The 57,671-nt window shown below is 41.9% G+C and carries 33 protein-coding genes (2 of these 33 running past the window's edge); 10 read left to right on the top strand and 23 right to left on the bottom strand.

Going from position 1 to position 57,671, the window contains the following annotated elements; genetic code table 11:
* The 3 genes in view from glgX to treY are tightly spaced (each overlapping or abutting the next) and all read left to right on the top strand, a layout consistent with a single transcriptional unit that may run on beyond the window.
* Positions 1 to 1,820 carry the 3' portion of a glycogen debranching protein GlgX gene (glgX, locus tag GS399_RS10960; RefSeq protein ID WP_160844660.1) on the top strand. It extends 319 nt beyond the left edge of the window, so the window shows 1,820 of its 2,139 coding nt (coding positions 320–2,139); its start codon lies beyond the left edge, outside the window; its stop codon occupies positions 1,818 to 1,820.
* Positions 1,807 to 3,651 (top strand): malto-oligosyltrehalose trehalohydrolase, encoded by a 1,845-nt coding sequence (gene treZ / locus GS399_RS10955; protein WP_160844659.1) that lies wholly within the window; start codon positions 1,807 to 1,809, stop codon positions 3,649 to 3,651. The genes glgX and treZ overlap by 14 nt, the downstream gene beginning before the upstream one ends.
* Positions 3,644 to 7,867: a malto-oligosyltrehalose synthase gene (gene treY, locus GS399_RS10950; RefSeq protein ID WP_160844658.1), complete on the top strand. Its 4,224-nt coding sequence runs from the start codon at positions 3,644 to 3,646 to the stop codon at positions 7,865 to 7,867. The genes treZ and treY overlap by 8 nt, the downstream gene beginning before the upstream one ends.
* A 27-nt stretch (positions 7,868 to 7,894) precedes the next feature.
* Here the strand turns inward: treY and GS399_RS10945 are convergent, their stop codons facing one another.
* Positions 7,895 to 8,515 carry a CGNR zinc finger domain-containing protein gene (locus GS399_RS10945; RefSeq protein ID WP_160844657.1) on the bottom strand — a complete coding sequence of 207 codons (621 nt, stop codon included), beginning with the start codon at positions 8,513 to 8,515 and terminating at the stop codon, positions 7,895 to 7,897.
* 77 nt (positions 8,516 to 8,592) lie between these two features.
* Here GS399_RS10945 and GS399_RS10940 point away from each other — a divergent pair, with 77 nt between their 5' ends.
* From GS399_RS10940 to GS399_RS10920, 5 genes are all read left to right on the top strand, one after another.
* Positions 8,593 to 9,519: an EamA family transporter gene (locus GS399_RS10940; RefSeq protein WP_160844656.1), complete on the top strand. Its 927-nt coding sequence runs from the start codon at positions 8,593 to 8,595 to the stop codon at positions 9,517 to 9,519.
* A 95-nt stretch (positions 9,520 to 9,614) separates the two neighbouring features.
* A complete protein-coding gene (locus GS399_RS10935) occupies positions 9,615 to 10,448 on the top strand; it encodes an ABC transporter ATP-binding protein (protein ID WP_160844655.1) in 834 nt (277 codons plus the stop codon).
* 2 nt (positions 10,449 to 10,450) lie between these two features.
* Positions 10,451 to 11,224, top strand: a complete 774-nt coding sequence (locus tag GS399_RS10930) for a hypothetical protein (RefSeq protein WP_160844654.1) — start codon at positions 10,451 to 10,453, stop codon at positions 11,222 to 11,224.
* A 2-nt stretch (positions 11,225 to 11,226) separates the two neighbouring features.
* Positions 11,227 to 11,601, top strand: a complete 375-nt coding sequence (locus GS399_RS10925) for a GntR family transcriptional regulator (protein WP_160844653.1) — start codon at positions 11,227 to 11,229, stop codon at positions 11,599 to 11,601.
* A 3-nt stretch (positions 11,602 to 11,604) separates the two neighbouring features.
* The gene (locus GS399_RS10920; RefSeq protein WP_160844652.1) at positions 11,605 to 12,309 is read left to right on the top strand and encodes a hypothetical protein; all 705 of its coding nucleotides are present in this window, start codon (positions 11,605 to 11,607) and stop codon (positions 12,307 to 12,309) included.
* A 64-nt stretch (positions 12,310 to 12,373) separates the two neighbouring features.
* Here the strand turns inward: GS399_RS10920 and lepB are convergent, their stop codons facing one another.
* Positions 12,374 to 13,477, bottom strand: coding sequence for a signal peptidase I (lepB, locus tag GS399_RS10915; protein ID WP_160844651.1), 1,104 nt, complete (start codon positions 13,475 to 13,477; stop codon positions 12,374 to 12,376).
* A 157-nt stretch (positions 13,478 to 13,634) separates the two neighbouring features.
* On the opposite strand from lepB, the gene GS399_RS10910 reads away from it, so the two are divergent.
* Positions 13,635 to 14,006: a hypothetical protein gene (locus GS399_RS10910; protein ID WP_160844650.1), complete on the top strand. Its 372-nt coding sequence runs from the start codon at positions 13,635 to 13,637 to the stop codon at positions 14,004 to 14,006.
* A gap of 66 nt (positions 14,007 to 14,072) precedes the next feature.
* On the opposite strand, the gene GS399_RS10905 is transcribed toward GS399_RS10910, so the two are convergent.
* The 9 genes from GS399_RS10905 to GS399_RS10865 form a co-directional block, all read right to left on the bottom strand.
* On the bottom strand, positions 14,073 to 15,512 hold the full coding sequence (locus tag GS399_RS10905) for a TolC family protein (protein ID WP_160844649.1): 1,440 nt from the start codon (positions 15,510 to 15,512) through the stop codon (positions 14,073 to 14,075).
* Positions 15,512 to 16,189, bottom strand: a complete 678-nt coding sequence (locus GS399_RS10900) for an ABC transporter ATP-binding protein (RefSeq protein WP_160844648.1) — start codon at positions 16,187 to 16,189, stop codon at positions 15,512 to 15,514. The genes GS399_RS10905 and GS399_RS10900 overlap by 1 nt, the downstream gene beginning before the upstream one ends.
* Before the next feature lie 219 nt (positions 16,190 to 16,408).
* Positions 16,409 to 18,259, bottom strand: coding sequence for an ABC transporter ATP-binding protein (locus GS399_RS10895; RefSeq protein ID WP_160844647.1), 1,851 nt, complete (start codon positions 18,257 to 18,259; stop codon positions 16,409 to 16,411).
* 95 nt (positions 18,260 to 18,354) lie between these two features.
* Positions 18,355 to 20,727, bottom strand: a complete 2,373-nt coding sequence (locus tag GS399_RS10890) for an ABC transporter permease (RefSeq protein ID WP_160844646.1) — start codon at positions 20,725 to 20,727, stop codon at positions 18,355 to 18,357.
* 85 nt (positions 20,728 to 20,812) lie between these two features.
* Positions 20,813 to 23,209, bottom strand: a complete 2,397-nt coding sequence (locus GS399_RS10885; RefSeq protein ID WP_160844645.1) for an ABC transporter permease — start codon at positions 23,207 to 23,209, stop codon at positions 20,813 to 20,815.
* Positions 23,210 to 23,250: 41 nt separating this feature from the next.
* Entirely contained in the window at positions 23,251 to 25,668 is a 2,418-nt protein-coding gene (locus tag GS399_RS10880) for an ABC transporter permease (RefSeq protein WP_160844644.1), read from the bottom strand.
* Between the two features lie 82 nt (positions 25,669 to 25,750).
* Positions 25,751 to 28,153, bottom strand: coding sequence for an ABC transporter permease (locus GS399_RS10875; protein WP_160844643.1), 2,403 nt, complete (start codon positions 28,151 to 28,153; stop codon positions 25,751 to 25,753).
* Between the two features lie 64 nt (positions 28,154 to 28,217).
* On the bottom strand, positions 28,218 to 30,677 hold the full coding sequence (locus tag GS399_RS10870) for an ABC transporter permease (protein ID WP_160844642.1): 2,460 nt from the start codon (positions 30,675 to 30,677) through the stop codon (positions 28,218 to 28,220).
* 320 nt (positions 30,678 to 30,997) lie between these two features.
* The gene (locus GS399_RS10865) at positions 30,998 to 33,391 is read right to left on the bottom strand and encodes an ABC transporter permease (protein WP_160844641.1); all 2,394 of its coding nucleotides are present in this window, start codon (positions 33,389 to 33,391) and stop codon (positions 30,998 to 31,000) included.
* Between the two features lie 339 nt (positions 33,392 to 33,730).
* Here GS399_RS10865 and GS399_RS10860 point away from each other — a divergent pair, with 339 nt between their 5' ends.
* Positions 33,731 to 35,959 carry a glycoside hydrolase family 2 protein gene (locus GS399_RS10860; RefSeq protein ID WP_160844640.1) on the top strand — a complete coding sequence of 743 codons (2,229 nt, stop codon included), beginning with the start codon at positions 33,731 to 33,733 and terminating at the stop codon, positions 35,957 to 35,959.
* 83 nt (positions 35,960 to 36,042) lie between these two features.
* Here GS399_RS10860 and GS399_RS10855 read toward each other — a convergent pair whose 3' ends face one another.
* The 12 genes from GS399_RS10855 to GS399_RS10805 form a co-directional block, all read right to left on the bottom strand.
* Complete coding sequence (locus GS399_RS10855; RefSeq protein ID WP_160844639.1) at positions 36,043 to 38,463, bottom strand: ABC transporter permease; 2,421 nt, start codon at positions 38,461 to 38,463, stop codon at positions 36,043 to 36,045.
* Positions 38,464 to 38,608: 145 nt separating this feature from the next.
* Positions 38,609 to 39,646: a DUF4097 family beta strand repeat-containing protein gene (locus tag GS399_RS10850; protein ID WP_160844638.1), complete on the bottom strand. Its 1,038-nt coding sequence runs from the start codon at positions 39,644 to 39,646 to the stop codon at positions 38,609 to 38,611.
* A 234-nt stretch (positions 39,647 to 39,880) separates the two neighbouring features.
* Complete coding sequence (locus GS399_RS10845; RefSeq protein WP_160844637.1) at positions 39,881 to 42,289, bottom strand: ABC transporter permease; 2,409 nt, start codon at positions 42,287 to 42,289, stop codon at positions 39,881 to 39,883.
* A gap of 244 nt (positions 42,290 to 42,533) precedes the next feature.
* On the bottom strand, positions 42,534 to 44,339 hold the full coding sequence (locus GS399_RS10840) for an FtsX-like permease family protein (protein WP_202409429.1): 1,806 nt from the start codon (positions 44,337 to 44,339) through the stop codon (positions 42,534 to 42,536).
* Entirely contained in the window at positions 44,308 to 44,916 is a 609-nt protein-coding gene (locus tag GS399_RS20670; protein ID WP_202409428.1) for an ABC transporter permease, read from the bottom strand. The genes GS399_RS10840 and GS399_RS20670 overlap by 32 nt, the downstream gene beginning before the upstream one ends.
* Positions 44,917 to 44,956: 40 nt before the next feature.
* Positions 44,957 to 47,356: an ABC transporter permease gene (locus tag GS399_RS10835; RefSeq protein WP_160844636.1), complete on the bottom strand. Its 2,400-nt coding sequence runs from the start codon at positions 47,354 to 47,356 to the stop codon at positions 44,957 to 44,959.
* A gap of 77 nt (positions 47,357 to 47,433) precedes the next feature.
* Positions 47,434 to 49,833, bottom strand: a complete 2,400-nt coding sequence (locus GS399_RS10830; protein WP_160844635.1) for an ABC transporter permease — start codon at positions 49,831 to 49,833, stop codon at positions 47,434 to 47,436.
* 58 nt (positions 49,834 to 49,891) lie between these two features.
* Positions 49,892 to 52,273: an ABC transporter permease gene (locus GS399_RS10825; protein ID WP_160844634.1), complete on the bottom strand. Its 2,382-nt coding sequence runs from the start codon at positions 52,271 to 52,273 to the stop codon at positions 49,892 to 49,894.
* A gap of 73 nt (positions 52,274 to 52,346) precedes the next feature.
* Positions 52,347 to 54,728 carry an ABC transporter permease gene (locus GS399_RS10820; RefSeq protein WP_160844633.1) on the bottom strand — a complete coding sequence of 794 codons (2,382 nt, stop codon included), beginning with the start codon at positions 54,726 to 54,728 and terminating at the stop codon, positions 52,347 to 52,349.
* 17 nt (positions 54,729 to 54,745) lie between these two features.
* Entirely contained in the window at positions 54,746 to 54,976 is a 231-nt protein-coding gene (locus tag GS399_RS10815; protein ID WP_160844632.1) for a hypothetical protein, read from the bottom strand.
* Between the two features lie 67 nt (positions 54,977 to 55,043).
* Complete coding sequence (locus GS399_RS10810) at positions 55,044 to 57,452, bottom strand: ABC transporter permease (protein ID WP_160844631.1); 2,409 nt, start codon at positions 57,450 to 57,452, stop codon at positions 55,044 to 55,046.
* A gap of 20 nt (positions 57,453 to 57,472) precedes the next feature.
* A protein-coding gene (locus tag GS399_RS10805; RefSeq protein ID WP_160844630.1) for an ABC transporter permease crosses the window boundary here: on the bottom strand, positions 57,473 to 57,671 show its final stretch. It continues 2,183 nt past the right edge of the window; only the last 199 of its 2,382 coding nucleotides appear in the window; its start codon lies off the right edge, out of view; the stop codon is at positions 57,473 to 57,475.

Here is a 57,671-nt window from a genome sequence, read left to right as displayed (position 1 = left end):
TTGGCGAATCACATTTTGGATATGAAATTGGAAACCCGGATGAAGATTTGAGCTTTAGTGAAATCGACAGCGCACCGTTTACGCCAAAGTCCGTAGTGATAGATTGCCATTTTAACTGGGAAGGAGACCGCCAGCTTAAAATCGACTATCATAAGTCAATTATTTATGAAGCTCATGTAAAAGGATTTACGATGACGCATCCCGACATTCCCGAAGAAATTCGTGGTACCTATGCGGCTATCGGTCACCCGGTAACCATTAATTACCTGAAAGAACTCGGAATTACAGCGCTGGAGCTCATGCCTGTTCATCATTTTATTAATGATGGCAGTTTAACCGAGAAGGGACTTAGTAATTATTGGGGATATAACACCATCGGATTTTTTGCTCCTGATACGCGTTATTCATCCAGCGGTTGTGCCGGCGAACAGGTGGCCGAGTTTAAAACGATGGTGAAGGAACTACATAAAGCGGGAATTGAGCTGATCCTGGATGTGGTATATAATCACACGGCGGAAGGCAATCATATGGGGCCGACGTTATGCTTCAAAGGAATAGACAACGAGTCATATTATCGCGTTACGGAAGATAACAAACGCTTCTATATGGACTATACCGGAACAGGAAATACGCTGAATGCCTCGCTTCCGAATGTATTACGGCTTATTATGGACAGTCTTCGGTATTGGATAACTGAGATGCATGTCGACGGTTTCCGGTTTGACCTGGCCTCCACATTGGCGCGCGAGCTGCATGAAGTGAATAGGCTCAGCGCATTTTTCGATATCATCTACCAGGATCCGGTCATCTCGCAGACAAAGTTAATTGCTGAACCCTGGGACATCGGAGAAGGCGGTTACCAGGTAGGAAACTTTCCGGCCGGTTGGGCGGAATGGAACGGTAAATATCGTGATTGTATCCGCGATTACTGGCGCGGCGCCGATAGCATGCTTGGCGAATTTGCCGAACGCTTTACAGGAAGCTCGGATTTATACAAGGATGATGACCGTAAGCCTACGGCGAGTATAAATTTCATCACCGCGCATGACGGATTTACGTTAAACGATCTGGTTTCTTATAATGAAAAGCATAACGAAGCTAACGGCGAAGATAACAATGATGGAGATGATCATAACAGGTCGTGGAACTGCGGAGCGGAAGGCCCAACCGACGACAAGGAAATAAATGCTCTTAGAAAGCGCCAGAAGCGGAATTTCCTGTCGACACTTTTCCTTTCGCAGGGTGTGCCGATGTTAGTAGCAGGCGACGAGATCGGGCGAACGCAGCGGGGAAATAACAACGCTTACTGCCAGGATAATGAACTGTCGTGGATCGACTGGAAAAATGCTGACAACGACTTGCTGGAGTTTACACAAAAGTTGATTCGTATCCGAAAGAAGCACCCTGTGTTTCGCCGCAGGAGATGGTTTTTAGGTCAACCTGTTCATGGATCCGAACTGAATGACATAGCCTGGTTTTTACCGGAAGGTATGGAAATGTCGGATGAAAACTGGAACCACGATTTCGCTAAATCACTTGCTGTATTTTTAAACGGAAGAGGTATTCACAGGCTTGGGCAAAAAGGCGGTAAAATCATTGATGACAGCTTTTATATGATCTTTAACGCGCATTCTGAAGCGTTGGATTATGTGCTCCCGCCGGAAAATTATGGCGCCGAATGGATTAAAATCATCGACAGTAATGGCAATACAATTCCTGAAGGAAAAACTTTTAAAGCGGGTGAACAAGTAAGCGTCGAAAGTCATTCAATTTTACTGCTCCAGAGCCCTGATTTTGAAGAGAAAAATGAAGACGATTGATATTGAAAAACGTTCGATTGGCGTAAATTTTCAGGAAGACGGAAAAGCTGTAGTAAGAGTGTGGGCTCCTTCTGCCGACAAGCTTGATTTGCTTATAGTTCAAACCGGGGAAGTCGTTTCGTTAAATAAGCGGGAATTTGGTTATTGGCAAGTCACTACCGACAGGTTAAATGCCGGAGATAAGTACTGCTTTTTAATTGATGGAAAAATAAAGCGACCGGATCCGGCTTCGCTCTCTCAACCTGATGGTGTACACGAATCTTCGCAAGCTGTATCGCTTAAGGAATTTAATTGGACAGATACAGGTTGGACAAATCCGCCTTTAGGCGATTATATTTTTTATGAGCTTCATACAGGAGTTTTTTCCCCGGAAGGCACCTTTTCAGGAATCGAAGAAAAGCTTGACTATCTTCTTGAATTAGGTATAACTGCCATTGAAATTATGCCGGTCGCGCAGTTTCCGGGCAACCGCAACTGGGGGTACGACGGCGTTTTTCCCTTCGCGGTTCAGAATTCTTACGGCGGCCCCAACGGGCTTCGGCATTTGATCAATGCCTGTCACAATAAGGGAGTTGCAGTGGTGCTCGATGTGGTTTATAATCATATGGGTCCGGAAGGAAACTATTTTGACAGTTTCGGCCCGTACTTCACTGATAAATATAACACGCCATGGGGCAGCGCAATTAATGTTGATGACGCCTGGTGTGACGGTGTAAGAGAATATTTCATTGAAAACGCGTTAATGTGGTTTCGTGATTTTCATGTTGACGCTTTGCGGCTTGATGCGGTCCATGCTATCAAAGACTTAAGTGCGACGCATATTCTGCGTGAAATAAAGGAAAATGTAGATGCTTTAATGAAGCAATCCAGCCGTAAGCATCACCTGATCGTTGAACTCGACCTTAACGACCACCGTTTTATTGATCCGGTTAAGAATTGCGGCTATGGAATGGATGCTCAATGGATCGATGAATTTCATCATGCGCTGCGGGTGGCCGCCGGTGGCGATACGAATGGCTACTATTCAGATTTCGATGGGATTAATCATCTTGCAAAAGCTTATCGTGATGCATATGTGTTCGATGGCATGTATTCGCCGCACAGAAAGAAAATATTCGGAAGCAAAACGGGCAACCCGGGATGGCAGTTTATCGTTTTCTCACAGAACCACGACCAGGTAGGCAACCGGATGCTCGGCGAACGCAGCAGCCAACTCTTTAGCTTTGAAACGCAGAAATTACTAGCCGGCGCGATAATCGTTTCGCCGTTTCTGCCAATGTTTTTTATGGGCGAGGAATGGAGCGAGCCGAACCCGTTTTTGTACTTCGTAAGCCATACCGATCCGGAACTGGCAGAAGCTGTTCGCAAAGGTAGGAAGGAAGAGTTTTCTGATTTTCATTCGGCTGGTGAAGTTCCCGATCCAATGGCGGAAGGAACGTTTTTAAAGTCGAAGCTGCAGTGGGGACTTTTAGATAAGCCGGATCATGAGCGCATGTTTAAGTACTACCAGGCGCTGATTTCGCTTCGTAAGAATAACCAGGTATTAAAAAAATGTAACCGCGATAATCTGGAGGTCGTAGCTGATCCGGAAAACCAGTTGCTGTTGTTGGAAAGATGGGAGGGAGAACACCGGCTTTTTTGCGCGCTGAACTTTTCAAAACAACGCCGAACGGCAGTAATCCCGCCATCAGAAAAGGATTGGAATAAGCTGATTTCTTCATCGGATAAACAATGGGGCGGTTTTGAAGACTCTCCCGAAATAACAATCGGCAACGCCAATCTCGAAGTTTCACCAGAATCCGTCGTAATCTATTTCAATAACCATGTTTGATCCTGTTTCTACTTATCGATTGCAGTTTCACAAAGATTTTACTCTTAATGGGTTAAAAAAAATACTGCCCTATCTAAAGGACTTAGGCATAAAAACAATCTATGCATCACCGATTTTTAAAGCGGTTCCGGGCAGTAATCACGGGTATGATGTTACTGATCCCGGCCAGGTCAATCCAGAAATAGGCTCATCTAAGGAACTGAAAGCAATAAATAAGTGGCTCCGTGAAAATGATATGAGCTGGCTGCAGGATATCGTTCCTAATCATATGGCGTTTGACCCGCAGAACACCTGGCTGATGGACCTGCTTGAAAAGGGCCGGATGTCTGATAAAGAGACGTTTTTTGATCAGGGTTTATCAAGTGGATTTTCGGAGGAGAAGATCATGGTGCCTTTTTTAGGCTCTTCGCTGCAAGAGGTCTTAGCTGAAAAACAGCTTAATGTCGTTTACAAGGATCAGCGCCTGATGATTAAATACTTTGATGCCGCATGGCCGTTGAGCTTTGAAAGCTACCAGGTAATTCTGTCCGCGACCGGCGTAGCTAATTCGTCCGTAACACAATTGCTGGAACAACTTAAAAAGCAGATCCTACCGGAGGATAAGAAAATGTTCACCCTGGCGGCGGAAGAAATTAAATCGCAGCTTGAAGCATTAATGATGGATGATGTAAGCAGGTTGTACATTGAAAGCTGCATGAACGCCGTTAATAATGACCAGGTCCTATTAACGAAAGTTCTTGAAAAGCAGCACTACCGTTTATGTTGGTGGAAGGAAACGGATACAAAGATCAATTTCCGGCGGTTTTTTACCGTAAACGGATTGATCTGTATGAACGTACAAAACGATGAAGTATTTAACCAAAGCCATGAATTTATTGGGCAGTTAGTTAATGACGGAATAATAGACGGGTTACGGGTCGATCATATCGATGGCTTATATGATCCCGAAAAATATCTCTCCTGGCTGCGGCGTTTAGCAGGGGATGAAACATATATTGTCGTAGAAAAAATCCTGGAACCCGGTGAAAAGCTGTCGGACAACTGGCCGGTACAGGGGACTACCGGTTATGATTTTCTTGCCACTATCAACAACCTTTTAATCAATCACCGTAAGAGTAAATCCTTTAACCGGTTCTACGAAAAGCTGATAAGGAAAAGTCAGCCGGTTGAAGACCAGGTTGATAAAAAGAAGCGATTCATACTCACCCGCTACATGTCTGGCGAGCTTGATAACCTTGCTTCCTGGTTTTCGCAATTGCGCCTCGCAGGTATCGAGGATTTGCAGTCGGTGCCCGCTGAAAATCTTCGTGATGCTATAGGCGAATTTTTGATAGGTTTTCCGGTTTATCGGTTTTATGAAAAATCGCTCCCTTTAAGTGGCGCTGACAGCGATACCGTGAAAAAACTGTTCGCAGAGATTGTTAAAAACAGAGCCTATCTTTTGTCGGCTATTAAACTGCTGGAGAATGTTTTCTTTACTTCAAATTCTGAAGCCGATCCAGACTATGCTAGTCGGGCATTGCATTTCTTCAGGCGATGTATGCAGTTTACAGGTCCGCTTATGGCGAAAGGTGTAGAGGATACGCTGATGTATTCCAACGCAAGTTTTATCAGCCATAATGAAGTAGGAGATTCTGTCAGTTCCTTCGGGATTTCTGTCGCGCGGTTTAACCTGGAGATGCAGCAACGGCAAAACGAATGGCCGCTGGCTCTTAGCGCTACGTCGACACATGATACCAAACGCGGTGAGGATGTGCGAGCAAGGCTTAACGTGTTAAGCGATTCGCCTGATGCCTGGTTTGAAGCCGTCGAAGAATGGCAGAAGTTAAATATTGATTTAAAGGAAGATAATTCGCCCGATCTTAATGACGAATATTTTATTTATCAGACGCTGATTGGAACTTATCCTATGCCGGGACAGGACGACGAAAATTATCAAGCCCGGCTGCTCGATTATCTCGAAAAGGCATTCCGGGAAGCCAAGCAACATTCGGACTGGGCCGAACCCGACACCAAATACGAGAATGCGGTAAAGTCTTTTGCCAGGGGATTGCTAAATAAAAAACGGCTTTTCTGGCCGCGTTTTAATGAATTCCATACTTCTATTTTGGATGCGGCGATTGTCAATTCGCTTAGCCAGGTGATGTTGAAATTTACCTGTCCCGGTGTACCTGACACCTACCAGGGCTGCGAGTTCTGGGATCTGAGTATGGTTGACCCGGACAATCGCAGGCCGGTTGATTTTGACGAGCGTGCCCAGGCACTTCTGGAAATTAAAAGTCTTTCCGGAAAAGACCCTTCGAACTTTTTACCAGAACTATGGAACTCGCGCTATAATGCACGGATAAAGCTTTGGCTGGTTCATACCTTACTGCAGGTTCGCAAAGAAGATCCTGATTGCTTTTCCAAAGGCAGCTACATTCCGTTGGAAGTAACCGGGAAACTTAAAAAGTTTGCAATGGGTTTTGCACGAAGGTATCAGCAGACATGGTATTTAATCGTTATACCCTTACACTCAACAGTATTAGCAAAACGACAACAAAGAACAGTTAATGAATTAGACTGGAAGGATACTTCTGTAATTATTCCTCATGAGGCGCCGGCGCATTGGGAACATCTTTTGTCCAAAGCCAGGGGTTCGCATAACGGAGAAATTAGTTTGAATGAAATTTTCAAGTCGCTGCCCGTGGCAATTCTGAAGCTCAGCCAGCCTCCAAAAGAACGTTCTGCGGGAACTCTGATGCATATCAGTTCGTTGGATTCGTCGTTTGGCATTGGTGATTTTGGTCCTTCGGCAATAGCATTTGCAGATTTTCTTGGAAGAACATGCCAAAAATACTGGCAGCTGTTGCCCTTATCGCCTACCACAGGCCCGAGTCATTCCCCGTACAGTTCGTACTCAAGCATGGCCGGAAATATATTATTCATCAGTCCGGAAGTTTTAGCTGATGAAGGATGTCTTGATGCTGGTATTCTGCCAAAGTATTATTTCGATACATCGCCGGACCGTGTTGATTACCAGAAAGTTGTTCTTTTAAAACAGAAACTTTTTGATATCGCCTGGGAAAACTTTAAAAATGAGCCGGGAAATCGGGCTGACTCCTTTAAACAGTTTTGTATTGATGAAGCGTATTGGCTGAATGATTTTGCTCTTTACGAGGTTTTAAAACAGGCTTTCGATGGCAAGCCGTGGTTTGACTGGCCCCGGGATTTTAAATTACGATCGGCTGAATCAATCGGTTTTTTTGAAAAAACACACCAGGACGCTATCTTGAAAATCAAATGGCTTCAGTTTGTTTTTGTGCGTCAATGGAAACGGCTTAAAGAGTATTGTAACGGTTTAGGCATAAAGCTTTTTGGCGATCTGCCTTTTTATGTGAGCCACGACTCCGTGGATGTATGGGCAAATCCCGAAAGTTTTTGCCTCGATGAAAACGGACAAATGAATGCGGTCGCCGGCGTTCCACCAGATTATTTTAACGCCGACGGGCAATTGTGGAACATGCCGGTGTTTCGCTGGGAAGTATTAAAAGAAAATAAATTCGAGTGGTGGGTGCGGCGTATTCGAAAAAACCTGGAACGATACGATTTGCTTCGTCTCGATCATTTTCGTGCTTTCTCTGCTTTTTGGGAGGTGCCGGCTGGCGAAACCACGGCGAAAAACGGGCAGTGGAAGTCAGGGCCGGGAGCATCTTTATTTGAAATACTTAAACAGGAATTTGGAGGGCTTCCGTTTGTAGCAGAGGATCTTGGCGATATCGATGAAGCCGTTTATGAATTGAGAGATAAGTTTGACCTTCCGGGAATGAAAGTACTGCAGTTTGCATTCGGCGACGATCTGCCGGAGTCATCATACGCCCCGCATAATTTCACTTCGAATTATTTTGTATATCCCGGCACTCATGATAACAACACCGTTGCCGGTTGGTATGCAAACGAATTAAATTCTAAAGGCCAAAAAAAAATAGATGATTATTCCGGGCAAAAAATCAACAATAGAAATGTGCATGAATATCTGGCCAGGCTCGCGCTGTCGAGTGTGGCGAAGACAGCGATAATTTCCGTGCAGGATCTGCTTGGCCTCAATGAAAGTGCACGCCTTAATTCGCCGGCCTCAGTATCCGGTAACTGGGTATGGCGCCTGAAACCGAGGCAGCTTAATTTTTACATCGAAAGGCAATTACTGACGTGGATCAGGTTATATAACAGGTGCTGAAAGTCGATATTGAAGCGGCTGTCTGCCCTATGTTTTTTTGTCTTTCTTCCTGTGGTAGTAACGTTTTGATTTCGCGATACTTCCGCAGTCCTGCATGTCACACCATTTGCGGCTGTGGTTTTTGGTCTCATCTAAAAAGAACCATTCACAGCCGCAGCATTTTTTAATCAGCCTTTGATTTTTGTTAGTTAACAGATCGGAGGCTGACCTTATGAACAAATCGAGGGGCAATCTCAAACCCGCCTGTTTATCTTTATTTTCGAGAGCCAGTTGGTTCCCTGCAAGCGTGTACTGAGGTTTTGCCGGTTCGTTGAGGATCTTATTAAACTTCTTAAGAAGCCCGTTGTCAAGTTCTTTAGCCCGATCGTTTGTAAGTAAAAAAAACACTCTATAAAAAACTGTTCTGACTTTTATGGCTTCTGCGAGAATTCTTTCAGCCTCTTGTACACTGGCTGTCGCAGTTCGTTTTAATTCAGAAAATTCAATTTCATTGATCAAACCGCATTTTCTAATTAACAGGAGCAGGTCCTGATAGGAGTGCAGGCGTTCGGTAATTAAATTCTCACTTTCATTATAGCCTGAATTAATAAAGTCGAGACAGGCAGCGCCGCCAACCAGCTTCATTTCAGGTATTGATTCAAGCTTCATTTAAATAAAAATAGGAATTAAGCATTTTTGTTTGTTGCAATATTACTACCTTTAAAATAAACATAGATGGTAATATTATGAATTCATCTAAAATACCTGTATTGTGGATAGCGCTGGCTTTTTTTGCTATTTATTTTGTGTGGGGAACTACTTACCTGGCAAATGTATATGTGTTGCAGGGAATGGACCCATTTGTTGGTTCAGCAATAAGGTATTTGGTAGCTGGTGTAATCCTTCTGACATATGTTTCCATCAGAACTGGATTTGTTTATAATACAGCAAACATCCGGGTGTCGGCTATTAGCGGGATACTGATGCTGGTGGGTGGATCGGGGCTGGTGGTATTTGCCGAGAAATATATTACTTCCGGGCACGCCGCCGTTCTGATAGCAACGGAACCTATCTGGTTTATCATTCTTGATAAGAAAAATTGGAGGACTTATTTTTCAAATGTTTCAATACTTGCGGGTATTTTAATCGGTTTTGTTGGGATTATGCTTTTTATGCATTTTACACCAGAAGGTGCTGGCCCTCTTGTGCTGCAAAAAGACAAATTAAAGGGAAGTATCATTGTACTTGTCGCCAGTGTCATCTGGGTAATCGGAACGCTTTATGGCAAAAAACGATTAAATGGTACTATATCAAATCTGCAAACAACCTCTCTGCAACTAATATTTGCCGGCATAGCCAGTGCCTTAATTGCAATTCCTAACGGTGGCTGGCATTCATTTGATGCGCCTGCAATTACCTTCAGCGGTTGGTTCGGCTTGGCTTACCTGATTGTTTTCGGTTCGCTTATAGCATACCTTTCTTTCACATGGCTGGTGACAGTGCGTCCGCCCGCAATAGTCAGCACTCATACTTATATCAACCCGGTGGTTGCAATGTTTGCCGGCTGGCTAATTGCTTCCGAGAAAATTAACACCCCGCAAATACTTTGCTTGTTGCTAATTCTGGCCGGCGTTTTCCTGGTGACCTACCGAAAGTCAGAGCAGGCTGCCTAGAAAAGTTGGTTGTTTTTTTTTCGGAAATTTTGATTAGTCAATTTTAATGATACATTTGTAGTGTACTATATAACTAGTACACTAAACTTTTGTATATGATTACAGTTTCCAACCTGACGTTCGGCTATAAAAAAGGAAGGCCATTATTTGAAAACCTTAGTTTGTATTTGGAAGAGGGCCATATTTATGGGCTTCTTGGTAAAAATGGAGCAGGTAAATCGACACTTCTGAAAAATCTTGCCGGCCTGGTTTTTCCGCAGGAGGGAGAATTAGACGTGAACGGACACAATCCCTCACAAAGGCGGCCTTCATTTTTAAGCCAATTATTTTTTATTCCTGAAGAATTATTTATGCCGGCAATCACCGTCAGAGGCTACGTGAAAAATACGGCACATTTTTACCCGCAGTTTGACCGGGAGCAGTTTGAAAATATCCTGCTGGAATTCAATGTTCCCGCTGATCAGGTAATGAGCCGGCTATCTTTCGGACAGCAAAAAAAAGTAATGATTGCTTTCGGATTAGCGAGTAATACATCGTTATTAATCATGGACGAGCCGACCAATGGTTTGGATATCCCCTCGAAAGTGCAATTTCGTAAAATCATCGCATCTGCGCTGACGGAAGATCGTTGCATAATTATTTCAACACACCAGGTACGTGATCTGGACAGCCTGATCGACCAGGTAATTGTCCTTCATGAAAGGGAAATACTGCTGAATAAAAGCCTTGATGAGATATCAGACAAGCTTTTGTTTTTAACCTCGTCTGAAGCGAATGGCCGGAACGTAGTATATGCGGAAGAAAATATGATAGGGACAAACACTATTGCTGAGAACTTATATCAGAAATTCAGCAGGGTAGATATGGAGCTGCTTTTTAACGCGATAATTAATAATCACAAACCGCTGACTGAAATTTTAAACCGATAATCATGGCAAATAATTTCTTCTCTTTCAATCGATTTACAATGCTTTTTGCAAAGCATACGCAGGAACACTACAAAGCCTATCTCATGTCGCTGGGGGTGATATCGGGTATATTAACATTACTTTTTGCGTTCATTGCCTATAACAATAACGGCGTTATCGGACAGGTTTCGCAACTGATCTTATTTTCTACATTTCTTTTAATCGCGGGAGCAATTTTTACAAGCATGATCTTTGCCGATCTGGGGGACAAAAAGAAGGCTATCCAAACGCTGATGCTTCCTGCTTCTTATGTTGAGAAATTTCTTGTTAGCTGGATTTATTCTTTGATTATTTTTCTGATCTGTTTTATCGGAGCATTTTATCTTGTTGTGTTCATAGTCTCTTCGATTTGGGGCAATCCGGAATCAAAATTAATGGATTTATTTTCGGAGGACCTCAAGCCTTATCGTATAATAGGTTTTTATATCATTCTACATTCCATTACACTGATTGGCGCCATTTATTTTGAACGATTACATTTCGTTAAAACAGGTTTTGTCTTTTTTGTTTTCCTTGTTTTACTATCGATTTTAAATCAATTTATAACGTATTTTTTATTTGATGGAAAATTTTCAAAGGCGGTCCCGTTCATCGGCCTTCAGGTTATCGAAGGTGAAAACAGCTGGCCAATTCGGCTGAATGAAAACGCAGATATGCTTACATCGCTAATGTTCTTTACAGTCGCTATAGTTTTTTGGATTTGCGCATTATTCAAACTGAAAGAGAAGGAGATCTGAAGATGGAATTTAGAGATAACGAGGCGATTTATATACAGATCGCAAATTACGTAAACGAAAAAATTCTGCTTGGCAAATGGCCTGCGGAACAGAAGATCCTGTCTGTCCGTGATCTGGCGGTTGAATTACAGGTTAACCCAAATACAGTTATGCGCACCTACGAATTTTTACAGAACCAGGATATTATTTCCAATAAGCGCGGTATCGGTTTTTTTGTAACTGCAGACGCGGTAAACAAAATTCAGACATACCAAAAGGAGCGTTTCTTTAAACAGGAACTTCCCGAATTTTTCAGGACGATTTACCTGCTCAATATCAGTATTGAAGAAATTGACGCGCATTATAAAACATTTAAAACGGAGAATTATAAACCTTAACGCATGAAAACAAGTAATAAACTATTGCTGGCCGCCTTGATAATTTTAACAGGATCAATGGTTGCCTACGACACAGCCTTGAAAGCGGAATATCAGACTGGAAATTTTAAAAGCCGTTTTCGAAATCTGGAACAACAGCAGGTCGGCCAGTTCAATACGATCCGTGTAAATTCTGCCAACCTGATTTCAGTTTCAATAGAGCACAATTCCAGTTCTAAAGTCTGGATCAGCAAATGGGTGAAGGACCGGGTTACGGTTGAAAGTAAAAATGGTGAATTGATTATTGATGTAAAGGAAAAATATAAAGCCGACGAAAGGCAGGTAAGAGGCAGCATCTTAATTCTGTGCCCGAAGGTGGTTAAAATTACAACTAAGTCTGATTCAGCCAATTCGAAATACATCGATAACAGGCAGCTGACTGTCACCGGGTTTGATCAACGTGAGTTAAATCTGGATTTAGGTTTAACGACCGATGCGTTTTTAGAAAAGACAAAATTAAATGCATTAAAAGCAAAAGTCGGCGGCCGCACAGGCGAGTCTTCTCTCATGATCGCTAATAACAATCAAATTGCAACGGCTGATATCGAGGTTCCCGGCAAAAATCATCTGGAATTGCTTGATCCGGATATCAAATCGGCGAAATTAAACCTGGCAGACAGCTCGAAAATTACACTCATGGGACGAGCATTGAGCCTGGTGAAAAAATAAATCTGACTTTAAACCGCAGGCAGCGTAAATGTTTGTTTCCAAGAACGCTGCCTGCGAATTTTTGTTACTTGATATCCCGTAATATCCGGTTCCATCGTATCCTCTTTAATGCAGTTTCGGTACTGTCACTGCTCATCCAGGTGATCATAGCTTTGCCAACTATATGGTCCTCGGGTACGAAACCCCAGGATCGCGAATCTTCAGAATTATGACGATTGTCGCCCATCATCCAGTAATAGTTCATTTTAAACGTATAAGAACCGGCTTTTTTGCCATTTACAAAAAACGCATTGCCGTTTTTAGCGACTGGCGTTAATTCGTAATTTTTGATGGCAGGGCCATAAAGCGCAAGAGTTGAATCATTAAGCGGAATAGTCCATCCCTCCTTCGGTACGGTCAGCGGACCGTAGTTGTCAATATTCCATTTAAACAGCGCGTTATGTGGATATAGACTCTCATCAACGATCTCTTTCGGTAAAATAAAAGGATTGATAGACTTAATGTTCGGCCTGCTTTTGAAATCCGCAAAACTGTCTGCTGGAATGATCATTTCGTAGTCCGTCATGCTAAACTGCCCGCGTATTTCGATGTGAAGCTCGTGAAGCAATTCTGGATTTAGGCTGTTCCCATCTGTTTTTACGAGGTAGGAAGTCTGAGCCTTTGGAGCTGTTGCTACTAGTTTTTTATTTACAAATACATTTGAATTGTTAATTAGAAGGAGGTCACCGGGTGTCGCGATACAGCGCTTGATATAATGTGTCCGCATATCGACCGGCCTGCCTTTTTCAGCGTCCGGCGGATAGTTAAATACGACAACGTCGCCTTGTTTTACGTCTGATAATCCCGGCAGCCTGTAATAGGGCAATTTAATTCCATCCCAATAAGTTTTCAGGTTATATTTTGTAACTGTCGATTCCAGAAATGGCACTGATATCGGGGTAATTGGCATACGGGCGCCATAAGCGAATTTACTGACGAAAAGATAATCGCCTGTCAGGAGAGTGCCTTCCATTGACGCCGATGGAATGGCATAAGCGGAAAAAAGCAAGCCACGAATGATCGTAGAAGCAATGACGGCAAACAAAACGGCATCAAGCCATTCGCGTAATTTGCTTTTTTTGGGCCTGTTTTCTGTGCCGTTTCGCTTTTTGAAGAATTGCAGTTTCATTGATACACCAGTTAGTAATTAGTTATATACAAATTTTTAAGACGTAGCTCGCACGTAATTGTTACACTTTTGCCGAATTGCTCGTCTTACGGCAACGGACATTGGGCCATTGGAAGGCTGATGTAAAACAATTATCCAATCCTGTTATTTATTGGAAATGGGTTATCATTTAGGTTGGCAGGAAATGAACACTTCCAATGATTTAATTTATGATTTATTAAAACAGGCTGAAACCGCCGGCTACATTAATAAGGTCACAGTTAAACCCGAACACAGCAATGCGCTGTCGGAATTAATCAGTATGAATTATCTGCATGAAGAGCGCCCTGACCTGTTTATTTTAACGGAGAAGGGCATCCGCATGGTTAAAATATACGATTCTAATCAGAAGTTAAAGGAGAAAGAAACAGAGGTTATGGGTTTGTTGCAGTTACAGGAGCAGGTTGAGCTGTTAAAAAGAAACAACTGGATGGTGTGGCTGGCTTTAGGAATTTCAGTTTTAACGTTTATCCTGGTAATGATAACCTGATATAATTAGCCAATAAAAAGGCTGCCATAAGACGAAGTATGGCAGCCTTTTTTATTGAACGTGCTGTTACCAGAATAATTTGCCCTGGTAATAGTCCAGGATCTGATTCCTGAAAATGTAATCGTATTTTGTGATGATCAAATTTAATTTGGCACGGTCGAGGTTATTCTTTGCGATATTGTAATCTACGCTGGTTCCAACACCGGCGTTAAGCCTTGCTTCTGCGGCTTTAAATGATTCTGTGTAAGCATCGACCTGCGTTTCCAGTTTTCTATACCTGTCTAACGCCGATTGCTTATTAATATACGCCTGATCAACGGCTTGCTTTAATTGGATCCTGGTTGTTTCTTCAGTGTATTTAGCTTCCCTGTAATCTATTTTGGCCAAAGCAACACGGTTGCGGTAAAACAAACGGCCAAAAATCGGAACTGCCAACCCAACACTAACAGAAGAGCTGAAGTTGTTTTTGATCTGATCTCCATACGGTATTTTGTTCTGGGCATAGTCGTTTTGCATCGAGTAAACCGGTAGTTCGCTGCCGTTAACTTTAACATATTGACCGGTATTGATTTCGGAATTACCTGTAAGGCTGTTTGTAAAGGCAGCGCTCGAGTAATTGCTGTAAAGATTTCCGTTTAATGACAACGTAGGGTAATATTGAGCTCTTGCAACCTGAACACCTTTGTTTGCACTTTGCGTACGATAGGAAGCAGCTTTGATAATCGACAATTGTGTTAGAGCCGATTGGTATATCGAATCGGCGCTGGCGTTATTAATGAGCGACAAATCATCAGCATTCAAACGTTCAACAACGAGTGCTGTGTCATTGGGAACATTCATATTTTTTGCCAGATCAATTTTTGCTGTGTTCAAGGAATTCTTTGCATTGATCATTAAAATTTCATCATTTGCCAGCTGGCCCTTTAAGTCTGATAGTGTTGATGGCGCTATCGAACCATCGCGGTTTAAGATTTCAGAACGATCCACCTGGATGCGGGTCAGCGTTGCCTGATTTACAGCTTGTTGGTATTGATCTTCATTGTTTAGCACCTGCAAATAAGATAAAATCACGGATAACGCAAGATTGTCTTTTTGCTGCTGTAATTCCATTTTTGTTGCCTGGTAAGCGAGAGAGTTTTGTTTTATAGCATGCTGAAGTAATAATCCGCTAAAGAGCGTGATCGAACCATTTGCGGCATAATCGGCAAATTTCAGGCTTTGATCGATATAAGAGTTTGTATACGGATCGATGCTGCGGCCATTGTTAATACCGTGATTAACGCTACCTGAGATGTTAGGCAACAAATTAGCTTTGGCCTGGTTTAAATTAACTTTTTGCGATTCTGACAGCAATTCACTGCGTTTGACATCAAGATTGTTTTTAAAAGCGATTTGGATACATTGATTCAGATCAAGTTTCTTCGCGGTTGAATCCTGCGCTTTTGCCTGGCCAAGCCAAAGTGCGGCTATAAAAAATGCTGTTACGGGTATTCTAAAAAAATTCATCAGAGAGTGGTGTTTGTATCAATTCGGCCATCGAGGAGGTTTATGATGCGGGATCCATACGCGGCATTTTTTTCTGAGTGAGTAACCTGGATAATGGTTATTCCATCTTCCTTGTTAAGCTGTTTGAAAAGCTCCATAATCTCTTCGCCTTGTTTTGAATTCAGGTTGCCGGTAGGTTCATCAGCTAAAATTAGTTTAGGTTTTGATGCGAGAGCCCTCGCGATGCCAACCAGTTGCTGTTGTCCTCCGGATAATTGATTCGGGAAAAGATCTTTTTTACCTACAATTCCAAAGCGGTCAAGAATATCAGCAACGATAGCCTTGCGCTCCGAGCTTTTCATGTCTTTATATATCAGCGGTGTTTCGATGTTTTCATAAACTGTGAGCTCATCGATCAGGTGATAAGCCTGGAATACGAATCCGATATAATCCTTATAAAGCTGCGAACGTTGTTTTTCTTTCAGGCGGAACACTTCCTGGTCCTGGAAAATATAGGTCCCTTCAGATGCTTCGTCAAGCATGCCGATGATATTTAAAAGGGTACTTTTTCCAGATCCAGAAGGCCCCATAATCGAAATAAATTCGCCTTGCTGAATGTCGAGATTGATGTCCTTCAAAATAAAGTTTCGATTTCCGCCGACGTTATACCACTTAAATATGTTCTTTAAAGCTATCATCTTGTTTGTTTGTAAATTTTATAGTCTTCCGATCGAGGCATATCGCCTGATCGTTAAAACATTCATTCCATCATTTGCAGATAGAATGCCAGTGTCAAAATACTTTGATTTGCAGTAGTTTAATGCGATTTTAAATTTGGAGGTGTCCGATATCGCACAGTTTTCGTTCAAAAGCGGACGGGTGAGCGTTCAGCTTTGAGCAATCAGCTTTAAGCATAGTTACCGGTATCCCATTGCCTGCAGGTCAAAAAGCTCAGCATAACGGCCGCCTTTTTGAAGCAGCTCCTCATGGCTACCCAGCTCAATAATTTCTCCTTTATCAAGCACCAGGATACGGTCGGCCATGCGAACCGTAGAAAAACGGTGAGAAATCAGCACTGCCGATTTGCCATGCGTTAACTCAGCAAAACGCTGGAAAACTTCGTATTCAGCACGAGCATCCAGCGCAGCTGTCGGTTCATCCAATATCAACAGCTGCGTATCTTTCATGTAGGCTCTCGCCAGTGCAACCTTCTGCCATTCTCCGCCCGATAATTCGACACCGTTTGTAAACCGCTTGCCCAACATCTGATCGTAATGTTCCGGAAGCCGGTTGGCCAGAACATCCGCCAGGCTTTGTTCGGCAGATGTTTCAATTAAATTCCGGTTGTCTTTTTCGCTAATGTTTCCCGCGGCTATATTCTGAGCAAGCGTCATCTGGTAACGCAGGTAATCCTGGAAGATAACGCCGGTATTTTCGCGAAGTTCGGTTAAATCATATTCTTTTAGATCGATTCCATCCAGCAGTATCCGGCCTTCAGTAGGATCATACAAACGTGCAAGCAGCTTAACCAGGGTCGTCTTCCCCGCACCGTTTTCGCCAACCAACGCCAATTTTTCACCTGGCTTTAAGGTGAAGCTGAGGTGACGGTTAGCCCATCGTTCGGAATGCAGGTATTTAAATCCTACGTCTTCAAAGGTGAAACCAGTTTGAATTGGTTTGGGAAAGGACAGCGGCTTGGCCGAAAGCTTAATTTTAGGTTTGATTTCGAAGAATTCAAAGAAATCGCTAAGATAAATTGCTCCCTGTGACACGGAAGTGAACCGCGTAAGAACGCCCTCTAACAACGATCGCATTTGCCTGAACGAACCGGCCAGAAATGTCAGTTCGCCGATAGTTACTTTACCCTGGATGGTTCGGATAATGATTACCACGTATGCCGAATAATAGCCAAGACTTCCCAGCATAGAAAAAAAAGTTCCCCAGCTCGCTCTGCGTATAACGAGCTTTCGATTGTCGAGATAAAACTTATTGGAAAGTGTACGAAAACGGTCGATTATAAATCCAGAAAGGTTAAATGTTTTTACTTCCTTCGCCGTTTCATCACTGGCGCCGAGGTAGCGAAAGTAATCCAGTTCACGCCGTTCCGGGGTTTGGCCGCGCGTTAGAGCGTAAGTGCGGTCGTTAAAATACGACTCTCCTAAAAACGACGGGATGACTGCTACAAAAAGCAAAAGGATCAACCATGGATTAAATACCGCTAATCCGGCAGCCAGAAATCCAATGGTAATCATGTCCTGGATCTGGCTCATGACCTGCGACAGCAATATCGTGCGACCGATGGTTTGCTGCCGGGCACGTTCCATTTTATCGTAGAATACTGAATCTTCAAACTGATCAAGATCAAGCGTGGCGGCGTGGGCCATGATCTTGATAGATGTGTGATTGGAAAACAAATCGCCAAGAAGGCTATCGATCAAAATGATCGCCCGGTTTAAAGCATCCGAAAAAATTGCCAGTCCAAATTCAAGAGCGATTAATTCCCATAAATAGTTATGTACCTCTGCCGAATGGTTGCTGAGAAAAACAACCTGGTCGATAATCAGCTTACCAACATATAAAATTGCTAATGGAATGGCTGAACGCAGCAACCGCAATAATGAACTGCCGAGCGTCATCCACTTATTGGTTTGCCATACCAGCTTCAAAAATTCCGGCAGATTTTTCAAAGCAGCCAGTCTATCCTTTAAAGTTAAAGACGACGCCTGAATACGATTTTTAGGTTTTTGCTCATAACGACTTTTGCTCATGAAGTAAAGTTAGGGAATCAGGAGCAGGTATCGCTGGGATTCGAGCGCTATAACTATGGTTCATGGTCTAATAATTTATGGACCATCATAGTTCGTCATTCCGTTCTTAAACTCTTCACCGGATTTGCCATCGCGGCTTTTATCGCCTGGAAGCTGATCGTTATGAGGGTAATCAGCATAGCGATTACTCCTGCAATTGCAAACATCCACCAGTTTATAGGAATACGGTACACGAAATTTTGTATCCACTTATTCATGACCCACCACGCGATTGGCGACGCAACCAGGATCGAGATAAAGACCAGCTTTACAAAATCTGCCGAAAGCATCGAAACGATCCCTTTTATCGGTGCTCCCAGGATTTTTCGGATACCTATTTCCTTAGTACGGTGCTCAACTTCAAAAGCAACGAGACTGAATACACCAAGCGATGATATGACAATGGCTATGCAAGCGAAAATCAACGTCAGGTGCGAGGTTCTTGTGTCTTCCGTATAAAGCTCGCTAAACTGTTCGTCCAGAAAACTGTATTCAAGCGGAACTTCGGGAAGGTTTTTCTTCCATACTGTTTCAACGGCTGCGAGTGCTTCCCGGGTATGATTTCCTGAAATTCTCACTGCGAAATACGATCGCCAATCGGCATTGTTAAAAATAACAAGCGGCCCGATTTTATCGTGCATGCTTTTGAATGTAAAATCTTTCGCTATACCAATGATCTGACCCGTATCACCTTTGAAAACGAATTGCTGCCCTATAGCCGGTTCCCTGATACTAAGCGTTTTTAAAGCGGTTTCATTCAAAACCACGTTGTGTTTGTCGGATGTATTTCTGTTAAACCATCGGCCGCTCTGCATCTTCAAATCCATGGTTTTTTGAAAATCCTCATCAACAGAAAGCTGAGCAATGGTTGGTCGCAAAGAAGTATCGCGGCCAGCCCAATCAGCACACCCGCTGCAAGCACTTCCCATATTTACCAGCGGTTGATTAGACGTCGTTACACTTTGAACAGCGCTTTGCGCCAGTAGTTCCTGCTTCATCGTTTTCAGCAATGCATTTTTTCTGTCCCGATTAATTGTAAACGGCAGCGCGAAAGACACAACTTGTGATTTACTATAGCCTAAATCCTTCTGCTGTATAAACTGCATTTGTTTATAAATAACTAGCGTAGCGGCTATCAATATCACTGAGACGATAAATTGAATAATAACAAGTCCCTTTCTGAATGTATTGTCCTTCACCTTTAAGATTGTAACGCCTCTGAAAACATTTATCGGGCTGAAGGAAGAAAGGAGCAGGGCCGGATAAATGCTATTCAGGATAAAAGAACTGATAAGTGTTACACCTGATACCTGTAGCAGTATCGGTAATGAATAGCGGAAATCGAAATCTTTTCCGGTAAGTTCATTGAACAGGGGTAGGAAAAACCGAACCAAGATAAGCGTTATAACTGCCGCTACCAGGCTGGTTAGAAATGACTCGCCGATAAACTGGGTAAAAAGGTCTGATCGGCTGGCGCCGGTAATCTTGCGAATGCTTACCTCTTTTGCCCGAAGGCCGGCTTTAGCTGTCGACAAGTTAACGTAATTAATGCAGGCGATAAGCAGTAGCAAGCCGCCAATCAGCGAGATGATCAAAACTGTGTTCTTATTGCCATGATTGAAGACGGAGTTCTGTATTTCGGTTTCAAAATGCATGTCGCTCAAAGAAATCATACTAACCGGCACGTTGTCACTTGCTTTTCCTTTCAGTTTGATCACATCGTTGATTTTCCTGGTCGCCCGTTCCATATTAACACCAGGGGCGAGCTTAACGAAGGTGATATAGTTTGCGTTATCCCAATTTTCATCATTGGCGCGAATTTTAGGATTGGTTAGCAGCGCGGAGATTGGCAGAAATGCCTTGTACTGGAAGCTGGAATTTGGTGACGCATCCGGCACAATTCCACGGACCTGGTAATCTACGCTGTCTATATGAAGCGACTGACCAACTGGATTCGCGTCAGCAAAAAATCTTCGCGCTTCCGATTTTGTCAAAATAATGCTGAAAGGATTTGCATTGAAAGCAGTGGTGCTGCCGGCAATAAAGCGGTAATTAAACATGCTGAACCAATCGTCATCTACATAAGCATAATCTTTTCCATAGAATAGATTTCCCTTTAAACTTACAACCGGCAGGTTGTTTGTATTCAAGCGGGCGGTTTTCTGCACATCCGGCAGCTCCGTTCTGATTGCTTCAGCAAGTAAAAGCGGAGTACTTTCCCAAACCCAGCCAATTGACGGAACGCGAGTGGTTAAACGATAAATTTGCTTTTGATCGGGCTGAGAATCAAAATTCCTTTCGTTTTGCGCCCATAAAAATATCAGCACAGCTGCGGTCATCCCAACAGAAAGCCCGAAAATGTTTATAAAGCTGGTTGCCTTATGCTTTATGATGTTCCGCCACGCGGTTTGAAAATAGTTTTTTAGCATCGTTTTTTGGTGTAAGGTATCGGGCATCAGGTTGAGATACCACGTTCGGGCTTGGGCACTTAGACCCGGCCGAGATAACAGATTCTTATTCCGTTCTTAAGCTTTTAACAGGATTCGCAATTGCCGCTTTAACAGCCTGGAAACTAACTGTAAATAAAGCGATCAGTATTACCAATAGTCCGGCGGAAACGAATATTTCCCAACCGAGATTTATTCGATAAGGATAGTTTTGGAGCCATTTATTAGCGGCAAGCCATGCTAACGGCACGGCAATCACCAAAGAGATTGCAACCAACCTGATAAAATCAACTGAAAGTATTGTCACAACATGATTTACCGATGCGCCAAGTACTTTACGTATACCGATTTCCTTAATTCTTTTTTCAGCCGTTAAAACCGACAAGCCAAATAAGCCAATACATGAGATAAAAATCGTCAATACGGCACTGTATAGCATGATTTGTTTCCACTTCGCTTCAGCTTCGTAGTTTTTTAAATTCTCTTCATTTTTAAAAGTGTAGCTGTAGGGGTTTAGCGGAAAAAGTCTTTTGAATGTTTTTTGGATGAAGTCCAGGCTAGCCGTTTCTTTTCCGGCTTTGATCTTAATGAAGGCAACACCAAATCCGTTGTCTTTCATGGTAAATAACTGCGGGGATATCTCCTGACCAAGGGATTGAAAATGGTAATCTTTTACAACGCCGATAACTGTGTATTTTTTATTGTTGTCATACCAAAAATTAAGCTTTTGTTCGAGCGGATTTTTCCAGCGTGCTTTTTTAACAAACGCTTCGTTGACGAGTACTGAGTTGTCGGCGTCGGAAGGGTAAAATTTTGAAAAATTCCGGCCCTGCTGCAGTTTTATTTTAAGAAGCGGAACGTAGCTCTCATCCACGGTTTCATAAGAAAATTGCATAGTCGAATCTGAGCTTGTTTTTGCAACCGTACCCCATTGACCTCCGTTTTTTGGCGAAAAACCAGTAATGGAAGGATTCTTCATAAGCTCTGTTTTAAAAAGCTTTGCTTCATCCTTACTAAGCGACTGCTTGTTTACCATCACAAGGTTGTTATCATCATACCCTAATTTTTCATGTGTCAAAAAATTGAACTGCGAATACAAGGTAAACGTAGCGATAATCAAAAATGACGCGAGGGCAAACTGGACAACAACCAGTAATCGCTGGATGTAATTTTTACCGCCCGGGATGAAACGGTTGTACAAGGTGTCTACCGGCTTATAACCCGATAGTATCAGCGCCGGATAAATTCCCGCAAGGAAACCTGTAAGTAAAAACAGTAAAACATAGCCGGATATCAATTTCACATCAAGCAAATAGGAAAGTGACAATGCTTTATTCGAGAGATTATTAAATACAGGCGTAACGAGCTGAACCAATAATATAGCTAGTAAAAAGGCCAGCAGGCTTAGCAGGAAGGTTTCACCAAGGAACTGAAATATCAACTGTTTCCTTTCACTTCCGATGACTTTACGAATGCCGATTTCCTTCGTACGCCGCAAGGCCCGGGCGATAGTTAGGTTTACAAAATTGATACAAGCAATAAGCAATATGAACAGGACAATGCCTGAAAGTATGTATGAATAAAGCGGTTTACTGGCATTTGTTAAACCATTTTGCGCAGGAAAATCGGTACTTAAGTGCATATCAGCATACGATTGTAACTGATAGATAGTCTTGTTATTCATCGGACCGTATTTTTCGGTCAATATTTTCACAGCGTTCTTCGAATCCTGCTCGTAAAACCGCTGCATGCCCTTTTGCACCGCCGTTAAATTGGCGTTCGGTTGAAGTACCACGAAAGTATTCAAAAATATATTGAACCAGTTTTCAGGATTTTGTTCCTGTTCGGCCGCCACCTTTAAAGGCAGCAGCATATTAAATTGTATTGAAGAATTTTCCGGCGTTTTTTTTACTACAGCGGTAACCGTATAAGGCTTAAAGCCATCATCCTCTTTTATTTGCATGATTTTACCTACGGCATTCGCGGTACCGAATTGTTTTTTTGCCTCCTCCTCGCTTAAAACGACCGAGTAAGGGTCTTTCAGGCAATTGAGCTTGTTACCATATTCGAGCGGAAAGGAGAATATGGAAAAGAAACTTGAATCGACGTACAGCAGTTCGCTTGAAGTGATTTCATCAGCTCTTTTAACATCCCGGGATCCGCTTTGTATGCGCACAAAAGATTTAATGCCAGGGACATTTGCCGCAAACTTCGGCCCCTGGAAGTAACCGGTGTTCGGATCATTACCGGTTTTCTTTCCGGATTTGTCTCTCTCCTGCCTAACGACACGATAGATATTTTTTACGTTGTCGTGGAAGCGGTCATAACTTACCTCGTCTTTTACGTATAACATAATCAGCATCGAACAGGCCAGCCCAATACCAAGGCCGGCAATGTTGATAAATGCGTAAATCTTGTTTCGTCCAAGATTGCGTAATGCGATTGTTAAATAATTCTTTAGCATAACTTCATTATTTAATGCACGAAAGTTTTCTTAACCGTTTATTATTCTGTTCGTAAACTTTTTACCGGATTCGCTATTGCCGCTTTTACAGCCTGAAAACTAATGGTTGCAAACGCTATTATTAAGGCGATGGCTGATGCAGCGAGAAATACCCACCAGGCAATGTCGATGCGGTAAGCAAAATCGCTGAGCCAGTTTTTCATTGCATACCAGGTAATTGGAAAAGCGATTAACGCGGCAATTCCTACCAGTAAAAGGAAGTCGATTGACAGTAGTTGTACGATACCGACAACACTCGCTCCCAGTACTTTGCGTATTCCAATTTCTTTAATTCGTTGTGTGATAGTGAAAGCCGAAAGGCCGAACAAGCCAAGGCAGGCGATTAAAATCGCAATGCAGGCGAATAAAGAAAAAATGGTTTGTTGTTGCTTTTCGCTTTTATACAGATCAGAAAAACGATCGTCAAGGAAATTATATTCAAAAGGTACCTCTGGAAGGTGTTTTTTCCAGGTATTTTGGATATGGCTGATGGCTGTTTGCGGATCACCGGTTATTTTAACTGAAATTCTGTTGTAGTCATTTCTTACTCTGGAATTTAAAAGAACAAGCGGTAATATGCGCTGGTGCAGCGATTCGAAATTAAAATCGTTTATAACACCGGTAATTTGTCCTGTACGATCGCCATATTTAAACTGCTTGCCAATGGCCGATTCGTTGGAAGGCAAACCTAAGGCCCTGACTGCGCTTTCGTTTAAAATGAATGAGGATGTGTCGCTACCATCAGTGCCCTTGAAATTTCTTCCGGCTTTTATTTTTACGGAATAAGCGGGAATGAAATCTTCGTCGGCAGTAACATATTTAATGTCTGCTTTGGTAGGGGCAAGCGTATTTCCATTACTTATTTGTGATCCGTTAGCATCCAACAAGCGCCCCGAAGGGATACGGCTTGAGCGTGCAACGTTTTTAATGGCTGTGTTGGAAAGTAAATCATTTTTAAACGACTGGTAAGAGTTGTTCAGTCCGGCATTTTCACTGATTACCAAAACTCTGTCTTTCTCAAAACCCAACGATTTATTTTGAATATAGCTTAGCTGCTGAAAAACAATCACAGTGCTGATGATCAAAATGATTGAGACTGCAAATTGAAATACCACCAAAACCTTCCGCATGGATAAGGTTCGCTCGCCAGTTTTAATCAAGCCTTTTAAAACTTTTACCGGTTTAAATGACGACAGGAATAAAGCCGGATAAATACCGGAGAGAATGCCAATTATGAACGGCAGAATAATCGCTGGAAGAATGATCTTCGCCTGCAACAAGTTATTAATAGTTAGCGATTTGCCAGCAATGCCATTAAGCCATGGGAGTACGAGCCAGGTTAAAACGCATGACAGCAGTGTTGCGAAACAACAGATCAAAACGCTTTCGCTAAGGAACTGCGCAACAAGTTCAGATTTTGAAGCACCGGCAACTTTCCGCACTCCAATTTCTTTGGCCCGTAATGACGATCTTGCGGTAGCTAGATTCATGTAATTGATGCAAGCGATAATAAGAATCAGCAGGCCAATAATCGAAAAAACATAAACCCGTTTAATGTCACCGTTTTCTTCCAGTTCCGAATCTTTATGGGAACGGAGATGTATATCGGTTAGTTTTTTTAACGATATGGACGTCCATTTTGACGCTTTATTCGCGTCATCAGGCACATGGCGGTCAATGAACGCTGGGAATTGTGCTTCCAGGTTTTTGGGGTTATAATTTTCGGGAAGCAGGATATAATCATAAAACGAGTTGTTTCCCCAATTGGTGCGCAGTTGTTCTGCTCCGTAAATCGATGAATCGCGAAGCGTAGAAAACGACATCATTAACTCCGGGTGCCAGTGCGAATTAGAGGGGAGCGCCTGGTAAACGCCGGTTACTTTGCAGGTAAATTGTTGATTGAGCTTAATGAGTTTGTTTATCGGATCGGTGTCACCGAAATATTTTTTTGCGGATTCTTCCGTCAGCATAATGGAATACGGCTCTTTAAGCGCAGTTAGCGGATTCCCTTTCAACAAGGTGACATCGAAAACGTTAAAGAGATTTTCATCTGTGAAATAGAAGTCTCGTTCATTAAATATCTTGTTGTTATACTGAAGTGTCGCTTCGCCTCCAGGTAAAATGCTTGTAATCGATTTGATCTCTTTAAAGTCGTTTTGCAACAGTTGGGCAAATGGTGGCGCGACGGCACCAAGTTCAAGTGAAATAGTTTTGTTATCCGGGTTTAAGAACGTACGTTCTACACGGTAAATGTTCTGTGCATTTTTATGAAAACGATCGTAATTCAATTCATCCAACACAAATGCCAGGATAAGAAGGCAGCATGTAATCCCCACAGTTAATCCAAGAATGTTGATCAGCGAAACATATTGGTAACGCTGTAAATTTCGAAGGGCTGATTTTATGTGGTTCTTTAGCATGATTATGAAGATTTCAGCTCTCAGTTATCAGCTTCGAGCTTTCGTATTTGCATTTAACTATAAACTGACCGCTGATCGCTCTTTATTCTGTTCTTAAACTCTTAACCGGGTTTGCAATCGCCGCTTTGATGGATTGAAAGCTTATTGTAATTATCGTTATCACAATTACTGAAATGGCTGCAATCAAATACACATAAACCGAGATTTGAATTCGGTAAGCGAAGCTTTGCAACCAGTTATTCATTAACCACCAGGATACCGGAAATGCAATCACTACCGCCAGCAATACAAGTTTTAAAAAATCTTTCGATAACATCGCAATGATGCTGCTTACAGAAGCGCCGATTACTTTTCGAATACCAATTTCTTTTCTTCTTTTTTGCGCGGTAAATGCAGCCAATCCAAATAAACCCAAACAGGAAATTATAATTGCGATACCTGCGAAGTATTTTGATAAAGCAGCCACACGTTGTTCTGATGCATATAAAGCTTCATAATCCTCATCAACAAAAGCATAGTTCAGCGCTTCCCCTGTATAAGATTTATAAAATTTTAAAAGTTTTTCAATCGTTGCTTTTTCATTGCCTGCTTTTATTCGCACGGCAATTTTTGAAACCCTCGCATTCATGCTTAAATCAAAAAAGCAGGGTTTGATATTTTCATATAAAGATTGGAAGTGAAAATTTTTTGTTACTCCGATAATTTGCTTTTTGTTGCCCCAGATAGTTATGTTTTTACCAACAGGATCTATAAGCCCCATTGCCTTTACCGCAGCTTCATTTAAAACAACTTTATCATCATCTGACCCAAATGCTGTTGAATAGGGGCGTCCTTCTTTCATTTGTATGCCCAGCGTTTCAATAAAATTGTAGCCGCATGCGATATCCGTAAACGAAGTTTGATCGTCAGCGGGTTTGCCCTGCCATATTACATCAGTAGTGCCACCTTCTCTGTTCACAATGCTGTGCCTGAAATTAGAAGCATTTGCAACTCCAGGTATGGTTTTTATCTGTTGAAGAAATGTTTCCAAATCTTTGTATACCGCACCTTGTTTAAAGTCAGCGTCATTAGCTGATAATTTTCCACCTTTATCAAAATAAATCACATGATCTCTTTCATAGCCGAGATTGGTTGTTTCAATTAATTGCATTTGCTGGTAAACGATCATTACCGATATAATCAGCACAACCGACACAGTAAACTGGAATACAACTAATCCTTTACGCATCCACAATTCGCCGATAGTATTTTTTAGCGCGCCTTTTAATACCAGTACTGGTTTAAAGTGTGAAAGATAAAAGGCCGGATAACTGCCCGCGATAATGCCCGTGATAAGCGTTATAGTGGTTATCGCTAAAATGAAATTTGTATCAAACTGAAGATTGAAATCTTTCCCGGTAAGCTGTTTAAAAGCCGGCAACAAAATAATTACGATAGCGATTGCCAAAAACAATGATAAAAATGCCATCAATATTGATTCAGATAAATACTGAATGATAAGCGAACGACGGCTGGCGCCAACTATCTTTTGTATGCCTATTTCTTTTATCCGTTTTAATGCTCTTGCTGTAGATAAGTTCATGAAATTGATGCATGCAATAAGCAATATGAATATCGTGATGATAAAAAATAGTTTCACATATTCAATTCTTCCGCCTGAAGGAACTCCATTTACATAACGGTTGTAGAGATAGGTATCTGAAAAAAGCTGAGCAAATAAAACCTGTTTTGAATCTGCATTTTTTGTTTTTACAAAACCTGCAATTTTTTTACTGAATATATGTGCGTCAGATTTTTTCTTCAAAAGCACATAGGTGTAAGGGTCATTGTTTGTCCATTTTAATAATTTGGAATTTTTATCAAGAAATTGAGCGTAGTTGAATACTGCATCAAACTGTATGGTGGAATTGGACGATTGTTTTTCAAAAATTCCGGTAACGATGTAATTTTCATTAAAGCCCTGCTGGTTCCATTCGATAGTTTTACCAATAACATTATTGGTTGTGCCGAATATTTTTAAAGCCAATTGTTTTGAGATGGCAAGGTTATTTTTTGAGCTGAACAATTGGTTTGCATTCCCCTCAATAAAACTACAAGGGAAAATGCTGAAGTAATTGTTGCTCACAAATTGTCCATCCGCTCTTATATGTGTGTCATTAAAAGAAAACAATCCCTTTTCGGCGAACCAAGTTGATGGAATAACAGAAGCAGCATACTCCACTTCAGGCATTTCTATTTGAAGCGCATCTGCCAGTAAACCCGGCGTATTTTCAATCGCGCCGTTACCATCAGATACAGATTGCATTACCTGGTAAACACGGTCATCATTTTGATTAAATTTATTTATATGCAACTCGTCACTTATCCATATGTAAACCAATATGGCACTGGCTAATCCCGCAGAAAGCCCGATCAGGTTCAGGAAAGTAAACTGGCGGTTTGCAGTGATATTACGCCACGAAATTTTAAGATAATTGCGAAACATAAAAATCAATTTTTGATGTATAATTTATACCTGCACTTGTCAATTGATAATTCAAATTTTAGCATCATTCCGTTCTTAAACTCTTCACCGGGTTCGCCAGCGCTGCTTTAATAGCCTGGAAACTGACGGTAGCAAACGCAATAAGCACCGCCAGTAATCCGGCTAATAAAAATATCCACCAACTAATATCAATACGGTATGCAAAGTTTTGAAGCCAGCCGTTCATTACAATCCACGCGATGGGAAAGGATATGACACTTGCCAGCAAAACCAGTTTCAGGAAATCGGCTGATACAAGGGCAACAATTCCTGCCACACTTGATCCAAGAACTTTCCGGATGCCGATTTCTTTTGTCCTTTGCGCCATAACCATCATCGCGATCGCTAGTAGGCCAATGCATGAAATTATGATCGCGATTATAGCACCGCTGACAAACATGTTACCAAGACTTTTTTCCCCTTTGTACAATCTTTCGGTGTTCTCACTTAGCCATGAGCCCTGGAATTCGTCGTTCGGAAATAAGGATTTCCAGGTCGATTTGATTTTGTCGAATGATTGAACGAGGTTTTGAGATTTCACACGTACGAAAACATATTCAACCGACTTGCCGGTGTTCATGACTAGTGTTAGCGGTTCAATTTTTTCCTTCAGTGAACGGAAATTGTAATCTTTAACAATTCCGACAATCTGCATAGGATGTTCCTCGCCATTAACAGGCAGATAGGAGCCAAGCAGGTTTTTGCCGCCTAATTGCCGGGCCATTTTTTCGTTGATGATGAGCGCGCTGCTATCGCCGGGAAAATCGCGGGAGAAATCACGTCCGTTACTAAGCTTAATATCTAAAGTTTTTAAGTAGTCATAATCAACTTGGAGCCAGTTTGTGCCTATCTCATGACCTTTATAAGTAAAAGTGACGCCCTGAGTTGACGTGTGCCCATCGGTTCCGAGTCCTAAATTACTGTGGGCAGCGGTGATAGCGACAATATCGGGTTGATTTTGCAGAGCATTGCGTAATAATTGCAGGGCATGTATTCCGGGCCGGCTTTTAGTATCATTGCCGGATGAGATCAGCACATTAGGCCCAAGTGGTATACTTAATACTTCTGTCCGGTTAAAACCCAGTGGTTTGGTTTGGATGTAACGCATTTGCTGCCAGGTTACCAATGTGCAGATGATCAGTAAGGTTGATAAGGCAAACTGTGTAACAAGCAAGGCATTCCGAACTTTTCCTGGCTTAGTCGTATTCACTGAACCTTTTAAAACCTGTACGGTTTTGTAACGAAGCATCAGCCAGGCTGGGTAATAACCGGCAATAAAACTGATAATGAGAAATACAAACAATGCGATGGTCAATTCAGCTGGTTGAAGCAACATTTTCAATGAAATATATCCTCCGAAAAGCTGCTTGAAGTAAGGCAGGATGAATGATGAAAGCGCGATTCCGGCTATAAAAGCGAGCAAACAAACTAATGAAGTTTCGGTAAGAAACTGCCAGAGCAATTGATCTTTTCCTGCGCCGAGTGTTTTGCGCACGCCAACCTCCCTTGCTCTGTTAAATGCCCTGGCTATATTGAGGTTTATAAAATTTATACAGGCTATCAGTAAAATGAAAATGACAATCGCCAGGAGAGTGTAGATGTATAAAATGCTGATCTGATTGCCCTCTAAGCCGCCAACTTCTGTATTAAAATGATTTTCGGCGAAGGGAAGCAGATTAATCGTAAATACCTGTCCGTTAGCGTCGGGTTTCGAGCCGTCGCGTTTTAGGTTTTCGATGTTTTCCTTGAAATATTTATTGGTAAAGGGAACCAGTTTCTTTTCGAATGCAGCCTGATTGGTGCCTTCTCTTAACTTAAGAAATACGGAATGATTGCCAACATCCCATTTGTCGAGGTTTGCCTGGTAGTCGCGATAATTCTCAAAGCGAACCAACATATCAAAATGCAAGCTCGAATTATACGGCAAGTCTTTGGTCACCCCAGAAACAACAAAGCTTTCAAACGATTGGCCGGTATAATTTAACTCAACAGTTTTTCCTATTGGATTTTCATGGCCAAAAACAGCTTGCGCTACTTTTTCATTTAATACAATATCGTGAAGCCCGCTAAGCATGGAATTTTTATTTCCCAGCGAAGTTTCGATAGTGAATATTTTAAAGAAGTCCTGGTCAATATAGTTTAGCCGTTGTTCGAGCTGTTTGCCTTTATAGCGAATCAGAGCACCGCCGTTTCCAAGTCGTGAGATGTACTTAATTTCAGGATATTCTGATTTCAAGACCGGCGTAATCGGCTCGGGCATTGGCGTGTCACGATTTGTTTCTGTGTCTTTATTCTGCGTAAAATAAACCTGGTAAATGTCTTTTACGTCCTTGTGAAATTTATCGTATGAAAGCTGAAAATCGGCGGTAAGGAATAATAAAACAGAGCAGGCAACTGCAACCGTTAATCCTGTGATATTAATCAAATTGAAAACACGTCCCTTTAAGAGATTTCTCCAGGCCGTGATGATATAATTCTTTAGCATCTTTTCCGGTTAATTATGAGTACATTAATTTCTGTTGCATGAAAGCAAAAGTGTTGAGTTCAGGAAATCATAGATAAATTGGATTCCTGTTTTTACCATCATTTTAATAAATATCCTGGGTTCCATGATCGTCAGTTCTTTTCTGTTAGAACTTATGCAGAACAGATGCCATACTGAAAAAGGCCTTTTTTAAGATGGTAGAGGGCTTTTCTGGTTTTTCGGGTGTTCGTTATCGAACAGAAATCGTTCAAAAACGAACGAGGTTTAGCGATAGCTGTCAGCGTTAAAATAGCTTGTTTTATAACGCTGACAGCTCTGGTTTACTCCGTCCTCAGACTCCTAACCGGATTGGCTAAGGCCGCTTTAATAGCTTGGAAACTGACGGTGGCAAACGCAATAAACACCGCCAGCATTCCTGCCAAAGCAAAGATCCACCAACTGATGTTGACCCGGTATGCAAAATCCTGGAGCCAGTTATTCATGGCCCACCACGAAATCGGTACCGCGATTATAAAAGATACCGTTACCAGCTTTATAAATTCTACAGACAACATTTTTACAACGTCTGTTACATTAGCTCCCAAAACCTTACGGATACCGATTTCTTTTGTGCGCTGGTAGATATTGAACGTTACTAATCCCAATAAACCAAGGCATGATATAACTACCGAGATCAATGTAAAAAGCGTTAAGAGAAAACCCTGTTTTTGTTCGGCTTTATATTGTTTTGCGAAATTTTCGTCCAGGAAATGATAAATAAACGGATGTTGATTGTCAAATCCTTTGAACACATTTTCGATATATTTTAATGAAGATCCGACGTGCTGATTGCTAATCCGGATATATAGATTGTCCTTTTCTCTTTGTTGCCTTGGTAACGTTAAAATCAGCGGCTCAATTTTGTGCTGCAGTGAGAAAATGTTAAAATCTTTTGTCACGCCTATTATGTTTACGAACGGCGAATGTGCATCGCCTAATTGAATTTTCTTGCCAATTCCTGTATTCCATCCTGATTCTTTAACAAGTGTTTCATTCACAATTACCGACAAGCTCGAGTCAGTCGGCATGTCTTTTGAAAAGTTTCGACCTTCCGCCAGCTTAATTTGCAACGCTGGAATAAAATCTTCATCGATGGTGAACGCTTTAGCCAGATGTCCGATCGCTGCCGAGTTGTTATCCGTTTGCGTTTTGTATTCGGTGCCGCCGATGTCGTTATTCCCGATTGGGTTCCCGGCGGTTGCCACCTGTTGTACATCAGGATTTTGTAACAACTTATTCCGAAGTTCATTCACCCTGTTTCGAAGATCCCGGTTCTCAAGATGAATGGTTAATACCTGATTTTTGTTAAAACCGAGATTTTTATTCTGGATAAAATTAAGCTGACGATAAATGATCATTGAACCAACGATCATACAAATTGAAATAGTGAATTGAACAATTATTAATGACCTGCGAAATACATTGCCACCCGACTTATTTCCCATTTCACCCTTGAGGGCATTAATAGTTTTAAAAGAGGAGAAGAATAGCGCCGGGTATAAGCCGGTAATAATTCCGGTTGCGCAGATGAATAAAACAAAGACTACAATGTTTTTTAGGGTAAGCAATTGATTGAAATCAGGCCGCTTATCCGTTAGTTGCGTATAAATCGGAGCGGCCAAGTACATTGCTACTATTGCCATGGCCGAGGCGCCTAAAACAAACAGCACAGATTCGCTTAAAAACATTGCAATGAGCTGGCTTCTCCCGGATCCGTTAACCTTTCTGACCGCAATTTCTTTCACCCTGGTATATGATCTCGCGGTAGCAAGATTTATATAATTGATGGACGCAATGATGAGGATTAGCAGCGCTATAAGTGAAAAGGAGTAAATATATTTCATGCTACCGTTTGAGCTCAACTCATATCCAAGGTTGGAATGCAGATGGATGGAAGTTAGCGGCTGCAGTTCCATCCGGTATTTGAAACTCGACGTTCCTTTTCCAAGGTCTTTTAAATATTTATTGTAGAACTGCGGCAATTTTTGTTCAAGGTGGTGGATATCGGCGTTTTTCTTTAAAAGGATATAGGTGTACAAGTGAAAATATCCCCAGTCCTCAGTGAAATTTGCCGGAAAGGAGCGGAGTGCACTAAATCTGAAATGCGAATTCTCGGGGACATCTGCTATGACGCCGGTAACAAGATTTTGTTCATCAGGGCCAAAACTCACGGATTTGTTGATGGCTGCCGCCGCGCTGCCAAATAAATTCTCTGCGAGTGTACGGGTAATAACAATTGATGCAGGTCTTGCCAGGGCTGTTTTCGGATCGCCGGATAAAAAGCGATAAGTAAATACATTAAAAACGGAAGCATCGGCAAATGAAATATCGTTTACCTGTAAATGCTTGTCGCCATAGCTTACCGTGCCCCCGCCCTCGACATCAAACCTTACGGCATCTTCTACTTCCGGGTTATCACGTTTTAAAGCTTCCGCGAACGGCGCTGAAGTTCCTGTGATATCAAAATTGCCGCCATCCCAGCTGCCATGCTGTGCTATGCGGTAAATCCGCGAAGCGTTGTCATGGTAACGGTCATAACTTAGTTCATCCGCTACATAAATCGTAATAAACAGAAAGGCTGTTATTCCGATTGCCAGCCCGGAAATATTCAGAACAGAATAAAATCTGTTCTTCAGCATATTTCGCCAGGCGATTTTAAGATAATTCAGAAACATAAGACCCGCATTTTACTGATAACCTTGCAGATAAAGTGCCATTTCAAAGAAAGTCCTTCCTGTTAGGCTAAAGGGATATTCTTTATTTAAACTGTTCGTTATCGAACAAACAACGTTCAAAAGCGAACGGTGCTTAGCAAACGTTTGGCTTAGAAGAACCCCGTACAACTATATACCAATTCAAGCAGAGTTTTTCAAAAGCCTTTTCCACGAATCGTTTCAAGTTTTCTGCAAATTAGCTCAAACATTCTGCCTGCCTGTAACAGTTTCTGTATTTCATATAATTTAGCCCAAAACGAGCCCCCGTTAGAAACTAAATTTTAATTCATTCATCTAATCATGAGCCTAAAGAAATTTACTACGGCCGTAATCGCTGTAATCCCGTGTTTTTTATTTGCCCAGGAGTGGCAACCTAAAAAAGCGGTGTTAATGACCAAATACGCGCAGGATGTGAAGCCAGATAAAGTCTTGGCTGAATACCCGCGGCCGCAAATGCAACGCGAAAAGTGGATGAATCTAAATGGCTTATGGCAATTTGAGCCTGGAAAATCTGATGGAGAAACGTTACCCAAGGGCGACCTGGCTAGTAAAATACTCGTTCCATTTCCAGTTGAATCTGCACTGTCAGGCGTAATGGAACATCACGAACGGATTTGGTATAAGCGCAAATTTATCGTTCCTGTTAGCTGGAAAGGAGAAAAAATTCTGCTTCATTTTGGGGCCGTTGACTATGAATCGGAAGTATTTGTAAACGGTAAAAGCCTGGGCAAACATACCGGTGGCTATGATCCATTTAGCTTTGACATTACACCATATGTTAAAGGAAGCGGAGAACAGGAGCTGGCAGTTCGTGTTTTCGACCCAACCGATAATGGCGGTTTTCCGCGAGGTAAGCAAACCTTGCACCCGCAAGGAATTATGTATACTTCGGTTACCGGCATCTGGCAAACCGTCTGGATGGAACCTGTTCCTCAAGCTAATATAAATGACATAAAAATCGTTCCGGATATAGATAAATCCGTTGTCAAGCTCACAGTCAGCTCTGATGCAAGCGGGGCGACCGTTAATGTCAAAATTAAAGAAGGAGGTAAAGAGATCGAGGTCGCTTCAGGAAAGCCAAATACAGAAATAAGCGTGCCGGTGCCAAACGCTAAATTATGGTCGCCAGACAGTCCGTTTCTATACGATCTGGATATTTCGCTGACGCAAAATGGCAAAACGACCGACCATCTTTCCAGCTACTTTGGTATGCGAAAAATATCTGTCGGCGAAGAAGATGGCTATAAAAAATTGTTTCTAAACAACAAGTTTCTTTTCCAGTTGGGGCCTCTTGACCAGGGTTTCTGGCCAGACGGCGGATATACAGCTCCCACCGATGAGGCGCTGCGTTACGATTTAGAAATGATAAAGAAATTTGGCTACAATATGGTGAGGAAGCATATCAAAGTAGAGCCTTACCGCTGGTATTATTGGGCGGACAAGTTAGGTATCCTGGTTTGGCAGGATATGCCTTCTGCTAATTCCTATACCGAACATACACCGCCTGTTGACACCGTGGCATACGCATCAGAACTGACGCGAATAGTTAAAACTCACATCAACTCCCCAAGCATTGTTACCTGGGTGGTCTTTAATGAAGGACAAGGGCAACACAATACCAGGGGTCTTGTAGATATGGTTCGCAAACTTGATCCTTCGCGTTTGATCAACCAGGCAAGTGGCGGCGGACATTTTGGTGCCGGTGATTTTCTGGACATACACAGCTATCCTCCCCCGGCAGTGCCGAGCAGTAAAGATCAGATTCTCGCATGTGGTGAGTACGGCGGTATTGGATTCATCAAGCCTGGTCATATCTGGAAATCTGGCCCAACTTATATTATGATCGACAATGAAAAAGATTATACGGATTTATATGATCAATATGCCACTGACCTGGCGATTTACCGAACTAATAAAGGATTAAGTGCGGCAGTTTATACTGAGATTACAGACGTGGAGGTAGAGCTGAATGGCTTGTTAACTTATGATCGTGCAGTAGTCAAAGGTGCTGTCGAAAAAATCAGCGCATCAAACCGGAAAGCAATCAGTGAGAAATTATACCTGAAGGACGTCCTCCCTTCATCCCAAAATAATGCAAGAAACTGGAAATACACGTTTACAAAACCTGACGAAAACTGGTTTGCCGGTAAATTCAACGATGCGTCCTGGAAGTCGGGTGAAGGTGGCTTCGGTACAAGCTTCACGCCCGGAAGTAGCGTTAAAACGGTTTGGGATACCAAGGATATCTGGATTCGGCAGGAATTCACGCTGGGCGATTTAGAGAATATTAACTTCGATGATCTGGCTCTTTACATGCACCATGACGAAAACTGCGAGGTCTATATAAATGGAGTGGAAGCAGCTGTAAGAAAAGATGTTACCGGAGCATATGGTTTAACGCCAATGAGCGATGCCAGTAAAAAAGCATTGATACCAAATGGAAAAAATATGATTGCCATTCATTGCCACCAGGAAAATGGCGGACAGTATATTGACGCCGGAATCGTTACGTTGACCAAAGAGAAATAAGATTTTTTAAATGCAAAAAAATAGCCGGTAAGCTAATTCCTGGCTATTTTTCTATTCAGCTTTAACTGGCGCTGAGCCATTGTTTATTCCGTTCTTAAACTTTCGACCGGGTTTGCTATGGCCGCCTTAATGGCATGGAAACTCACGGTGATTAAGGCTATCGCAACTGATACAACCGCAGCTAGTCCAAATATCCACCAGTTTATATCTGTGCGGTAGGAATAATCCTGCAACCATTTATTCATCATCCACCAATCGATAGGTATGGCTATTAAAAATGCGATTAAAACAGGTTTGATAAATTCCCTGCTTACCAGTGTAACAATAGCACTAACGGAAGCGCCCAGAACTTTTCGTACGCCAATTTCTTTCACGCGCTGCCTAATGGTAATAGAGGCGATTCCAAACAGTCCCATGCACGAAAGCACGATTGCAATTCCTGCGGCAACAGAAAACAACCTGGCCATTGTTTGTTCATCTTCATATAAGCGTTCAATATTCTCATTTACATAAGAGCCGTTAAACTCAACGCCAGGCTCAACAGAAGCATACACTGATTTAACCATATTCATTGTAGCGCTTGGGTTTGATGTGTTTACCCGTATCCATGCATAGTTCATTGTCGTTTCGTTATTCCGGTAAATCACAAGCGGTTGCGGCGTATCATTAACTGAAGTGAAATGAAAATCGGGTATCACACCGGCAACACGCACTTTGGCCTGGGCGGTATCTGTCGCATAACTAAAATCGGCCATACTCTTTCTGCCAAATTGCTTCGCGTAACTTTCACTAAGAATAACCGAGTTACTGGTATCGGAAGCAGAACTTAACAAGAAATCATGACCTTCAACCGGTTTGATTCCCAGGGTTTTAAGCATGTCAAAATCACCGGTAATGACCTGGCCGCAGATCTTTTTATCGCCTAAATCAAAGCACATAACGCTGGTACTTTGGGTTTTATCCTGGCCAATGCCTAAATTGGTGTTAGATCCCGATACGCTGATAACTGAAGACTGGGAAGCGAGTCTGCCCCTAAGCTTGTTAATTATTTCTTTCCCGTTTTCTTCGTTTTTTATAGGAATACTTATGATAGATGTGGTATTGTATCCGAGTGGCGCAGTTCGTAGGTGATCAAACTGCCGGTAAATAATGATGGTGCTGCCTATCAAAATTACAGCAATTGTAAATTGAGTAACTATCAGGGCGTTTCGTAATCCACCAGACCGGTTAGCAGATATTTTTCCTTTGAGTACTTCGGTTGTTTTTAATTTAGCCATTACGGCGGATGGATAACCTGAAGCGATTACCGAAACCAAAACGGTTAGTAATAATACAGTTCCAACGATTGTCGGACTGAATAACAAATTAGAATCTATCGCACCGTCTGTAATATTATTGAAGCTGCGAATGGCCAGGTAAACCGCCGTCATGGCCAGCAGGGTCGCGATTATTACTAGCAAGAAGCTTTCGCCCCAAACCTGCAGCCATATTTGTTTTTTTGCAGCTCCAAGGCATTTCCGTACACCAATTTCCTTTGTCCTGGTAAATGACAATCCAATATTCAGGTTAACGAAATTAAACGATGCAATCAGCAGGATGACCGCACTGATGAGAATCAAAATATAGAGAAACGGCTTACTGATAGTACCGCCGCCACCTAGTTGCGGACTAAAATGTAACTCAGACAACGGCAGCAAACGGAAACTGTGGTAATCACCGTTTTTATCGGCTTTATAGCCGTCTTTTTTGTATGAAGCTTTGTCTGTTGGGGTATATTTGTTTGTAAAAGCACGTAATCTGCTCTCAACCTTTTGATCAGTTGTGGTTTGTGCAAGTTCAACAAATACGGGCAGGCTTCGATTGTTCCAGTTGTTTTTTTGCAAAGGGTAATCCGGATCTATTTCGGTACGCGCCAGAACGGAGAATCTAATGGACGAATTTTTCGGAGGTTCGGCAGCGACTGCCGATACCGTCAGGCTATACCATTTTCCGCCTAACTTAACGTCAATAGATTTCCCTAACGGATCTTCTTCTCCGAATAAATTGTGGGCAAACTTCTCAGCAATTACCACACTGTTAAGATCGCTTAACGGATTTACATTGTTTCCTTTAATCAAAGGAAAAGTAAACATGTCGAAAAAATCATTGTCGACCATGGTAACAGTCATGTCAAGTGTTTTTTCTTTGTATCGCACCAGCTTGCCTCGGTTATGTATACTTGTTGCTTTTACAATGCCGATATTCTCTTTTTTGACCGCCTCAACAAAAGGGAAAGCCATAGAGGTGCCTTTCTCTTCGCCATTAGGTCCTATAGAGTAGCTGTAAACTTTGAAAAGCTGATTCCCGTTTTTCTGGAACTCGTCATAGGAAAAATGCCGGTATACAAGCAGGAATATGAAAATGCTGCAGGTGAACGCAACAGCCATTCCTCCAACGTTGATTATAGCGTGCAGTTTATTTTTACGGATGTTTCTAAAAGCAAGAAGAAGATAATTTCTAAGCATAAGAAGCTTAATACAGATAAAATGCCATTAATAAAAAACAGCTTCCAAGCGGTCGGAAGCTGTTTTTTTATTTATTTGGTGTTCGTTATCGAACAGCATTCGTTCAGAAACGAACGAGGAAACGCTGACAGCGCTATCGGCTAGGCTATTTTACTACCAGGTTAATATTTCCCGATGAAACCCGCACATCAACGTCTGCACCGCCGCCGTTTAGTTTACCGTTAATCCGGTCTTTTTCTTTTGTCCCGCTAAAGTTCGTCAGGTTGTCTGCATTAACTTTTTGTGCGCTTAAATTCAGGTTCAGACCTTTTGAGCCTGGCAGTTGAATATCTGCATGTCCCGAACTAACATCTACTTTTACATATTTGTCGACAGATAACATGTTAACATGAGCACTCCCTGCGCTAGTTGCTGCGTCCAGGCTGCCTGAAATGCGGTCGAGGTTGATAGAACCACCGGAAGTATGAGTAATCAATTCACCTGAAATGTCTGTTCCCTGGACGCTTCCTCCGCTGGTCACTGCTTTTATCGTTCCCTTCAAATCCGAAAAATTTAGCGAACCTCCAGAAGTGTTCAGTTCGATAGTTCCTTCACAGCCCGATGCCCTAATACTGCCGCCGCTGGTAGCTAGTTCGATTTTGTCTTTGGAATCTTCTATCTGGATGCTTCCGCCAGAGGTTTGTCCTTTGATATCCCCGGTTAACTGACTTACATGCAGGCTGCCACCGCTCGTGGTAAAGTTTTGTTCCCCTGTTAAATTTGACAGACGGATGCTTCCTCCTGAAGTGGTCAGATTTGTCGATACATTTTTAGGTACATATGCTTTGAACGAAATGGAAACAGAATTTTTCCAGTTGTTCATGTTTTTCTTCGTCTTTGCCTTGGCATTTAAGGTGCCGCCGCTGGCTTCGACTTTCAGGTCGTAATATTCATTTAACAGCGACTCAATTTCCGATTTTGAAAGGTTCTTATTGTTGTTGCCTCGCACGTAAACTTCGATGCGAGGGTTCGTGTCACCTCCGGCAACAAGTAAACTGCCGCCGCTGGTTTCAAGATTTACATTTTTAATGTTTTCAGAAGTCAGCGATTTGGTCAGGTATGGCGATTCGTTACTTTGCGCGCGTAACAGTGCCACTGAACTCGCAGTGAGAATGAATGTTAAAATAAGTTTTGATGGTTTCATGTGACTGAATATTAATTGGTGCACGGTTTATCCCGTTTTTAAGCTCTATAGGGTTTGAAAATTTAGTTTCTTTTAATAGTTATTGATGGCATGTTCAACTCTAAATCTAATAGACGCATGCATGTTAAAAAAGGTTGCATGGTCTTTAGCTTTCAGCTTGTGCCATCAGCTTAAGCTTTTATATAATACATTAAACAGGAGTTTAAAAGCTAATAACTGATTTATGACAACTTTTTATTCCGTTCTTAAACTCTTTACCGGGTTTGCTACCGCCGCTTTGATTGCCTGAAAACTTACCGTACCAAAAGCGATGACGAAAGCCAGCACGCCCGCCAAAGCAAAAACCCACCAGGTAATGTCGATTCGGTACGCAAAATCACGGAGCCATAAGTTCATAGAATACCATGCCAGCGGGAACGCGATGATTGCTGCGATAGCTACCAGTTTTAAAAAGTCGTTCGACAATAACAAAACGATGTTACTGATGCTGGCGCCCAGCACTTTTCGTACACCAATTTCTTTGGTACGCTGTTCTGCAGCATAGGTGATTAAACCGAACAGCCCTAAACAGGCAATGAAAATTGCTATTGCGGCAAAAGAGATAAAAAGCTTTCCGGTGCGTTGTTCGGACTGGTAAAGGCTGTTAAAATCATCGTCGAGAAATGAGTACATGAATGGCTGGCCCGCCATCTTTTCAACCGCGTGATATTTATTTTCTATCTGGCCGATCACCGCAGATATATTTTTTGTCTTCACACGGAAGGCCATGATGTTCCTGCTTTCGGCGAGTGAGATAACCAGCGGAGGTATTTTTGTTCTTAGCGAACCTGTATTGAAATCTTTAACTACTCCAATAATATTAAGTTTTTTGCCACTGGCGTATATATTTTTTCCTATCGGTTCTCTAAGCCCCAGTAATCTCACAGCTGATTCATTTACGACTATTCCAACAGAATCAGTTGAAATCAATGCTGAAAAATTTCTTCCGTCTATCATGGTCATTCCCATTGTCGGAATAAAATCTGCATCAACATCCCACTGTGCGATTCCCATCACCTGACCTTTACTTCGTGCAGCATCTTTAGAAAATATCGTAGTATTAAAATTTAAAGATGTCGGCAAATTGTTTGTAATGGTTCCGGCTTCTACACCCGGAATTTGCAGCACCTCGTTTTTAAATGCCTTTGCATGAATATAAAGCGAAGCCGTATTTTTTAAAACGAGCACCTGCTCACGGTTATATCCCAGCTTTTTATTTTGTATATAATTTAGCTGACTGTAAATAACGATCGTTCCGACAATCAGAATAATCGCTGCAGCGAATTGAAAAACTACCAGGCTGTTTCGCAGCCACCCGCCTTTAAAACCTGTTGATGGCGATCCTTTTAAAACCTTAACTGGTTGAAATGCGGAAAGAAAAAATGCCGGGTAACTGCCGGCAACCAGCCCTACAATTAAAGCGACTGATACTAAAGAAGGTAACAGCCAAATATTTGTAAACAAGCCCAGGTCAAGCTCTTTGCCGGACAACTGGTTTAGATAGGGGATTAGGGCAGTGGCGATAATTAAAGCGATGATAACTGATATGAAACTTGTCAAAACGGACTCTGTCAGGAACTGTGAAATTAAATGCGAGCGGTCGGAACCTAAGACTTTACGCACGCCAACTTCTTTTGAGCGGCCGGCGGAACGTGCAGTTGAAAGATTCATGAAGTTTACGCAGGCAATTAGCAAAATGAATATGGAAGCTGCAATGAAAACATATACATACTGGATATTGCCGGACGGCTCTGCTTCATTACTTAATGTGGACTCCAAATGAATTTTTTTGATAGGAATCGCTAAGTATCTGAAATGTCCGCCGTTTTGTTCCAGCTCATTGATCGTGCTTCCGGCCATGGCTTTTAAAGCCGGTTCCATATATTTTTTTGTGGCTTCTTTCAGGAAATTATTGATTGATTGCTCTGATGTGCCGGGTCGTGCGAGGAGGTAAGTCTCATAATTATCGCTCATCCAATTGGTATTGCGGCTGTCGGCATTGCCCGACATGGCTTTTAAAAAGTCATAATGGATATGGGATTGCGCCGGCATATCTTTAATAACTCCGGTTACTTTATAGTTGTCGGTATTGTTAAGTAACATCGTTTTTCCGACAGCATTACCTGAGCCAAAATATTTTTTAGCTATTCGCTCCGAAATCACGATCGAATTTGGTTCAACTAAAGCCGTTTTAGGATCGCCGGCTAGCATTGGTAAAGTGAAGATGTCAAATATATTGGCATCAGCGAAAGCGGCATTTTTTTCAATCAGCGTCTCATTGCCCTTTTTTACCAAAATCTCTCCGAAATCGGTTACACGGGTAGCGTTCTCGATCTGCGGATAATCTTTTACCAGGACGTTTCCAAACTGCGCCGGAACAGTGCGCTCATTAAAAGAGTTTCCGTTAACCAAAAAGTCGGCATTGAGCCGATAAATTCTGTCGGCTTTTGTGTTGTAGGCATTATAACTTAATTCGTCGGATACGAATAAAAAAATCAGGATACAGGTTGCCAAACCAACAGCTAATCCGAAAATATTTATAAATGAATAACCTTTGTTTCTCAAAAGGTTTCGCCAGGCTATTTTGAAATAGTTTTTAAGCATCTTGTCCGGTTTTGATAAAAATCAGACTTCGGCCTTAATAGTGTGTTACCTTGTATTGATAACTCAATAGTCATCAGTTACAGATAAAATGCCATCCGTGAAAAACTTGTTTAAAATGTGATTAGAAGCACTTGACGAATTCATAAGTGTTCGCTTCTGCACAAAAGTTGTTCGAATACGTACATTGGTAGTACGAGTTGAAAGTAGCGGTTGCATGTTTGAATCGCCTGCTGATGCCATTTTTTCACTCCGTTCTCAAACTCTTAACCGGATTCGCTATCGCCGCCTTAACTGACTGGAAGCTTACGGTGATTAACGCAATCATTATCGCTGAAATGCCGGCAGCTGCAAATATCCACCAGCTAATGTCAATCCTGTATTTGTAATTTTGCAGCCAGTTGTGCATTGTTAACCATGATGCCGGAAAGGCTACGATGCAAGACAATGCAACCAGTTTTAAAAAATCTTTCGACAGTAACGCTGCAATTCCTGTAACACTTGCGCCAAGAACTTTGCGTACACCAATTTCTTTAATTCTACGCTCTGCCGTATATGCAGGAAGGCCAAATAGTCCTAAGCATGAAATGATAATTGCGAGCGCCGCGAATACCCGTGAAAGTTTGCTTATCAGCATTTCATTCATAAACATCTGGTTGAATTGATCGTCGACGAATTGATAATTGAATGGATAGGCCGGGTTATTATTTTTAATAACTTTCTGGACAGCTGCCAGAGACGCCTCGGTATCCGCATTTGGTTTTAAGCGAATATATAGCTCATTTGCGTTTGCCGGCTTAACGTAGAAGAACATAACCGGATCAGGTTTACCGTACATATCTCCATACACGTAGTCATTTACCACGCCCACAACCTGCGCCTGCATACCACTCTCATCGCCTTCCATGTGCAGCGTCTTACCAATAGCACTTCCTTTGCCCATCAGCTTTTCCAGGCTTTGTGTAATAACAATGTTGATCGTTTTATTTACAAATGCGCTGTCCGCTGCTGTTATGTCTCGTCCTGACAAAATAGTCATGCCGGATGTACTGAAAAAGCCCTGACTTACGGAACGCTGTGAGATCAGAATCTGTGCGGCAGAAGTTTTTCCTTCCCATGTTAACCCGCCTGTGTTATTGCCGCCATACAAGGTGGTATAGTCTGAAAGTGCTACGCTGCTTATCATTCCCGTATTCAGCAAATCTTGTTTTATCGCATCATAATTCTTGGCCATATCGCCCTTAAGATCTATTTGCAGCAGCTTGTTTTTGTCAAATCCCAGATTGCGGTTTTTTACGTGCTGTATCTGCCTGTAGATGATAATGGTGCTGATGATCAGGATAATTGAAATACTGAACTGCAACACTACCAAACCTTTTCTGATAATGGTCGCGCTCCCGGTTTTCACTTTCAGTCCTTTTAAAACAAACACCGGATTAAAGGATGATAAATAAAATGAAGGATAACTGCCTGCAATTAACCCGCAAATCAATGTTATGGCGAGTAGTGCCGAGATATGCAGCGGGCTAGCTAAATCGAGCACAAGGCTTTTTTGTACCAAAGTATTAAATGCAGGCAGAATCAATATCATGATTATCACTGCTGCAATAGCTGATATTAACGACATGAACATGGCTTCGCCGATAAACTGAAAAATCAGGTTTCGCTTACCTGCACCCAATACTTTTCTTACACCTACTTCTCTCGCACGTTTTTCACTGCGGGCGGTAGCAAGGTTCATAAAATTAATACAGGCTATCAATAAGGTTATCCAGGCGATAATAGAAAACAGCTGAACATATTGAATAGCGCCGCCCCCGGTTTGCACGCCGTTATCAAAATCATTTCGTAAGTGCCAATCGTTCATGCTAAACAGGAAAGGGCGTGCAATTGATTTTGGGTCGCGGTGTTGAATAAAATTGTACAATAATTTATTTACCGACGATGGCTGAATGCCGGGCTTTAATTCGACATAGGTGCTGAGACAGTTATTACCCCATTTATGTGCCCAGTCACTGGCGTCAAACCAGATCTGAAGGAGCAAGCCACTCAAACTGCAATGATGAATTTTCGGGGATGTCCTTTACAACACCCGTGATTACATAATCTTGTTTATTATCAACACGGACCGTTTTGCCAACAACGTCTTTATCAGTTCCAAAAAACTTCTTCGCTGTTTTTTGAGTGATAACCAATGAATGCAGTTGTTTAAAAGCGGTCGCTGCGTTTCCATCCACAAACGGCAGTGTGAACATGCTGAATAACGAAGCTTCGGCGTAATGACCACCCGCGTACATCGATTTGGTACCGATAGTAAAAAGCTTTGAAGCGTTGTCTTCATTCATACGGCAGGTGTTTGCAATACCCGGAATTTCCGCTTGCATAGCAGGCGCTAAAATGCCGGGCGTTGAACCAAATGTTGCCGTATAGGTGTCATACTTTTGGTTTTCTCTTACAAAATATAACAGGTTTTTCTTTTTATTAAAGCTATCATAGTTCAGCTCACTTTCAACCCACAAAAAGATAAAACCGGCGCAGGCAATGCCTATGGATAAACCAATTATATTCAAAAAACTGTAGGATTTGTTTTTCCAGAGATTACGGAAAGTGGTTTGAAAAAAATTAAACATGTCAAACAGGTTTATGTGATGAATTATTAATCGACTTTTTTTATTCGGTTCTTAAACTTTTTACTGGATTGGCCAGAGCAGCTTTGATGGTTTGCACGATAATCAAAGCGGAAGTTATTATTGCAAGCGAGATAACCGATATAAGGAAAGGCAGGGATGTTAACGGTATCCGGTAAGCATAATCCTCCAGCCAGCCCTGCATCATGTAGTAGCACAGAAAGGACGCTACAGTTCCCGCAACCAGCAGAATAGCGAAAAATTCCTTTAAAAAAATTGATACAATGGAAATTACCGATGACCCAAGTACCTTCCGGATTCCAATTTCTTTAGTCCGTTTTTGAACACTTAGTGAAATTAGCCCGAGCATACCCAAAGCGACAATGATCAGCGATAATACAGAGGCCATGTAGGACGCTTTTTTAAGCTGCAATTCTGTTTTATATAATTCTTTCAGCGTTTCGTCCATAAAAGTATATTCAAATGGCGCGCCCGGTAAAAGCACTGACCATCTTTTTTGAAGGGCCGAAAGGCTCTGTTCTATATCGCCGGATTTAAGCTTAAAGGAGAGAAAACGGTAAGTTGGTGCGTAAAGAACATGGAAGAAAGTGACAGGCTGAATAGCTTTCTGCATAGAGCCAAAGTGAAAATCTTTGGTTACACCGGCGATTATAAACGTAGACGGACTGCCTTGCACCTTCAGCTGCTTACCGATTGCTTCTTCGTTTTGCCAGCCGAGTGCCTTAACCTGAGTTTCGTTAATCACAACATTTAATGAGTCGTTGTAACCTCGCGGATGGAAAAAGGTTCCTGCCAATAAATGTATACCATAAGTCTTCGCATAATCCTCATCTGCTACCAGCGCCTGAGTTGCGATCGCTTGTGTTGAATCAGCCGAAGATTTATACATTAATGCCGGGCTTCCATTTTGGCCGTTTGGTATTTCATACGAAAGTGAAACTGACTGCACTTGCGGAAGCTCCGAAAATTCACTGCGGAGCGCTTCCAGCCGCTGAACTCCCTTAACCGTCCAGTCTCGCGGAACCTGTGCGCTTACAACAAAATCTTTATCGTAACCTAAATCGCGACTGAAAAACAGGTTAACCTGCTTGGTTATAATCAGGGCGCCCGCAAAAACCATAACCGCGATACAAAATTGGAAACCTATTAAAGCTTTGCGAAGAACAATATTTTCCTTAACCTGCAGCTTGCCCTTCAGCGAATCAATTGACTTTAAAGAAGAGAGATAAAATGCCGGGTAAATTCCAGAGAGTATCCCTATGATGAAAATGATGATGAAAGGAAAAATAGCAAAGTAAAGCGGGTAGGCTGACAGACCAGGGATTTCCCGGCCAATTATCGAACTGAAATAGGACCTTGTCGCCAGATAAATGACGATTGCAAATGTGGTCGCAAATAAAACCAGTAAAACAGATTCCGTTAAGAATTGCAGGATCAGCTGTTTTTTTAAGCCGCCGATTACTTTTCTTAATCCTATCTCCTTCATCCGTGTGGTAGATTTACTGATGGAGATATTAATGAAATTTATAACCGCCATCAGCAAAATAAAGAGTGCGATACCGGATAAAGTGAAAAGCATTTTTTTGACCAAACCGTTATTTGCCGTCAGATGATACGTGTCCAGAGGCTCAAGTTTTGTTTGAACCATCTCGCTGGTTTGCTCTCCGGCATTTTCTGTGATCAGACGTTTTATTAGTTTTTCCAGGGCGGACGGAGCGATACCATCCTGCAACTCTACAAATCCGATAACGTAGGGATTTGTCCAGATGTCAATGTTTCGGCCAAAAAAATTGATAGAACTGTTCGACACGAAGAAATTATTTTCATTAGCGTCATTCAGTCGCGTAACAGTGTTTTGAGGGATATTCGCTAATACACCGGTAACCGTAAAATCATGTTTGGTTCCTGAAAAACTTTCAACCGTTATAGTTTTACCGATTACATCCGTTTTGCCAAAATATTTAATCGCCCTGTTTGCAGTAATAACCACATTGTAAGGTGCATTTAACGCAGTTAGTTTATCGCCGTGTAGAAGTTTGAAACCATAGATGTTTAACATCGTGGAGTCGCCAATCTGGATTCCTTCCCGGAAGGCTTTGTTTCCTTTTGAAATATTGGAGGTAACGCCGTCAAACCGGTAAAAATTTTTGACTAGGTGTGGATACTGCTCCTTTAAAGCTTTAGCAAGCGGGCCAAAGGTGGTTAGTTCCAAACCCATGTTGGGATCCTTCCATTTACTTTGAAGGATGTATTGGTTGCCCGGATCTTCCAGGTTTTTATTAACCTGTAGCTCGCTCCAGACGTAACCTGCAATTAACAACGTAAATGCGATTCCGGAAGACAGCCCTAAGATGTTGATCAAAGAAATTGCCTTGTTTTTCCAGAGGTTTCGCCACGCGATTTTTATATAGTTTTTTAACATAGTTTGCTTCTTTAAATTGTAGCAGCGGCGATAAAAAAACATTGCGTTTCCTGCCGCTGATTCCTGTTGCAACTTTTTTATTCTGCTCTTAAACTGTTTACAGGGTTTGCCAATGCTGCTTTTACTGCCTGGAAACTAACCGTTACTATCGAAATCACTATAGAACCCATTCCGGCCAGTAGAAATATCCACCAGCTAATTGTAATTTTATAGGCAAAATCTTGTAACCATTTGTTCATTATCAACCATGCAATTGGCGAGGCGATTAGAATAGAAAGTAGTACCAATTTTAAAAAATCCATTGACAGCATAGCAGATATTTGAGAAACTGAAGCACCTAGAACTTTACGAATGCCAATCTCCTTGATTCGTTGCTGAGTGGAGAACGTAGCTAAACCAAAAAGACCCATTCCTGCAATTAATATTGTTAAACCGATAAATATATTAAACAATGCCGCCAGTCTTTCTTCGGCCTTATAAAGTTCATTGTAGGCATCATCTAAAAACTCATATTGGAAAGGAGTTACGCTATCAGCTTTCTCATAAAAACCTTTAATGCGACTGATAAGTGATGGAAGATTTGTTTTTGATTGAATTTTGATAAATACACACGCACCAGCATTGCCACCTATTCCCCATTTTGAAGTAGTATCCGGTACAATGAACATAGCAAGTGCATCTATTTTTGAGTTTAACGAATTGAAATTAAAATCCTTAACGACACCTGCAATCCGGTATTTTTTGTTTCCGAAATCGATCATTTTATTTACAGGGTTGCCAGTTAAACTTAAATTGCGAATAGCTGACTCATTAATAATTATTTGGTCCGGATTTGAAAAATTATTACCGGCCTCCGGTTTGAACTTCCATTTGATATCCAGCGTTGGAATAAAACCTTTGTCAACTGACAAAACTGGAACGGTTACATCGCGGTTTTTTTGATCCTTTGTAAAAAATACATCGTAACCTTTAAATAATGGATAGTGAGCTGTGGCAATATGTTTAATTACTGAAAGGTTACGAATGTCTTTTCGGAAGACTTGTAAATGATTTCCGAATGTTTCTGAGACTGGTATCATTAACACATTTTCACGGTCGATTCCTGTTTCGGTATTTCTCAAAAAATTAAGCTGTTGTTGGATAACGATTCCGCAAATAATAAGTGAAACTGAAATAGTGAACTGTAGCGTTGTTAGTATTTTCCGCACAAGTGCACCTCCGTTTTTAACACTCAGTTTCCCATTTAAAGTTTCTATTGGTTTGAAGGCGGACAAAACAAATGAAGGATAGGAGCCGGCGAAAAAGACAGTAATGCATAGAACAACTAGTAATGTTGTCAAAAATGATTTTCCGTACAAAAACGACTCGTCTATTTTGATATTAACGAGATTATAGAATTGTTGCTGAAAAAAGGCACACAGTAAATAAGCAATTGCAAATGAAAGCAGCGTGAAAACAGTGGATTCAATGTAGAATTGTGAAGTTAAAGCCGTTTTGGTAGCGCCTGTTACTTTTCGAACACCAACTTCTTTGGCACGTAACGTGGCTCGTGCAGTTGCCAAACTCATGTAGTTTATCAACGCAAGAAGCAAGATTAAAACGGCTATGATCAGCAAAACTTTTAAATATTTTGTGCTCCCAGAATCCTCCGAATTCATTTTTATGTGCAGATCTGACAGTGCTGTAAGTTGGTAGTCATCTTTTTGGTCTTTCGATGTTCCCATATCCAGTATTTGCATGGTACGCATAACATGCGATGTATCTGCAACATTTTCTAGTTTAAAAAATGTAGAAAACGATCCGCCTTGAAATACTTGAGATCTAAATGCAGGTTCTGTCTCCGGCATCTGTTTCATCGTTTCCATTGATACAATAAAATCCGCTTGAAAGTCGCTGTTTGATGGACTATCTTTCATAACTCCGCTTACCTGCAAAGGATATTTCTGTCCATTAACCAGGTTAAGAGTTTTACCTATCGGGTTTCTGTTTCCAAAATATTTACGAGCAGCCTCTTTGGAAATTACCACTGCGAAAGGCCGATTAAGCACTTTGGTTTTGTTACCTTCCAAGAGAGGAAAGGTGAAAAATGAGAAAAAATTAGCATCTGCATAAAGCACTTTTTTCTCTGAAAAGCGAGTTTCAGGATGCTCGGTATTTTGAATAACAACGGGTGAATACTGGTGCTGGATACGAATGTAGTCGGTGACAGTCTGGTCGTTCTTCTTTACCAGCTCACCGCTGACAGCACTGAAATTAAGCATGTTAAACTTATTTTCACCAATTGTAGTGGTTGAATGCATTTTGAAAATATGATCTCCATTTACATGGAACCGGTCGAAACTGTATTCATGCGAAACGAAAAGCGTAATCAACATACTAATCATTAAGCCCAATGACAGTCCACCGATGCTTATCACGCTATAAAGTTTATTCCGTACTAAATTCCGCCACGCGACTTTAATATAATTTTTGATCATGACTTATTTTTGAAGTAGCAGTAATTCCTGCAACTAATATCTGACACTGCTACTAGGTCTATTCTGTTCTCAAACTTTTTACCGGATTTGTCAGAGCAGCCCTGATGGCCTGGAAACTGACTGTAGCCAGCGTTATAGCCAGCAATGCAGCCGCGGTGATTACAAAAATCCAGATGGAAATTTCCATGCGGTATTCATATCCCTGCAGCCATTTGTTCATAAAATACCAGGCTGCCGGGATAGCGATAAGGTAAGAAGCAGACACCAGCAGCAAAAATTCTTTTGACAGCAATTGCCACAGGTTGGTAATCGATGCGCCTAAAACCTTTCTTACGCCAATTTCTTTTGTGCGTTGTTCCGCAAGGAATGATGCCAGGCCGAAAATTCCGAGGCAGCTGATGAACACGGCAAATACCGCAAAAAAAGTTGCCAGGCTGCCAATCCGTTGTTCAGAAGCAAATTTTGCAGCAAAGTCATCATCTACGAAACTATATTCGAAAGGCGTGGAAGGACTGTATTTTTTAAAAACCGGCTGGATTTTTTCGAGCGCTGCCTGCATGCTGATCGCGGGATTGGCCTTAATTGTGATAACCCCAACGTTTTCATAGTTCATCATAAAAACGGTCGGCACCGGCTGGGCAAATGGCGATTCCATGATCGGGTTTTGTATAACACCGATCACGCGGAAATTTGTATCGCCGAATTTGACTGTCTCACCAACGGCGTTTTTCAAACCCATAAATTTCACCGCTGCTTCGTTTAATACCATTCCCACGCTGTCGGTAGCGAATCTTCGTGAAAAATCGCGGCCTGATGTAAACTTCCATCCAACCGTATTGCCAAAATCATGTGTTACCCACGATACGCTGAACGAGGGCTCAAGCTTCGGATTCTTTCCTTTCCAGTCGAAGCCGATGAGGTGCGCGTTGACATCGGTTGCAGGGTTACTCGCTTCAGCCATGTTAACAGCAGCGCCGGTATTAATCAGTTCATTTCGCAACAGATCATATTTCCCATACAGATCAGGAGTTTTCATGAAGACAGTGATTAAACCGTTTTTATTAAAGCCGATCGGACGGTTTTTAGCATGCTGAATTTGTTGAAAAATGATAACGGTACCGATAACCAGAGTTATAGAAACGGTAAATTGTATAACCACCAGCACCTTCCTTGGCATCGACGCAAATTTTCCTGCTTTAAAGGTGCCTTTCAGAACCTTCAGCGGATTGAATGATGACAAATAAAATGCAGGATAACTTCCTGCAAGCAGGCCGGTGAACAAGGTAAAGCTGCAAGCCAGGATCCAGAAAATACCATTGGTCCAGGGAATATTGATCTGTTTAGCGGAAAGCTCGTTGAAGAGCGGTATTGCCAACTGTACCAGAATGATGGATAAGACGAGTGAAATACAGGTAATAAGAACCGATTCACAAAGAAATTGGATGATCAGCTCCTTGCGCCTCGAACCAACTGCTTTCCGCACACCAACTTCCCTCGCTCTTTTCTGCGAACGCGCGGTACTGAGGTTCATAAAGTTGATGCATGCAAGCAGTAGTACAAAAACACCAATGATTCCGAACATCCATACAAACTGAATGGTGCCGCCGGAATTCTTGCCGTCTTTAAAATCATTATACAAATGCCAGCTTTTCATTGGGTGCAGAAATACTTTCGGATCGTCATTACGGTCCGGTTTTCCCTGCAGCAAATTTCTAACCCGCTGGGATACTTCCGCGGCGGTTTTATTGTCTGCCAGTTGTGCATAAATTACAAATGAGTTGTTATTCCATTGTGAGTAGGCTTCTTTAATCCAGGGCCGGTCGGCTACGGTGTAGGCCCAGGGAATTATAAAGTCTGATCCATAAAAATTGGTATTGTGAGGAAAGTCCTCATAAACACCGTTGATCTTCATGACGCTTTTATTGTTCATCCGCACCATTTTATTCATCGGATCTGTGTCGCCAAAAAGTGTTTTAGCAAGCGATTGACTGATCAAAATCGAAGAGGGGTCGTTGAGCCCGGCGCGGCTGCCTGCGATCATTTTCAGGGACAATATTTCCGTGATCTCCGGTTCGGCAGTGAACGCGTTTCGGCTAACCTTTTTATCCTGGTAAGCGAGAATCTGCTTGTTAGTGTATCGGGCCAGGGCGATATGCTTGAAATTGGACGCGTACTTTGTGCGCAGCTCTGTCGCGGCCGGTATCGGCATTACAAATTCGGTCGAAATCCTGTTAAATGAATCATCGTTCCAGTTATGCATAACCTGAACGATACTGTCGTAGTTCCTGAAGCTTTTGTTGAAAGACAGCTCGTCCCAAATCCAAAAACCGATCAGCAAAGCAACGGCCATACCTATCGAAAGGCCGACAATATTAATGGCAGAGTAGATCTTGTTTTTAATAAGGTTCCGCCAGGCGATTTTAAAATAATTTTTTAGCATGGTTTGGGGTTTTGAGTACCAGGTTTCGGGTATCAGGTTGACTCGTTCCTGATGCCCGTTACCTGACACTTGTTTATTCTGTTCTTAAACTTTTTACCGGATTAGCCAAAGCGGCCCTGATAGCCTGGAAGCTGACGGTTAACAATGTAATTATTAATGCTCCGACGCCGGCTACTGTAAATATCCACCAGCTTACGTCAGTTCGGTAATCGTATTTCTCTAACCATTGGTGCATACCATACCATGCCAGCGGTATGGCTATTGCCAGCGCTATCAATACTAATATGACAAAATCTTTGGATAGCAATTGCCATAAATTAAGCACTGACGCGCCAACTACTTTGCGTATGCCAATTTCTTTGGTTCGCTGTTCAGCTACAAAAGATGCAAGGCCAAATAAACCTAAACAAGAAATGAAAATAGCAAGAACAGCAAACACAGTGGCTAATTTGCCAATGCGTTCTTCGTCGCCGAATTTTTTTGCAAAATCCTCGTCTACAAATTTAAATTCAAAGGATGAGGCGGGATCGTATTTCTTAAACGTATTCTCAATTTTAGCCAACGCATCTGAAGCAGTAAGGGACGGGTTAATTTTAAGCTGAATAACACCTTCCTGCTCTTTGGAAATGTGGAAAAGTGATGCTCTTATCGGTTTGTACGGTGATTCAACCAACATATCTTTAACAATTCCTATGACTTTATAGGGTTTTCCTTCCCATTTTAAAATCTGTCCGATCGGTTTTTTGAAACCAATAAATTTCGCCGCTGATTCGTTCATGATAAATGCCAGGGAGTCAGAAGCCAATTCCTTTGAAAAATCTCTTCCTTCAATAATCTCCCAACCAATTACTTTTCCGTATTCATGAGTAACACCATTATTTGGAAAATCCACGGCCTGGTTAGGATCCTTTCCGGCCCAGTCGAAACCTCCATTTGTATTCCATACTTCGGTAGCAGGGCTGGTTGATTCAGTCATTTCGACTATGATATTACGCGACTTTAATTCATTTCTCAAGGCATCATATTTGCTATGGAGCACCTCATTTGAACCAACGTATATGATGCTTTCACGGTTGTAGCCAATTGGTCTGTCTTTCGCATGTTGTATTTGCTGATAAACCACTATTGTTCCGATAATCAAAATGATGGAAACCGAAAACTGAAGCACTACCAATACTTTACGAGGTATAGCTGCAAACCGGCCTACGCGAAAAGTGCCTTTTAACACTTTAACCGGCTGAAATGATGATAAATAAAAAGCGGGATAACTGCCGGCTATAAACCCGGTGAAAATGCTGAAGCCGATTCCGAAAAGCCAAAATAGCGGGTTAGTCCATAAAAGCGATATTTGTTTATCGGCTACTTCATTGAAAGAAGGAATAGCTAAATATACCAGTACCAGCGAAAGTGCAAATGAAATCATAACCACCAGGAACGAATCGCTTAAGAACTGAACGATCAACTGGCTGCGGAATGAACCTATGGCTTTTCTAACGCCCACTTCTTTAGCTCGTTTTTCGGAACGTGCTGTACTTAAATTCATAAAATTGATGCAGGCCAGCAGCAAAACAAACAAGCCTACGACTCCGAACAACCACACATACTGAATACGGCCGCCAATGTTAACGCCATTTTTGAAATCGCCATTCAAATGCCACTTCTTCATTGGTTGTAAAAACATCGCGGCCTTAAATCTTTTTTCATCGGGACCAACAGCATTGAGCTTGACATTTTTAATTTTTACCGACACTTTTTCCATGTCAGCGTTATCGGCTACCTGTGCAAAAGTTTGAGTAAAGTTACTTCCCCAGGGATTTTTCATTTCCTTGATCCAGGGATTTGAAACCAGGTAAAGGTCCCATGGCAAAATATAAGTAAGCTCCCTGAATGAAGTGTTGTATGGCAGGTCCTCGTAGACGCCGGTAACCTTTACATCTACTTTGTTGTCAATTTTTATAACCCTATTCATAGGATTTGCATTACCGAAGTACGCTTTTGCGACAGATTCGGACAGTAAAATTGAATAAGTATCTTTCAACCCAGCCCTTGTTCCTTTTAGCATCTTAAGTGAAAGCATTTCCGTAACATCCGGTTCAAAATAAGAGCCTGATTTCAGAAGTTTTTTATCCCCAACGGTTAAAGTGTGCGAAAAATTCCAGGAAGATTGCAGCACATATTTGAAGTCGCTGCCGTATTTATTCCTTATTTCCTGCGCTAATACAGCAGGGTTGGAAAACTGGGTGCTCACCTCGCCATTAAAAAGCTGGTTCTGCATTACCCTGGCAATTTTTTCGTAGTTCTTATGATACTTGTCAAATGACAATTCATCCCATATCCAAAGCCCGATAAGTATGGCGACGGCCATCCCGACAGCAAGGCCGAAAATATTAATGGCGCTATAGCCTTTGTTTTTAACGAGATTTCGCCAGGCTATTGTGAAATAATTTTTTAACATAATTGGTTGCTTTAGTATTATTTACCGTTGAAGCCTAATGAGTCAAGCACGTGTGCTTTCAGCTTGTTCTTCTGGCTGTTACTCATACGCTGGACGTCGAATTCCCGGTCATAGTCTATGGTATCTTTTCTGGCTTGTATACGCATGGTCTTGCCATTGTCACTAACTTTTATGCTGACATCATTTTTGTGACAGGCAGACAAACCAAGGACTAGGGCGCAAATAATTTTGAAATAGTTTTTGATCATAATTTTTAACTTTTAGGTAGCAGGTTTTGATTACGGCTCGCAGCTGATACCTGTTACCAGGACTATTTTATTCCGTTCGTAAACTTTTGACAGGATTTGTTAGTGCGGCTTTAATTGCCTGGAAACTGACTGTAACGATTGCCACCAGCAAGGTTAACAGCCCGGCCAGTATAAATATCCACCAGCTGATATTTACACGGTACGCAAAATCCTGCAACCATTTATTCATTGCCCATAACGAGATGGGAAAGGCCAGTACAAAAGAAGTCAATACCAGGTAAACAAAATTTTTGGAAATCAATGTGGTGATATTGAAAACAGTAGCCCCCAATACTTTTCGTATGCCAATTTCTTTGACACGTTGCTCAGCGCTAAAGGCAGCCAGGCCAAATAGTCCTAAACAGCCGATGAAGATGGCCATTCCCGTAAAAATCCAAAGTAATGATGCCAGCTTTTGCTCGGCGCTGTAAAGTGCGCCAAAGCTTTCGTCCATAAACGCGTAATCGAGCGGATCGGATACATACCTGGACCAAACGGTTTTGATATGTGTTAATGCACGATCAACGCCTTTACCCTTAATCTTAACCGCGACTTTATAATATTCAGGATAGATTTGCAGTACCTGGCTGTTAACCTTTTCATGAAGACTTTTAAAATGAAAGTCTTTAATCACACCTATTATTTTGCCTTTCTTTACCGGATCGGCGGCATCTTTATTCCATTTATTCCAGTGAAGTTTCTGGCCGATAGCATGCTGAGGGGTGCCAAAACCAAGTTCTTTTACCGCGGTTTCGTTAATAATAAAGGCCTGATCCTTATCCGTAGAAAAATTCTTTGAAAAATTCCTGCCTGCGATCAGATGAAGTCCAAGCGTCGTTATATAATCTTCGTCTGTTAAGAATAAGCTGACAGGGTATTGTTTGTTGTCATTTTTAGGAACGATAATTTCATCACCTGCAAAAATATCACCGGGCAAGCCGTACCCAGCCGTTGCCGAAATAACATCCGGCGATTCCATCAGATCATTCTTAAACGCTGCAATTTTGCTTTCAAGGCCGCCACGCAATTGAAAAGTTACAACCTGGTCTTTTGAAAAGCCAAGGTCTTTATCATGCAGATATTTTACCTGACGATAAACAACCAGGGCACAAACGATCAGCAGTACTGATAATGTAAACTGGAGAACGATTAGTCCTTGGCGTAAAATAACTTGCTTATTGTTTGTTGAAATGGTATTAATGCCTTTCAAAACTTTAATTGGCTGAAAGGAAGAAAGTACCATAGCTGGATATATGCCGGCGGCAATGCCGATAACTAAACTTCCCGCTATTAGTAGCAAAGCCAAAACGGGTTGAGTTAAAATATTAAAGGAAATGGATTTGCCGGTAAAATTATTTAACCATGGTAATAGAAGCGTTGAAATGACGCTTGCGATCAAAACTGAAATAATTGAAAGCAAAATGGTTTCACCGGTAAATTGCAGGAGCAACTGCCGGCGCTCCGCACCAATAACTTTACGGACGCCTATTTCTTTTGCTCGGCGGAAGGAGCGTGCAGTAGCAAGGTTAACAAAGTTGAAACAAGCAATAACAAGAACAAAAACGGCAATGATGGTAAGTGCTTTTACGTAGGTAATGTTTCCCCGCCTGGCAATATCCCATTCGAAATCCGACGACTTTAAGTGAATGTCACGTAACGGTTGCAGGAAAGGGGCATAGCTATAACCGGAAGCTTGCGTTGTTGGATTTGATTTTTCTTTTACCTCTTTCTGGAATTTGATTAAAAATGCGCCTGGATCTGCGTTCTTTTTTAATTTCAGATAAGTAAAGAATTGCTGCCATCCCCAACTTTCCATACGTTCTTTGGGCACGTTTAACGAAGAAAGAGAAGTTAAATAGGCGAAATCTAAATGAAAATGTTCCGGCAATGGAGCAAGTACGCCGGTTACCCGGAAGGGTTCCTTGTCAACCTGAACGACTTTTCCTACAGGGTCCTTTCCTGCAAAATATTTTTGTGCTAGTTTTTCGGTCAGTACAATTGTATTCTTATCGGCGAGTGCGTTAACTGCAGATCCCTTTGAGAAAGCCAATGGGAAAAACGAAAAAAAACTATTTTCCGCCATCAGCCCTTTTTCCTCGTAGCCTTTTTTTTCACCGCTCTCTAACAGAATGCGATTTGGAATATTTAAAAGACGCAGGGTTTCTTCAACTTCCGGGAACTGCTGTTTTGCAAACGGCGCAAAAGTTGGCGGTACCATTGCCATGTTCGTCGTACCATTGCTGGTAGTCCGCTGATTGTAAATTCTGAATAGTTGGTCGGCACCTTTAAAATCATCGTATTGCTTTTCATCCCAAACAAATAGCCCGATCAGCAGACAACCCACAACTCCAATTGTTAAGCTGGCAATGTTGATTAATGAAAAGCCCTTATAGCGCCATAGGTTCCGCAAAGCCGTCTTTAAATAGTTCTTGTTCATAACGCGGTATTTTTTAAAAGCTATTCCGTTCTCAAACTTTTAACCGGGTTTGTTAGTGCTGCCTTGATAGCCTGGAAGCTGATAGTAACAAAAGCTATCACTGCAGCCGTGATTCCGGCGAGAGCAAAAATCCACCACACGATATTGATACGGTAGGCGAAATCGCTTAGCCAGTAGTGCATTGTCAGCCATGCGATAGGCGAGGCAATTACAAAAGCT

Origin of the sequence: Hufsiella arboris, from assembly GCF_009834875.1 — a bacterium.
GTDB lineage: Bacteria > Bacteroidota > Bacteroidia > Sphingobacteriales > Sphingobacteriaceae > Hufsiella_A > Hufsiella_A arboris.
This window is presented reverse-complemented; position numbering and strand designations above follow the sequence as displayed.

Bases quoted from the DNA above. Each gene is read 5' to 3' on its own strand.
- treZ (WP_160844659.1), top strand. From the start codon at position 1,807: ATGAAGACGATTGATATTGAAAAACGTTCGATTGGCGTAAATTTTCAG.
- treY (WP_160844658.1), top strand. From the start codon at position 3,644: ATGTTTGATCCTGTTTCTACTTATCGATTGCAGTTTCACAAAGATTTT.
- GS399_RS10945 (WP_160844657.1), bottom strand. From the start codon at position 8,515: ATGAAGCTTGAATCAATACCTGAAATGAAGCTGGTTGGCGGCGCTGCC.
- GS399_RS10940 (WP_160844656.1), top strand. From the start codon at position 8,593: ATGAATTCATCTAAAATACCTGTATTGTGGATAGCGCTGGCTTTTTTT.
- GS399_RS10935 (WP_160844655.1), top strand. From the start codon at position 9,615: ATGATTACAGTTTCCAACCTGACGTTCGGCTATAAAAAAGGAAGGCCA.
- GS399_RS10930 (WP_160844654.1), top strand. From the start codon at position 10,451: ATGGCAAATAATTTCTTCTCTTTCAATCGATTTACAATGCTTTTTGCA.
- GS399_RS10925 (WP_160844653.1), top strand. From the start codon at position 11,227: ATGGAATTTAGAGATAACGAGGCGATTTATATACAGATCGCAAATTAC.
- GS399_RS10920 (WP_160844652.1), top strand. From the start codon at position 11,605: ATGAAAACAAGTAATAAACTATTGCTGGCCGCCTTGATAATTTTAACA.
- lepB (WP_160844651.1), bottom strand. From the start codon at position 13,477: ATGAAACTGCAATTCTTCAAAAAGCGAAACGGCACAGAAAACAGGCCC.
- GS399_RS10910 (WP_160844650.1), top strand. From the start codon at position 13,635: ATGGGTTATCATTTAGGTTGGCAGGAAATGAACACTTCCAATGATTTA.
- GS399_RS10905 (WP_160844649.1), bottom strand. From the start codon at position 15,512: ATGAATTTTTTTAGAATACCCGTAACAGCATTTTTTATAGCCGCACTT.
- GS399_RS10900 (WP_160844648.1), bottom strand. From the start codon at position 16,189: ATGATAGCTTTAAAGAACATATTTAAGTGGTATAACGTCGGCGGAAAT.
- GS399_RS10895 (WP_160844647.1), bottom strand. From the start codon at position 18,259: ATGAGCAAAAGTCGTTATGAGCAAAAACCTAAAAATCGTATTCAGGCG.
- GS399_RS10890 (WP_160844646.1), bottom strand. From the start codon at position 20,727: ATGCTAAAAAACTATTTTCAAACCGCGTGGCGGAACATCATAAAGCAT.
- GS399_RS10885 (WP_160844645.1), bottom strand. From the start codon at position 23,209: ATGCTAAAGAATTATTTAACAATCGCATTACGCAATCTTGGACGAAAC.
- GS399_RS10880 (WP_160844644.1), bottom strand. From the start codon at position 25,668: ATGCTAAAGAACCACATAAAATCAGCCCTTCGAAATTTACAGCGTTAC.
- GS399_RS10875 (WP_160844643.1), bottom strand. From the start codon at position 28,153: ATGTTTCGCAATTATCTTAAAATTTCGTGGCGTAATATCACTGCAAAC.
- GS399_RS10870 (WP_160844642.1), bottom strand. From the start codon at position 30,677: ATGCTAAAGAATTATATCATCACGGCCTGGAGAAATCTCTTAAAGGGA.
- GS399_RS10865 (WP_160844641.1), bottom strand. From the start codon at position 33,391: ATGTTTCTGAATTATCTTAAAATCGCCTGGCGAAATATGCTGAAGAAC.
- GS399_RS10860 (WP_160844640.1), top strand. From the start codon at position 33,731: ATGAGCCTAAAGAAATTTACTACGGCCGTAATCGCTGTAATCCCGTGT.
- GS399_RS10855 (WP_160844639.1), bottom strand. From the start codon at position 38,463: ATGCTTAGAAATTATCTTCTTCTTGCTTTTAGAAACATCCGTAAAAAT.
- GS399_RS10850 (WP_160844638.1), bottom strand. From the start codon at position 39,646: ATGAAACCATCAAAACTTATTTTAACATTCATTCTCACTGCGAGTTCA.
- GS399_RS10845 (WP_160844637.1), bottom strand. From the start codon at position 42,289: ATGCTTAAAAACTATTTCAAAATAGCCTGGCGAAACCTTTTGAGAAAC.
- GS399_RS20670 (WP_202409428.1), bottom strand. From the start codon at position 44,916: ATGTTTAATTTTTTTCAAACCACTTTCCGTAATCTCTGGAAAAACAAA.
- GS399_RS10835 (WP_160844636.1), bottom strand. From the start codon at position 47,356: ATGTTAAAAAACTATATAAAAATCGCGTGGCGAAACCTCTGGAAAAAC.
- GS399_RS10830 (WP_160844635.1), bottom strand. From the start codon at position 49,833: ATGATCAAAAATTATATTAAAGTCGCGTGGCGGAATTTAGTACGGAAT.
- GS399_RS10825 (WP_160844634.1), bottom strand. From the start codon at position 52,273: ATGCTAAAAAATTATTTTAAAATCGCCTGGCGGAACCTTATTAAAAAC.
- GS399_RS10820 (WP_160844633.1), bottom strand. From the start codon at position 54,728: ATGTTAAAAAATTATTTCACAATAGCCTGGCGAAATCTCGTTAAAAAC.
- GS399_RS10815 (WP_160844632.1), bottom strand. From the start codon at position 54,976: ATGATCAAAAACTATTTCAAAATTATTTGCGCCCTAGTCCTTGGTTTG.
- GS399_RS10810 (WP_160844631.1), bottom strand. From the start codon at position 57,452: ATGAACAAGAACTATTTAAAGACGGCTTTGCGGAACCTATGGCGCTAT.